Genomic DNA, 47,054 nt, shown 5'->3' with positions numbered 1-47,054 from the left:
CAGTGTGCTGGCTCAGGACATACCGGACACATGTCTCACGACATCCCGGACACGACACCCCCGCGACCGGGCAGGTGTCATGACACCTGTCGAGATCCTCCCGTCATGTCGAAGGCCCGCCTGGTCATCACCGCCGTCACCGTCGAGAAGCGACCAGTCGCCGAAGTGGCCGCCACCTACGGCATGGCCCGCTCCTGGATCTACGAACTCCTGACCCGCTACCAGGACGAGGGCGAGGCCGCCTTCGAACCCCGATCACGGCGCCCCAAGACCTCGCCCAACGCAACCCCAGCCGAGACCATCGAGCTGATCCTGCGACTGCGCAAGGAGCTCCTCGATGAGGGTCACGACGCCGGCGCCGACACGCTCGTGTGGCACCTCCTCCAGCACCACCGCGTCACCGTGTCCCGAGCCACCGTCCACCGGATCCTGACCCGCCATGGCGCGGTCACCCCGGAGCCGAAGAAGAAGCCGAAGTCGTCCTACATCCGGTTCGAAGCAGCGATGCCGAACCAGACCTGGCAGTCCGACTTCACCCACTACCCGCTGACCGACACCCACGCCTTCCCCACGGGCGTCGAGATCATCACCTGGCTCGACGACTGCACCCGCTACGCCCTGCACGTGTCCGCGCATCGGGCGATCACGACCCCGATCGTCAAGGCCAGCTTCCGAAAAGCCGCAGGTCAGCACGGCATCCCCGCGTCAACGCTCACCGACAACGGAATGGTCTACACCGTCCGCCTCGCCGGCATCGGCCGCCAAGGAGGCCGAAACAGCTTCGAGCAGCAACTACGTGACTGGCACGTGGTCCAGAAGAACTCTCGCCCCAGCCACCCCACCACCTGCGGCAAGGTCGAACGCTTCCAGCAGACCATGAAGAAATGGCTACGCGCCCAGCCCGTGCAGCCCTCGACCATCGCCGAACTGCAGGCGCTACTCGACCGATTCGTCGCCGAATACAACCATCGCCGCCCGCACCGATCGCTACCGCACCGGGCCACCCCGGCAACGCTCTACGACTCGACGCCCAAGGCCCTGCCAGGCCCCAGCCGCGCCCCCGACACCCACGACCGGATCCGCCACGACCGCGTCGACAAGTCAGGCACCGTCACCCTGCGCGTCGCCGGCCAAATGCGCCACATCGGAGTCGGACGAACCCACAAGGGAACCCACGTCATCCTGCTCGTCCAGGACCTGGACGTCAGGGTCGTCCACGCCATCACCGGCGAACTCCTCCGCGAACTGACCATCGACCCCAACAGGGACTACCAGCCACGAACCCCGAAATGACGAACACCCGAACCCACTTCCGTGGGTTCGGGTGTCCTCGATGTCCTGAGACATCACATCGGTCGGGCTGACAGGATTTGAACCTGCGACCCCTTGACCCCCAGTCAAGTGCGCTACCAAGCTGCGCCACAGCCCGAAGGCTCCGTGGTGTCGACTCGCTCGACCACGAATGCGACTGAACCTTAACGCAGGCCGAACAGAGACACGGAATCGGGCTCGGCGTGCCGGACCACGGGCTGCCGCCGACTGGTCTGTACGCCGTCGGGCCGGACGCACCAACCCGTCACCCAGATTGGGGATCGCGTTCCCAACCCGTCGATGGGCGCCCCCTCGCTGTCCCTACCTTTCGCTGGGGCTGAAAGATCGAGGGGGATCCGATGGGGACCATGCAGCGCCGGCGCCGCGCCGACCGAGGAGCCGCAGCAGTGGAGTTCGGGCTGGTCGCCCTGCTCCTCGTGACCTTGCTGTTCGGCATCATCCAGTTCGGCTTCTGGTTCTGGGCCTGGCAGTCCGCGGGTCACGCCGCACGAGAGGCCTCGCGCATCGCCGCGGTCACTCCCTGCGACACCGCGAAGATCACCAGCACCGGGACCAGCGACCTCAACGGCACACCCAAGAACGCCGCACCGACGGTGACCGTGACCAAGGGCTCACCGGTCAAGGTGGGCGACACGATCACCGTCCGGGTGCAGTTCTCGACCCTCAACCTGGGCTTCTTCCCGGGCTACACCGGCAACATCGACAAGAGCTCGACCTCGCGGGTCGAGAACGTGCCGGCCGGGGGTTGCTGACATGACCGCTCGACGCAACCGGAACGAGCGCGGTGCTGTCGCCGTCCTCGTCGCCATCCTGGCCACGGTCCTGCTCGGTGTCGGCGCCATGGTCGTCGACGTCGGCGAGGCCTATGCCAAGAAGTCGCTGCTCCAGACCGACGTGGACCTGGCCGTGCTGGCCGCGGCGGCGCAGCTCACGACCGGCGGGAACACCTGCAACCCCGAGGTCGTCCAGGCCGCCACCGACTACCTGAGCAAGCCCGAGAACATGGTGCCCGGGCAGTACGCCCTCAACCTCGGCGGCTCGCCCGGTGACCTCGACGGCTACATCTCCTGCAACAACTGGAAGGTCACGCTGTGGGCTCCGAGGAGCCACATCGACTACACCCTGGCCAGGACCATCCCGGGCGCACCCAACGGCATCGACGTCACCTCGACCGCGGCCGCCCAGATCAAGGCGGCCTCCCAGCCCGCGACCCTGCCGTTCTTCGCGGTCAAGGGCTGCGACTCGGGCCAGCAGAGCATTCGCAACGACAGCCAGACCCCGGCGACGCCGACCCTGGTGCCGGACTCCAAGAAGCACAACAATGCCGTCTTCACGATCAGCCCGACCTCGGTGGCGTCGGGCACGACGTCGGCCACGATCACGATCACGGGCACGAACTTCAAGAACGTCACGTCGATCGGCTTCACGAGTGGGTCGGGCGGCCATTACACCGTCGCCGCGCCGACCGTCAACAACAACCTGGCGGTCTCGTTCACGGTGAGCGTGCCCAGCGGCGTCCTGGCCATCGACGACATCTGGTACGTCCGGGCCCTCATCGGCACCGACTGGTCCGACCCGGCGACGGCGCAGCCGTTCACGGTCGGACCGCCCAAGCTCTACTGCGACGCCAAGAACGAGGGCAACTTCGGCACCCTGGACGTCCCCCGGACCGACACCAACAGCAAGGTCCTGGAGTGGAACATGATCAAGGGAATCCAGCCGACCCTGGCCATCCACCCCCTCCCCAACGGCGAGTGCAGCGGCCAGCCCGGCAGCGTCGAGTCCAAGAGCACCCCCGTCAACGGCACCAACTGCGTCGCCACCGAGCCGGGGCTGAAGATCGCCGAGACCAACGCGGGCCTGATCACCGGTGTCGGACCAAGCCTCCCCGGACGCCTGGACGCCAACTCCACGAGCAACTGCAGCCGCAGCGGCAACAGCGCCCGGACGACGGCCCAGGTGAAGGGCTACAACATCAACGACGACCTGCTGACCTGCTTCATCACCAACGGGGCATCGATCAACGACCTGGTCGCGGGCAACTCGGTCGGAACGGGCGCTCTCTCGGCGGACATCTTCAAGTCGCCCCGCTTCTTCTGGATCCCGGTCCTCGACACGGACCCGTCCAACGGCAAGAAGTCCTGGCCCATCATCGACTTCCGCCCCGGATTCATCTCGGACCAGTCCCTCGGCGCCACCCACGCCGGCCCGGGGGTCATCTCGCCGCTCGACGGCCTCGAGACGGACTCTTCGGGCATCCGGGAGCTCAAGGTCATCCTCTTCAGCTCCAAGGCGCTGCCGGAGTTCGCTCCGACCGTCGGCGGCGAGTCCGACTACACCGGCTCCGGCCCCAAGGCTCTCGTCCTCGTCCAGTGACGACGCGACCACCCGACCGACACCACTTCACCCGACAAGGACAACCACCATGGCACGACGAACCATCCTCTTCTGCGTCGCATTCGTGATCGCGGCGCTCGGGACCACGATGGTGGTCCTCTACGTCCAGGGCATCGACGCCCGCGCCACTGAGGGCCAGGCACTCGTCGAGGTCCTCACCGCCACCGACGTCGTCAAGGCCGGCGAGAGCGTCTCCGACGCCGAGGCCGCGGGCAAGTTCGAGAAGACCCGCGTGGTCCGCGACGACGTCGTCGAGGGGGCGTTGAGCTCCACGACCTCCATCGCCGACGAGGTCGCGGTCGGGACGATCTACCCGGGCCAGCAGATCATCGGCCAGCAGTTCGGGTCCGCCCAGGCGGTCGACACCCTGACCATCCCGGACGACAAGCTGGCCGTCAGCGTCGAGCTCACCGATCCCGCCCGCGTCGCCGGCTTCGTCTACCCGGGCTCCTCGGTCGCCATCTTCGCCTCGGCCGACCCCGAGCTCTACAAGGCGGACGGCACCACCCAGAAGCTCTCGCCCGTGACGCGTCTGCTGCTGGCCCAGGTGGAGGTGATCGGCGTCGGGGACACCTCCGTCTCCCCCACGACCACGACGTCCAAGGGCAGCAAGACCACCGAGCAGATCCCGCGCACGATCCTGACCATCGCCGTGACCCAGGCCCAGGCCGAGAAGGTCATCTACGCGGCCCGCAACGGCGACCTGTCGTTCGCGCTCCGCACGGCCAAGTCGAAGGTCGTCGACGGTCCCGGCGTCACCGCCCGCGACATCATGCCCGAGGTCTTCGGCGGCGTGCGATGACCGTCCTCGTCGAGCAGGACCCGACCTTGGTCGACCTGCTGCGCACGGCCATCAGCGACGGAGTCTCGGTGCTGGCCACCATCGACCAGGTCGAGGACCACCTGCGCCGCCACCGCGGCGAGCACGTGGTGGTCCTGGGACCCTCGGTCTCCGACGCGGACTCGGCCGCCTTCGCCGAGCACAACCGGGTGCTCCGCCCCTCGCTGGGAGTCATCCTGGTCCGGCCGACCGTCGACAGCACCGTCCTGGCCGACGCACTCCGCAGCGGCATGAGCCAGGTCGTCGAGACCCGGGACGGTGTCGGCCTCCAGGACGCCGTACGACGCGCCCAGGAGCTCGCCCTCGCCATGGACGAGGGCCGCCGGCAGCACGTCGAGCCGAGCGCCAAGGGCTCGCTGGTCACCGTCTTCTCGACCAAGGGCGGCGTCGGCAAGAGCCTCGTCGCGACCAACGTCGGGGCCGCCTTGGCCGACCAGGGCCTCCGCGTCTGCGTCGTCGACCTCGACGTGCACGGCGGGGACGTCGCGATCATGCTCCAGCTCACGCCCCAGCACACGCTGGCGGACCTGGCGCGGATGAACGGCGCGCTCGACGCCGCGGGGGTCGAGTCACTCCTCACCCAGCACTCGGAGCGGCTGTTCGTCCTGGCCGCCCCCGTGCAGCTGGGCAGCTCCGTGCCGGCCGAGTCCGTGGGTGCCGTCCTGGCGATCCTCAAGGGCCTGTTCGACGTCGTCGTCGTGGACACCTCGGGCTCCTTCGACGACTACGGGCTGCACGCCTTCGACCACAGCGAGCTGCTGGTCCTGGTCGGCACCCTGGACATCCCCGCGCTCAAGAGCCTCAAGCTGGCCGTCGGCACGCTGGACCTGCTCAACTTCCCGCGCGACCGCTGGCGCCTGCTCCTCAACCGGGCCGATGCCAAGGTCGGGCTCTCGATCCAGGAGTTCGAGGACACGCTCGGCGTGAAGGTCACCGCGAGTGTGCCGTCCAACCGGGACGTGCTCGCCGCCGTCAACCGCGGGGAGCCGATCGTGCTCGCCAAGAGCACTCACGAGGTCAGCAAGGTCCTGTCCTCCTTCGCAACCGGGCTCGCCCGCGACGTCTCCGCGAACCCCGAGGTGGCCGAACCGCCTCGGCGCACCCACCGCGCCATGCTGCGACGTGGCTCCCGCTCCGAGAAGGTGGCCTGACATGACACTCTCCGACCGGCTCCTGGCCGCCCAGCGAGACCGGGAGAACGCGTTGACCACCACCGGCAACGACGCCTCCGGCCAGTCCCCCTCCGGGACCCATCGTCGCGAGTCCCGCACCCGGGACCCCTACGTCGAGCTGAAGCGGCTCGTGCACACACAGCTCGTCAGCGCGCTGGGGCCGAAGCTCTACGACGTCGACATGACGCCGACCGAGCTGGAGCAGCAGGTCCGCACGGCCCTGCACAGCGCGATCGCGGCAACCAACCAGCCGATGTCCGGCACCGACCGCACGCGGATCACCCAGGAGATCGCCGACGACATCCTCGGCTACGGGCCCCTCGAGCCCTACCTCCGCGACCCGGACCTCACCGAGGTCATGGTCAACCGCTCGGACGAGATCTACGTCGAGAGCGGCGGCCGGATCACCCGCGTCGACGCCGCCTTCGCCGACGAGGCGCACCTGCGCCGCACCATCGACAAGATCGTCGCGCGGATCGGACGGCGCGTCGACGAGACCAGCCCCATGGTCGACGCCCGGCTCCCCGACGGCAGCCGCGTGAACGCGATCATCCCGCCCCTGGCGCTGGACGGCTCGATGCTCACGATCCGCAAGTTCGCCGCCGACCCCTACACGGTCGACGACCTCATCTCCTTCGACACCCTGACCCGGCCGGCCGCCGACCTGCTCGCGGCGTGCGTGCTGGGCCGCCTCAACATCCTGGTGTCGGGCGGCACCGGTGCCGGCAAGACGACGACGCTGAACGTGCTCTCGTCCTTCATCCCCGCGGACGAGCGGATCGTGACGATCGAGGACGCCGCCGAGCTGCGACTCCACCAGGACCACGTGCTGCGCCTCGAGGCCCGCCCCTCGAACATCGAGGGCAAGGGCGCGGTCACGATCCGGGACCTGGTGCGCAACGCCCTCCGTATGCGCCCCGACCGCATCATCGTCGGCGAGATCCGCGACGGCGCGGCCCTCGACATGCTGCAGGCGATGAACACCGGCCACGACGGCTCGCTGTCCACCGTGCACGCCAACAGCCCGCGCGACGCGCTCTCCCGCGTGGAGACGATGGTGATGATGGCCGGCATGGACCTGCCGGTCCGGGCGATCCGCGAGCAGTCGAGCAGCGCCATCGACCTGATCATCCAGCAGAACCGGCTCAAGGACGGCACGCGGCGCCTCACCGCGATCACCGAGGTCGTCGGCATGGAAGGCGACATCGTCACCCTCCAGGACGTCTTCCTGTTCGACTACAGCGCCGGGTACGACGAGCACGGCAACGCTCGGGGCCACCTGCGCAGCACGGGTCTCCGCCCGCGCTTCCTCGACCGGCTCGCCGAGCACAACGTCCAGGTCAACCCGGAGGTCTTCGCCAACGCCGGAGTGGTCCGATGATGACTCGCCCCGCGCTCTCTCGGGTCTCGGCAGCGCTCGGGACCCTGGCACTGGGCGCCGCCCTGGGCCTGGTCCCGGCCTCCCCCGCCCACGGCGCGGATGCCGGCTCCGGGATCACGATCGACCACGTGGAGGTCGCCGACGACGGCACCGTGTCGGTGCTGGTCGGGGTCCAGGCCGGTGCGGCCACCCCCGACCTCAGCAGCATCCACGTCTCCCTGGACGGCACGGACGTCGAGGCGGTCGGGCAGACCGTCGAGGAGGGCCAGCTCACCCGCACCACGGTGCTCGCCCTGGACGCCAGCCACAGCATGAAGGGACCGGGCATCGCCCAGGCCAAGGCCGCGGCGACGGCCTTCCTCGACGCGGCTCCGGCCGACGTCCGCATCGGCCTGCTGACCTTCTCCCGGGGGGTCCAGAACGTCACGGCACCCACCACCGACCGAGCCAGCCTGGCCGCCGCGATCAACGACATCGCGCTCACCCGCGGCACCCGCATCTACGACGCCGTCGTCAAGGCCGTGAGCCTCTCCGGCACCGAGGGTGCCCGCAACGTCCTGCTGCTCACCGACGGCAAGGACGAGGGCGGCGGGGCGACCCTGCAGACGGCCCTCGCCACCGCCAAGGGCAAGGGCGTCGCCGTGGACGTCGTCGCCCTCGACCAGGCTCCCGCCGACCGGGCCCTGCTCGCCCAGATCTCCTCCGCGAGTGGTGGCGAGGTCGTGGAAGCCTCCAGCCCCGCCTCGCTGGCGCGGGTCTTCGAGGCCGAGGCGGCCGCACTCGCCCACCAGGTGCTCGTCACCTTCCCCGAGCCGGTCCACGCACCCGCCGGGACCACGCTCGACGTGTCCCTCGCGGTCGGCGGCACGACGTACGACGACTCCGCGTTCCTCTCGCTCGGCCATGTCCGGGACAACGGCCCCACCGCGGTCGATCCGGGCAAACCGCTGGTCGGCTCCACGGCCCTGCTCGTGGGCGGAGGGGTCCTGGCGCTGGGCCTGACCATGCTGCTGGCGCTGCTGCTGATGGGCCAGCACGGCCCGACGCGGACCCAGAAGCGGCTCTCGGAGTACTTCGGGGAGACCACCCGGTCGAGCTCCAGCGCAGCCGGCCTCAGGGAGTCCGCGGTCAACTTCGCCGGCACCGTCGTCAAGGGTGACTTCGAGACCCGGCTCGCGCAGAAGCTGGCGGGCGCGGGGATCGCGCTGACCGCCTCGGAGTGGGTGCTGATGCACGCCGGCATCGCGATCGTCTCCGGTTTCGTGGGCTTCGTGCTCGGCGGACCGGTGGCGATGGTCGTGCTCCTCCTCGTCGGCGCACTGCTGCCGGCGGGTGTGCTGAAGCTGAAGCACTCCCGTCGGATGAGCGCCTTCGGCGCCCAGCTGCCCGAGACGCTCACGCTCATCGCGGGCAGCCTGTCCGCAGGCATGTCCATGCCCCAGGCCGTCGACACCGTGGTCCGCGAGGGACACGAGCCGATGGCGTCCGAGCTCCGACGGGCCCTGGTCGAGCAACGCCTCGGCATCCCGATCGAGGACGCCCTGGACGGTGTCGCCGACCGGATGTGCAGCGAGGACTTCGCCTGGGTCGTGATGGCCATCCGCATCCAGCACGACGTCGGCGGCAACCTGTCCGAGGTCCTGGGCACGGTCGCCGACACCCTCCGCGAGCGGGAGTACCTCAAGCGGCAGGTCCGGACACTGAGCGCCGAGGGTCGGCTCTCGGCCTGGATCCTCGGGGCGCTGCCCGTCGTGATGTTCCTCTACATGCTGATGGCGAACCGCGAGTTCATCCGTCCGCTCTACACCCAGGCCCTCGGGTGGGCGATGCTCGGCGGCGCGACGCTGCTGCTCGCCATGGGGTCCTGGTTCATGGCCAAGCTCGCGAAGGTCGAGGTCTGAGATGTCCGCCAACGTCATGCTCTTCGCCGGGGCCGGGCTCGTCCTCGCCGCCCTCACCATGGCCCTGTCGATGGTCGGGGTCCTCTCCGCCGAGCGACGCGGGGTCGGCCGCTCGCTGGCCGCCATCCAGGCACTCGACTCCGCTCCCTCGACGCTCAAGACCGAGCTCGAGCAGCCCTTCTCCACCCGCGTGGTCGCCCCGCTCGGCGAGAAGCTGGTCGGGATCGGGCGCAAGCTCGTCCGCGCCGGCACCGCCGAGCGGATCCAGCGGCGCCTGGACATCGCCGGCAACCCCGTGGGCTGGGACGTGTCGCGGATCATCGGCCTCAAGGTCGCCGCCATGGCGGGCCTGGGTGGGTTCGGCCTGTTCTACAGCGTCACCTCGGGGGCCGCGCCGCTCAAGCTGCTCGTCGTCACGGCGGGCGCGGCGGGCTGCGGCTACGTCCTGCCCAACGTCCTGCTCTACAACGCCGGCCAGAAGCGCGAGGCGCTGATGCGACGCGCACTGCCGGACGCCCTGGACCTGCTCACCATCTCCGTGGAGGCCGGACTCGGCTTCGACGCTGCGTTGATGCAGGTGGCACGCAACACCAAGGGGCCGCTCGCCCAGGAGTTCTCCCGCCTGCTCCAGGAGATGCAGATCGGCGTCGGACGCTCGGACGCGATGCGCGCCATGGCCGAGCGCAGCACCATTGCGGAGCTGAAGACCTTCTGCATGGCCATGGTCCAGGCCGACAGCCTCGGCATCCCGGTCGCGAAGGTCCTGCGGGTCCAGAGCAAGGAGATGCGGGTCAAGCGCCGCCAACGCGCGGAGGAGAAGGCCCAGCAGGTGCCGGTCAAGATCATGGTCCCGCTGGTCCTGTTCATCCTGCCCTCGCTGTTCACCGTGATCATGGGACCCGCCGTCCTGCGCGTCCTGGAGGCGATGAAGTGAGAACCGTCGCCGACGCCAGCCCGTGGCGGGTCACCACGGCGGTCCGGGTCTTCGCCCTGGCCACCGCGGTCGGCCAGCTCGTCAGCGCCGGAACGCTGGGCCGTGTCGGCCTGGTGGTCCTGCAGCTGGGCTGCGTGGCGGCGGTCTGCGCCTCACTGGAGCTGACGCCGTTGGGTCGGCGGCTGCCGTGGGTGACGGTCCTCGAGGGCTTCGCCGTGGTCGGTCTCTTCGGCCTCGCCAACGGACCCGTCGAGCCCCTCCTGGTCTACCTCGCCGTCCCGACCGTCGTCGCCGGCGTCCGGCACGGCGCCATCGCCACGGTCAACACCTCGCTGTCGACGGGGGTGGCGCTCCTGGCGATCCAGGCGCTCACCTGGTCGCACGTCGAGACCGGACCGTCCCTGGGATCGGTCCTGCCCTGGCTCGTCCTGGGCCTGGGCGCCGGCATGCTTGCGTCGCACCAGACGCAGTCCGTCCGCCGCCTGGAAGCGGTGCGTGCGCCCTACGCCGCCACCAACCGGCTCGTCGGCACCCTGCACTCGGCGGCCACCGACCTCCCGCAGGACCTCGACGTCATCCTCCACGCGCGAGCCCTCGAGTGCGCCGTCCGGCCCCTGGTGGGTGCCGATGCGTCGGCCGTGCTCGTCCGCTCCGGCCTGATGACCCTGGAGACCCTGACGTCGTACGGCGATCTCGGGGCCGTGGACGACGAGCTGGCACGCCGGTGCATGTCGGCGATGCGCGCCGAGCAGCGTGGCGACATCGTGGCCCTGCCTCTCCGGGTCGGCGAGCACGTGTTCGGCGCCCTCCTGATGCGCTGCCACCGCCCCCTGGCCAACGCGGTCCTCGCCTCCATCCAGGAGCAGGTGGACGAGCGCGCGATCCTGCTCGACACCGCCGTGCTGCTCGACGGCGTCCGCTCGCTCGCGACCAACGAGGAGCGCAACCGGCTGGCGCGCGACATCCACGACGGCGTCGCCCAGCAGATCGTCGCGCTCGGCTTCCTGGCCGACGACCTGGCGGCCCTGAGCCACGACCCCGCCACACGGCAGGGTGCGGAGGACCTGCGGGTCGAGGTCACGCGACTCGTCAACGCCCTGCGCTTCTCCGTGTTCGACCTGCGGCAGGAGGTCGCCGACGCCGGCAGTCTCTCCGGCGCCGTTTCCGACTACGTGGGTCAGCTCGGCACCCACAGCGACCTGCGGATCCACCTCACCCTCGACGAGCGGGGGTCGCGCCTGACCCGCCGCACCGAGGAAGAGCTGCTCCGGATCGCGCAGGAGGCCATCGCCAACGTCCACAAGCACGCGCGTGCCGTCAACGTGTGGGTGCGGCTCACGGTCCACGGCACCGACGTCACCCTCGTCGTCGAGGACGACGGCGTGGGCGGCGCGACGGCCCGTCCCGGCCACTACGGCCTGCACACCATGCGCGAGCGCGCCCGGCGCATCGACGCCGACCTCGAGGTCGCCCCCGGGCACCACGGCGGGACCGTCGTGACCCTGGCCACCCATCACGAAGCACCGACGGGCTCGGGCCCGGACAGCACCACCACCCCGAGAACCGACGGAAGGCACTCCCATGGCGATCACCATCTTGCTGGTCGATGACCACGACCTGATCCGGCAAGGCCTCGCGCACGCGTGCGAGCGCGACGCCAGGATGACCGTGGTCGGGCAGGCGGCCGACGTCGCCTCCGCCCTGGCGGCCTGGCGCACGCTGCGGCCCGACGTGGTCGTCACCGACCTCCAGCTCCCGGACGGCACCGGCCTCGACCTGATCCGCGCCATCCGCGAGGAGAGCGCCGACACGGGACTGGTGATGCTGACGATGCACACCGGCGACGCGCAGATCCTGGCCGCCCTCGAAGCGGGGGCGTCCGCCTTCCTCGGGAAGGAGTCGCGCGGGGCCGAGGTCGTCTCGGCGGTGGCACACGCCGCCAAGGCCCCGCGCAGCTTCCTGTGCTCGGGCCTGGCCGGTGCCGTGATGCGGCGGGCCACCGTCGCCGCGGGACGGCTCACGCCTCGCGAGCAGCAGGTCCTCTCGCTCCTCGCCGAGGGCCTGGGATCGGCGGAGATCGGCGCGCGTCTCTACCTCGGCGAGTCCACCGTCAAGACCCACATCGGCCGGATCTACCACAAGCTGGGCGTGACCAACCGCGCCCAGGCCCTCGTGGCCGCGATGCGGCTGGGACTGCTCTTCGAGCAGCTCTCCACCGCCGGCTGAGCAGCGGTCGACGGCCCCCGGAACGAGCCGCGCACCCCTCGGGGTGCGCGGCTCGTGTGCGTCCGGGGCCGTGGTCGAGGGCGCCGTGGATCCGGTCCTCCTTCGGGCGCCGACGAGGCCCCGATGGCGCCTCCTGATTGGCCCGAAGTGACTACCTCCCGCGAGACGAGGACGGGACTGCCGGGCCCCGGGCGGATCGCAACATTGAGTTGTGAACGGGTTCCACTGGGGGGCTCGGAAGCAACACCAGAACAACCATTCCGAAGGGGAATCCAATGATCGAGAAGCTCCAGCTCATGACGCTGATGTTCATCAACGACCTCAAGACGCCGCGCCGCGACGACAAGGGCGCCACCGCCGTGGAGTACGGCCTGCTCGTCGCCCTCATCGCCGCCGTCATCATCGTCGCGGTGGCCCTGCTCGGCACCAAGATCAACGTCGCGTTCGGCAAGATCAACGCCGCCCTGCCGTGACCTGACGCACCCAGACCGGGGGGAAGGGCCGGCGCCGCACACCGTGCGGCGCCGGCCTTGTGCTGTGCCCAGGAGACCGCGCCGCCGGTCCGGGACGACCGGTGTCGAAGTGGTCCCGAGTGGGGTCCCGGAGGTGGTTCGAACGGACTACGGCGGGCGAGACGAGGACGGGACTGCCGGGCTCCTGGCAGATCGCAACATTGAGTTGTGAACGGGTTCCGATGGGGGGGCTCGGAAGCAACACCAGAACAACCATTCCGAAGGGGAATCCAATGATCGAGAAGCTCCAGCTGATGACGCTGATGTTCATCAACGACCTCAAGACGCCGCGTCGCGACGACAAGGGCGCCACCGCCGTCGAGTACGGCCTGCTCGTCGCCCTCATCGCCGCCGTCATCATCGTGGCCGTGGCCCTGCTCGGCACCAAGATCAACGTCGCGTTCGGCAAGATCAACACTGCCCTGCCGTGACCTGACGCACCCAGACCGGGGGGAAGGGCCGGCGCCGCACACCGTGCGGCGCCGGCCTTGTGCTGTGCCCAGGACGGGCCTATGCGACGGCATCGGACGGGGCCCGTCCGAACCCCGACGATCGGCACCGTCTTGGCCCCGGGCGGGACCCGGACGGTGGTCCGATCGGACTACGGCGGGCGAGACGAGGACGGGACTGCCGGGCCCCTGGCGGATCGCACCATGGAAGTGCGAACGGGTTCCACAAGGGGGGCTCGGGAGAACGACAAGACCGCCAGCACAGACTCACAAGGGGAATCCGATGATCGAGAAGCTGCAGCTCATGACCCTGATGCTCATCCACGACCTCAAGGCGCCGCGCCGCGACGACCAGGGCGCCACCGCCGTCGAGTACGGCCTGCTCGTCGCCCTCATCGCCGCCGTCATCATCGTCGCCGTGGCCCTGCTCGGCACCAAGATCAACGCCGCCTTCGGCGCCATCAACGCCGTGATGCCGTGACCTGAGGCACCCAGACCGGGGGGGAAGGGCCGGCGCCGCACACCGTGCGGCGCCGGCCCTGTTTTTCGTCCAGGTGGAGACGACGAAGAACCCCTGCCGGGGATGGTCACAACGGGCCATGCCGGGTGAGACGAGGACGGGACTCCCCGGGTCCCCCGCGCCCCGACCATGGAAGGTGCCGGCAGGGTCCAGGGGGATGCCACTCACAGGCCGGCACATCCGAAGGGGACTCCGATGATCGAGAAGCTCGTGCGCTGGGCACTGACGGCGGTGGTCGATGACCCGTCGTCCACCGACAGGGACCGCGGCGCCAGCGCCGTCGAGTACGGCCTCTTCCTGGCCCTCATCGCGGCCGTCATCATCGTGACCGTCACGACCATGGGCCTCAAGGTGAGCGACGCCTACAACTCCGTGGTCGTGCTCTGGCCCTGACCCGAGGGGTCAGGGCGTCGCGGCACTCTCGTCGGAGACCTTCAGCGACGAGGTGTCCACCGCCACGAAGGCCGAGGCGGGGATCCGCTTCAGGTCGGCCACGAGACGGTCCGGCCAGTGCCGGTTCTGCTCTCCCTGGAAGTACCAGGGAGACCCGTTGTCGGCCAGGACCAGGCCGTACTTCTTCATGGCCCGGACGACCGCTCGGGCACCCGCGGAGAAGTTCTCCGGCGAGAACGACGCCTTGAGCCGGAACCGGGCGCCCATCGGCGGGTAGCGAAGGCTGTCCTTCGAGCCGGCGTCGTGCCGGGCCGGCCACAGGTGGTGCCTGCTGGTCACGTCGGTGGTGAAGCGGATCGCGTGGTCCACGCGTCGGGCCTTCACCTCGTTCCAGCGCAACAGGCCCGGCAGGATCGGCAGGCCGGCCGCGTCGGCCGACGTCCAGCCGTCCGGGCGCAGGCGGTCGGAGCCGAGTGACCACACCGCCCCCGAGCCGGCCTTCCAGTGACCGTCCCGGACCCGGGTCGCCCAGGTCTCGTAGAGCTTGCAGGCGCCGCGGTCCACGACGATCGCGTGCATGTCTCCCCCGCTGTTGCGGCCGCCCTCGATGCGGGTGTCGGAGCCGAGCGGGTAGCGGACCCGGTCGCTCTCCGACGCGTAGATGAAGCGCACCGGCACCTTGGGGTGCGTGTGCGCCACGACGGTCACCGGGATCCCGTAGTCGGGCCCGACGCCGTACGACGGACCGAAGTCGGGGTGCAGGTCGACGCCGGTCGACATGTGCGAGAGCCACTGCCTGCTCCGTGCGTGCACGGGCAGGCCGCGGATGTCGGCGTGCCAGTAGTTGTCGGCCGGGAAGACCCGGCACGCCGTGCCGCCGACCGGCTTGGCCTGGCTCACAGGCGCTGCGCCCGCTGTCAGGCCGGCCGTCAGCGTGACGACGGCCAGGGCAAGGACTGCGAGCCGGTGCATGGCCTACCTCTTCCGCTTCTCCCGCGGCCGCTGCTGCAGGACGATGGGGGTGCCCACGAAGCCGAACTCCTCGCGCAGGCGACGCTCGATGTAGCGCTCGTAGGACGCGTCGAGCTTGCCGCTCGTGAACAGGATGAACACTGGCGGGGCCGTGCCGGCCTGGGTGGCGAAGAGCACCCGGGGCTGCTTGCCGCCGCGCACGGGGTGGGGGTGCTCGGCCACGAGCCGGCCGAGGAACGCGTTCAGCGCACCCGTGCCGATCCGGGTCTCCCAGCCCTCCAGGGCCTTGTCGAGCGCCGGGACGAGGCGGTCGACGTGCCACCCGGTGCTGGCGGTGATGTTGATCCGTGGCGCCCACTGGACCTGCACGAGCTCGCGCTCGATCTCGCGCTCGAGGTAGTAGCGGCGCTCGTCGTCGACGAGGTCCCACTTGTTGAACGCGATGACGAGCGCGCGGCCCGCCTCGCGGATGGTCTGGATGATCCGGATGTCCTGCTCGGAGATGGACTGCCCGCCGTCGATGACCAGCACGGCCACCTCGGCGCGGTCGATCGCGGTCGTGGTGCGCAGCGAGGCGTAGTACTCGTGGCCCGAGGCCTCCTTGACCCGCTTGCGGATGCCGGCGGTGTCGATGAAGCGCCAGGTGCGGCCGCCGAGCTCGATCAGCTCGTCGACGGGGTCCACCGTCGTGCCCGCAGCGTTGTCGACGACGACGCGGTCCTCCTTGGCCAGCTTGTTGAGCAGCGAGGACTTGCCGACGTTGGGCTTGCCCACGATGGCGATCCGTCGCGGGCCGCCGACCTCGTGCTCACGCTCCGGGGGCGGCTCGGGCAGCGCGGCGAGGACGGCGTCGAGCATGTCACCCGACCCGCGACCATGCAGGGCCGAGACCGGGTAGGGCTCGCCCAGGCCGAGGTTCCAGAGGCCGTAGGCCTCGGCCTCGGTCCGCTGGTCGTCGACCTTGTTGGCGGCGAGCACGACGGGCTTCCCGGAGGCGCGCAGGATCCGCACGACCGCCTCGTCGGAGTCGGTGATGCCGACCGTGGCGTCGACGACGAACAGCACCGCGTCGGCCAGGGTCACGGCGACCTCGGCCTGGGCGGCGATGCTCAGCGCCAGGCCCCGGGCGTCCGGGTCCCAGCCGCCGGTGTCGACGACGGTGAAGGCGCGGCCGTTCCAGTTGGCGTCGTACGAGACGCGGTCGCGGGTGACGCCCGGGACGTCCTCGACGACAGCCTCTCGGCGGCCGATGATCCGGTTGACCAGCGTCGACTTGCCGACGTTGGGACGACCGACGACGGCCAGCACCGGGACCGGGCCGAGCGCCTCGCCGCCGGCCTCGCCGACCGCCGGCCCGGTATCGGTGGACTCGGTGGGGGTGGTCCCCTCGCTCATGATGCTCCTTGCTCGGTGACCCCGGTGGCGGGGTCGGGTTCGACGTCGTGGATGGGCAGCGGACCAGGCAGCGAACGGCCGGTCGACGCGCGGGCGTGGTCCAGGTGGGCCACGAGGTGCTCACGGAGCAACACCGAGGCACGCTCGACTTGTTCCCGGGTGCGGGGCCAGGGCTGCGCGTCGAGGGTGATCGGGGCCCCGAAGACCATGTCGACGACACCGCCGCGTGCCGGCAGCGAGTTGGTGCCGCCACCCGGCTCGCGGCTGCCGAGCATGACGACCGGCACGACCGGCGCCCCGGACACGAGGGCGAAGTACGCCGCACCGCGGTGGAACCGCTCGAGCTCGCCCCCGCCGCGTCGCCCCTCGGGGTAGATGCCGACGGCCCGGCCGTCGCGGAGCACGCGCAGGCAGGTCTTCACCGCCGCCGGGTCGGTGTGGAAGCGGTCCAGCGGGATCTGGCCGGACGCGTGCAGGAACCGGCCGAGCCTGCCGCGGAACATCTCGACCTTGGTCAGGGCGTGCACGGGCCGGGGGGCGAAGATCGCCAGCAGCGGACCGTCGACCGCGCCCACGTGGTTGGAGGCGAAGATGACGGGTCCGCTCGCCGGGACCCTCTCGGTGCCGTGCAGGCGCACCCCGAAGCGGCGCCGGATGACCCACCGGGCCAGCGGACGCAGCGGCGAGTGGAGGAACGTCCGGACCGGGGGCCGCGTCGTGTCGGTGCGGGGAAGCGCGCGGTGGTCCTGCGCGAGGAGGGTGGGCGTCACGCGGATGCCTCCACCGCCTCCACGAGGTCGACGACCAGCCCGATGACCTCGTCGAGGGAGTAGGGCGTCGTGTCGAGGTGCACGGCGCCCTCGGCCATCGTCAGCGGGGCGACGGTGCGGCCGGAGTCGATCTTGTCGCGGGCGAGCAGCGACTGCTGGGTCGCGGCCACGTCGGAGCCGCCCTCCTCGGCAGCGCGACGCAGGGCGCGGGCCTCGGGGTCGGCGGTGAGGTAGACCTTCACGGGGGCGTCGGGGGCCACCACGGAGCCGATGTCACGACCCTCGACGACGATCCCGCCGTCGGCGGCGATGATCGAGCGCTGCAGCTCCAGCAGGACGGCTCGCACCTCGGGGACGGCGCTGACCGGGGACACCGCGCCCGTGACGGCCTCGCCCCGGATCGCCTCGGCCACGTCGACCCCGTCCACGGTGATGGTCGGCGCCAGCGGGTCGGTGCCCGACTGGATCCGGGCCTCACGCGCGCGGGCGGCGACAGCGGAGGGGTCGCTCACGTCGACGCCGTTCTCCAGCATCCACCAGGTCATGCCGCGGTACATCGCCCCGGTGTCCAGGTAGCGCAGTCCGAGCCGGGCCGCGACGCCGCGCGACGTGCTGCTCTTGCCCGAGCCGGACGGTCCGTCGATCGCCACCACGAGCGGCACGAGCGGGGCGGGGGCACTGCTGGACACGCGGAACCTGCTTTCGGGAGACACCTGTCCGGCGACAGGAAATGTGCAGCCCGCAGCCTACCGGTGGGTCACCCATCCGCGAGATTCCAGCGAGGCCAGCAGGTGGTCGGCGCGGGCCTCCTCGACCAGCAGCTCCACGAGACCCACCGGGCGGCCCGGGTCGTGGTCGATGTGGATGTCCTCGATGTTGACGTCGCTCGCCCCGGCGTCGGCGAAGAGCCGGGCCAGCTCGCCCGGGTGGTCCGGGACCGAGACGAAGACCGAGCGCTGGGGTCGGGTGGGCCCGCCGTGCTTGCCGGGGATCGCCTGGGTGCCGGCCTGGCCGCGGGCGAGGAGGGCCCCGAGCCGGTCCCGCTCCCCCGCCGTGACGGCCTCGATCAGGAGCTCCAGCTGCCCGCGCACCTCGGAGAGCAGGCCGAGCACGGCCGGGGCGTTGCCCTCGATGATCTGCTCCCAGAGCACCGGGTCGCCCCCGGCCACGCGGGTCACGTCGCGGACCCCCTGTCCGGAGAGCGCGAGGTGCTCTGCCGGCGCGTCGGCGAGCCGCCCCGCCACCAGGACAGCCAACAGGTGCGGCACGTGCGAGATCCGGGCCACCGCGAGGTCGTGCTCCTCGGGGGCCATCGGCACCGCGGTGGCACCGCAGGCCTCGGCGAGCGCGATCACCGCCGCGATCGCCCCGGGGTCAGCGTCCGGGTGCGGGGTGACGGCCCAGGGACGACCGTCGAAGAGCGACGACGAGGCGGCCAGCGGACCGGAGCGCTCGGAGCCGGCCATTGGGTGTGAGCCGACGTAGCGGTGGCGACCCGGGTGGCGGCCGACCGCGGCGAGTGGCGCGCTCTTCACGCTGCCGACGTCGGTCACGACCGCGTCGGGGTGGGCCGCCAGGGCGGCACCGATCTCGGCGCCGAGCAGGTCGGGTGGCACGCAGACGACGACCAGGGCGGGAGCGCCCTCCGCGGGCGCGGGGACGCCGGCGCCCAGCTGGGAGGCGGTGCGGACGTTCTCGGCGACGACGTCCCTCAGCCAGACCTCGACTCCCTGCCGGTGCAGGGCCAGACCGATCGAGGTGCCGAGCAGGCCGGTCCCGACCACGAGCACCGGCCCGCGCACGGCCCCGGTGGTCGCCTCAGTCATCGGCAGGCTCGTCCGCGCTGTCCGGCACGGCCCGGACCCGGGTCAGGTCGGAGCGCAGGGCGGCGGCGCCATGCAGGTAGACGTGGGTGATGTCGGCGCGCGGCAGGTCGGTCTCCACGTGCGCCATCATCCGCACGACCCGGGGCATCGAACCCGCGATCTCAAGCTCCCGTGCGCAGATCAGCGGCACGTCGCCGAACCCCAGCCGGCGGGCGGCGTACGCCGGGAACTCGCTGACGAGGTCGGAGGTGGCGGTGAAGATCACCGAGATGAAGTCGTCGACCTCGAGGCCGTTGGACGTCATCACGTCGGTCACCATCTCCGCCACACGCTCCAGCATGTGGTCCCGGGTGTCCGACTCGAGCTGGGTCGCACCGCGCACCGCTCTCACTGCCACGTCATCTCCTGGTCGCACCGTCCACCTGCACTGACCGGACAACCCTAACGAGGCTGCCCCGGGCCGGACCGACCGGTCACGATCCGGTCTCGACGAGTCCGCGACGGCGAGGTCGGGAGTTCACTGCGGGCATGGGTCCACGACGCCTCGTCGCGCTGGTCGCGGTGCTCGTGCTCGCGACGGGTGCCGTCGCCGGGACGCTCGCGTGGCGTGCGCACGACGCGGCCGCCTCCACCGAGTGCACGTCGCTGCTCCACCCCGACCACACGGTCGACTTCGTCGCCGACCTGCCCCGCCAGGCCCGGCAGTCGATGGTCACGTTCGACGACGTGCGACCGGCGAGCCGCGCCCGGCGTGACGCCCTCTACGCCCACCGCTACCGGGCGGTCGTGGAGTCCCCGGGCGGGGACGCCGTGCCCGACGTGGGGGTCTGCACGGCGACGTACTCCGGCCCGGGACACCGTCCGTCACCTGCGGCCCACCGGCGAGGGGCCCGAGTGACCGCCGTGGACCACGTTGCGGCGATCCTCCTCGTGCACCACGACCGGGCCTGGACCCAGCAGTGCTACGGCCCGGGCGACGCCTGCAACCGCGGTCCCCTCAGGGACGTCACCTGTCTGGCCTTCTACGACGCCACGACCCTGGCCTCCCTGGGCAAGGGCTGGTGCTTCGACGACGCCGCGACCTGACCGGGCGGCCGGCCCCGCGAACCTCAGAGCTGGGCGCTGTCCAGCAGCTCGCCGAGCTCGGCAAGGGTGAGCTCACGCATCTCGCCCGCGCGCAGCCGCCCCAGCGAGACGGGCCCGATGGCGGTGCGGGTCAGCCGGCGCACGGGGAAGCCGACGTGGTCGAGCATCCGGCGCACGATCCGGTTGCGGCCCTCGTGGATGACCAGCTCGATGATCGTCCTGCCGGGGGCGTTCTTGCCGTGCGCACCGCTGACGATCCGGGCCTGGGAGACGGTCACCGGGCCGTCGTCGAGGGTGACCCCCTCGAGCAGCTTCTTGACCGTCCCGCGGTACATCTCGCCCTCGACCTCGGCGACGTACGTCTTGTCCACCTCGTACGACGGGTGCGCCATGCGGTTGGCGAAGTCGCCGTCGTTGGTGAGCAGGATCAGCCCACTCGTGTCGGTGTCGAGGCGACCGACGTGGAAGAGCCGCTCGGGACGGTCCGCAACAAGGTCGGACAGGTTGCGGCGGCCCTCGGGGTCCGACATCGTCGAGACGACACCGCGCGGCTTGTTCAGCACGAGGTAGACGTGCGGCGAGATCGGCGGGAGCCGCTTGCCGTCGACCCTGATCACGGCGGTGGCCGGGTCGACCTTGGTGCCGAGCCGGGTCACGACCTCGCCGTCCACGACCACGAGCCCCTCGAGCATGAGCTCCTCGCACTTGCGGCGGGAGGCAACGCCGGACTGCGCCAGCAGCTTCTGCAGGCGGATCAGTCCGTCGTCGTCGAGCTGGAGGCCGGAGTCGTTCACTCCCCGACCGTATCGCCGGTCGAGGTCGCTTCCGAAGTCGGCGACGCCTCGGCGGTCGTCCCGTGGGACGCCACGCTCTCGAGCTCGTCCTCGAAGTCGTCCATGTCCGGGAGGTACGGCGCCAGCTCGGGCAGGTCGTCCAGCGACGTGACACCGATCCGCTCGAGGAAGTAGCTCGTCGTGCGGTAGAGGTTGGCGCCGGTCTCGTGGTCCTGCCCGGCCTCCTCGACCAGCCCGCGGGTGAGCAGCGTGCGCATGACGCCGTCCACGTTGACCCCGCGGATCGCGGAGACCCGTGCCCGGGACACGGGCTGCTTGTAGGCGACGACCGCCAGGGTCTCCAGCGCCGCCTGGGTCAGGCGCGCCTGCTGCCCCTCGAGGACGAAGCCCTCGACGACGGCGGCGTACTCCTCACGCGTGTAGTACCGCCAGCCGCCCGCGACGTTGCGCAGCTCGAAGCCGCGGCCCTGCTCGGTGTACTCCGCCGCCAGCGCCGCCAGGGCGGCCTCGACCTCGCCGACGGGGTAGCCCACGGCCGTGGCCAGGCCGACGGAGTCCAGCGGCTGGTCTGCGACCATCAGGACGGCCTCCAGGGAGGGCCGCAGCTCCGCGACGGGCACGGCGAGCATCTCGCCCTCGTCGGTGGTGGACACCTCGGTCATGCGTCTGCTCCCTCAACGTCGGGCTCTGGTGTGGGCTCCGGCTCGGCCGGGGCGCCCTCGAACTCGTCGATCTCGAACTCCTCCTCGTCGCTGCCGGTCCAGCGGACCGTCAGCTCGCCGAGCGGGGTGACCTGGTCGAAGGCGACCGCCCCTTCGCGGAAGAGCTCCAGCAGCGACAGGAACCGCGCCACCGTGGTCAGCGTGTCCGGCGAGTCGCCGCACAGCGAGCGGAAGGTCAGCGTCCCGCTGTGCTTGAGCCGCTCCACCACGATGGCGGCCTGCTCGCGGACGCTGACCTGGTTGGCGTGGATGTGCTGGAGGGAGACCTCCAGCACGGGCTTGGGCTCCATCGCCTTCGAGGCGAGCGCCGCGAACTGCTCCAGCCCGATGCCGATCAGCACCTCCGGGAGGAGCGTGGCGAAGCGCTCCTCGAGACCCACCGCCCGCGGGTGCCGCTTGGTCTCGTCGGCCAGCCGGCCCTCGAACACCGCGGCGACCAGCTTGAACGCGCGGTACTGCAGGAGCCGGGCGAAGAGCAGGTCGCGGGCCTCGAGCAGTGCGAGGTCCTCCTCGTCCTCCACGTCGCCGGAGGGCAGCAGCCGCGCGGCCTTGAGGTCGAGGAGCGTCGAGGCGACCAGCAGGAACGACGTCGTCTGCTCGAGGTCCCACACCGGCCCGCCGGCCTTGACGTGGGCGATGAACTCGTCGGTCACCTGCGACAGCGACACCTCGGTGATGTCGAGCTTGTGCTTGGAGATCAGGCTGAGCAGCAGGTCGAAGGGACCCTCGAAGTTCTCCAGCCGCACCTCGAACCCGGGCGTCTGCTCGACGTCGCTCCCGGCCTCCCTGGCGGCGGTCATTCCTCGGTCAACCGCCGCACCAGGGAGCTGTCGTCGCCGCGCTCCTCGAAGTCGGCGAGCACCAGGGCCACCGCCTCGCGGACCAGCCGGCCGCGGTCGACGGCGAGCCCGTGCGTACGGCGCAGCAGCAGCCGCGCGTGCTCGATCTCCAGCAGCTCGTCGGAGGTGACGTAGACCGTCATCTTCTCGTCGTGCCGCACCCGGCCGCTGGGCTTCTTGGCCGCCCCGGCGTCGGCAGCGGCGTCAGGATTCGCATCCGTGCCGGACTCCTCCGGCGCGTCCGGGACCGCCCGGACCTTGGCCCCCTGGGTGGGACGGAACAGGTCGTCGGCGGCCGGCAGGCTCACCCGTCGAGACAACCCGCCAGCACCTCCCGCGCCAGCTGGCGGTACGACGACGCGCCGGCCGAGGCAGTGGCGTACGACGTGATCGGCTCCCCGGCCACGGTCGAGTCGGAGAACTTGATGGTGCGGCGGATGACGGTGTGGAACACCTTGTCGCCCCACGCCTGCACCAGGCGCTCCATGACCTCGCGGCTGTGCAGCGTGCGGCCGTCGTACATCGTGCCGAGCACGCCGTCGATCTCGAGCTTGGGGTTGAGCCGCTCGCGCACCTTGTCGATGGTGGTCTTGAGCAGGGCCACGCCGCGCAGCGCGAAGTACTCGCACTCCAGCGGCACGATGACGCCGTCGGAGGCGGTGAGCGCGTTGACGGTCAGCAGGCCGAGCGAGGGCTGGCAGTCGATGAGGATGACGTCGTAGCGCTCCATGGCCGGGCCGAGCACCCGCTGCAGGGTCTGCTCACGGGCGACCTCGTGGACCAGCTGCACCTCGGCCGCCGAGAGGTCGATGTTGGAGGGCAGCAGGTCCATCCCCGGCACGCCGGAGGGGACGACGACGTCGTCGAGGGTGACCTCGCGCTGCATGAGCAGGTTGTAGACCGTCAGGTCCATCTCGTGCGGGTTGAGCCCCAGGCCGACCGACAGCGAGCCCTGCGGGTCGAAGTCGACGAGCAGCACCTTGCGGCCGTACTCCGCCAGCGACGCACCCAGGTTGATGGTCGTCGTGGTCTTGCCGACGCCACCCTTCTGGTTGCACATCGAGACGACGCGCGCGCGTCCGCGGGTGCCGACCGGCGGGGGCTCGGGGAAGTCGGGCATCGGGCGCCCGGTGGGGCCGATCTCCTGCTCCTTGGTGGTCGTGGGGCGCTCGAACGGGAGGGGGTCGCTCACGGTGGCCGTTTCTGTGGGGGAAGGGACGGGCGTGCGGACGAGAGGAGGCATCTCGTGGGCTGCTCCAGCAGCGAGGCCGGGGCCACCGGGCAGTCCGGTGTGGCCGGGGAATCCGGAGAACGAACCGCCTGTGCCCATGTGCTGCTCCTCGCCTGAGCAATTGTCGACTCGGCGACAACTGCCGAGCACGCGGGCGACACTAGACCCGACCTCCGACGCGAACAACACGAACCCCGATTCCCCCAGCCTGCAGGGGAAATCTGTTGATGACGTGTGTAGTCGTCCACGCTCAACTGCACAGGACGAGCGCTGCCTGTGGACAAGTCTGTGCACAACTTCGGGGTGTCACGGTTGCGCCACGCCGTCGACGGGGCGTGGAAAGTCCCGATCAGTGCGGGTGGACGAGGTCCTGGTAGTCGGGGTGCTTGTCGATCCACTTCTTGATGTAGGGACAGCGCGGCACGACGCGGTACTTCCCCGAGGCGCGTACGTCGTCGAGTGCTGCGCGCGCCAGCTGACCGGCCACGCCCTGCCCCTCGAACGCGTCGGCGACCTCGGTGTGGGTGAAGACGATCCGCTCGTCGTCGATCTCGTACTCGGCGAACCCCGCCAGCTCACCCCCGACGAACGCCTCGTAACGACTCTCGGACTCGTTGAGGGCGATCTCGGCCACGGCCTTGTGCGACATGTCGTCGAGAGTACCTACAGCCGGTGCATCGCCTCGGTGAGCAGCACGAGCTCGCCCGCCTCGTCGGAGGCGTCGAGGTCGACCACCCCGTCGATCACCCAGTCGTGGTGCCCCTCGGGGTCGTGGAGCGTCTGCCGGACCTTCCAGCGGCGACCCTCGACCGTCACCTGCAGCAGGGACGGCCCCCGCGCGTCGGAGTCGACCAGGAGCCGGTCGTGCTCGGCGTAGTAGTCCTCGATCGCGGCGTCCCACAACGACCGGGTCATCACGACCTCCAGCGGCGGGTCGGTGCGGTCCGCGGCCTGCCGCTCGAGCCGCATCAGCCCGTCCAGGTCGTCGCGCTCCACCAGCTCGACACGGCGGAACATGGCGTTGCGCACCATCACCCGGAACGGCCGCTCCTGGGCGGAGATCGGGCGGGGCGTGGGCGGGGGCGCGTGGTGCGCCACGTCGGGCCGCACGTGCCCGGGGTCGGTGAGCGCCTCCCACTCGTCGAGCAGCGAGGAGTCGGTCTGCCGGATGGTCTCCCCCAGCCACTCCGACAGGTCGTCCAGCTCGGGGGTGCGGTGCGCCTCCGGCACGGTCTGCCGGATCGTCCGGTAGGCGTCGGTGAGGTAGCGCAGCACCAGCCCCTCGGACCGGGCGAGCTGGTAGCGCCCGACGAAGTCGGTGAAGCTCATCCCCTGCTCCCACATCTCGCGCACGATCGACTTCGGGGCCAGCGCGTCCTCGGGCAGCCAGGGGTGCGTCCCGCGATAGATCTCGTACGTCGCTCCCAGCAGCTCGGCGAGGGGCTGGGGCCAGGTGATCTCGTCCAGGAGCGCCATCCGCTCCTCGTACTCCAGTCCGTCGGCCTTCATCTCGGCCACGGCCTCGCCCCGCGCGGTGAACTGCTGGGCCATCAGGATCTGCCGCGGCCCCTCCAGCACGGCCTCGACCACCGAGACGATGTCGAGGGTGTAGGTCTCCGACTCGGGATCCAGGACGTCGAAGGCGGCCAGGGCGAAGTGCGCGAGCAGCTGGTTGAGCGCGAAGTCGTCGGGCAGGTCGACGGCCAGCACGAACCGGCGGCCGCGCTCGTCGACCTCGTCGAGCCGGGTGAGCACGCCGGACCGTTGCAGGGACCGGGCCAGCCGGAGGGCGCGCCGGGACAGCCGCAGCTGGCCACGCCGGTCCTCGTGGTTGTCGGTGAGCAGCCGACGCAGGACCGGGAACGCGTCCTCCTCGCGGGCCAGCACGTTGATGAGCATCGAGTTGTCGACCTTCATCCGGCTGACCAGCGCCTCGGGCTCCCCCGCGACCAGCTTGTCGTAGGTCTGCTCGGTCCACACGACGGTGCCCTCGGGCGGCTTCCTCAGCTGCGCCTTGGAGTTCTTCTTGCCGGCGGCCTGGCGGGCGGCCACCTTCGCCTTGGCCTTCTCGTTCTCGATGACGTGCTCGGGCGCCTGCACCACGACGTACCCGGCGGTGTCGTAGCCGGCGCGTCCCGCCCGCCCGGCGATCTGCATGAACTCCCGCGTCCGCAGGATCCGCGACCGGTTGCCGTCGAACTTGGCCAGCCCCGTGAACAGCACGGTCCGGATGGGCACGTTGATGCCGACCCCGAGCGTGTCGGTGCCGCAGATGACGCGCAGCACGCCGGCCTGGGCGAGCTGCTCGACGAGGCGTCGGTAGCGCGGCAACATGCCGGCGTGGTGGACACCGATCCCCCGGCGCAGCAGCTTGCCGAGCGTCTTGCCGAAGCCCGCGCCGAACCGGAAACCGGCCAGCCGCTCGGACATCCCCTCCGGCTTCTTGATCCACGTCGCGTTCAGCAGCGTCGTGGCGTGCTCTACGGCGTCCTTCTGGGTGGAGTGCACGACGTAGACCGGCGCCTGGTTGGTGGTGACGAGCTCCTCCAGCGTCTCTGGCAGCGGCGTCATGGCCCAGGTGAACGTGAGCGGGACCGGGCGCTCCGCGTCGTCGACGACCGCGGTGGCACGCCCGTTGCGGCGGGTCAGGTCCTCCACGAACGGCGTGACGTCACCGAGCGTCGCCGACATCAGCAGGAACTGCGCCTGCGGCAGCGTCAGCAACGGCACCTGCCACGCCCAGCCGCGGTCGGGCTCGGCGTAGAAGTGGAACTCGTCCATGACGACCAGGCCGACGTCCGCCTCGGCCCCCTCACGGAGGGCGATGTTGGCCAGCACCTCGGCGGTGCAGCAGATGATGGGGGCGTCGGCGTTGACCGACGCGTCGCCGGTGAGCATGCCGACGTTGTCGGCGCCGAAGACCTCGCACAGCGCGAAGAACTTCTCGCTCACCAGCGCCTTGATGGGGGCGGTGTAGAAGCTGACCCGGTCCGAGGCGAGCGCGGCGGCGTGGGCCGCGATCGCGACCATCGACTTCCCGGAGCCCGTGGGGGTCGCGAGGATGACGTTGCTGCCGGCCAGCAGCTCGAAGACGGCCTCGTCCTGGTGCGGGTAGAGCTCGAGGCCCTGCCCGTCGACCCAGCCCGTGAACGCCTCGTAGACCGCGTCGGCGTCACCGGTCCGCGGGACCCAGCTCACTCGCGCGCCCGGGGGTGCGCGGTCGCGAAGACCTCGCGCAGGTTGTCGACGGTGACCAGGGTGTAGACCTGCGTGGTCGTCACCGAGGCGTGCCCGAGCAGCTCCTGGACGACGCGTACGTCGGCGCCGCCGTCGAGCAGGTGCGTGGCGAAGGAGTGCCGCAGCGTGTGGGGCGAGACGTCGCGGGTCACCCCGGCCTTCTCGGCGGTCTTCACGAGCACCGCCCACGCCGACTGCCGGGAGAGCCGTCCGCCGCGGGCGTTGAGGAAGAGGGCACCACCGTTGCCGGTGGTCGAGCCCTTCCCGGTGGTCGAGCCCTTCCCGGTGGTCGAACCTGCCGAGACCAGCTCCGGCCGCCCCCGCACGAGGTAGGCATCGACCGCCTCCCGGGCGTAGGACCCGACCGGCACGATGCGCTCCTTGCTGCCCTTGCCGCGCAGCAGCACGGTCCCGTCGACCTGATCAAGGTCGTCGACGTCGAGGCCGACGGCCTCGGAGATCCGCGCGCCGGTGCCGTAGAGCACCTCGAGCAGCGCGCGGTCGCGCAGCGCCAGCGTGGTGCCCGCCGCTCCGGCCGCCTCGAGGATGGCCTCGACATCGGAGAGCGGCAGCGCCTTGGGCAGCCGCTTGGCGGGTGCCGGCGGCTTGACCGCGCTCGCCGGGTCGGCCGTGGCCAGCCCGTCGCGGACGGCGAACTTGTGGAAGCCGCGGACGGCGACCACCGTGCGGGCCGCCGACGTGGAGCTCAGCGGCGGGTGCTCGGTATCGCCCTCGCGCAGCCGCATGAGGAAGCCGGACACCGTCGCCTCGGAGATGCCTCCGAGGTCGTCGATGCCGGCCGCCGCGAGGTACTGCTGGTAGCGCCGCAGGTCACGGCGGTACGACGTCAGCGTGTTGGCGGCCAGCCCTCGCTCGACCGAGAGGTGGTCGAGGTAGGTGCGGACCGCCCGCTGCAGGTTGCTGGTCAGGCGAGCACCTTGTCGAGCGACACCACGTCGATGCCGACGGCCTCGCCGACCGGACCGTTGGTCAGGTCACCCGCGTGGGTGTTCAGGCCCAGCGCCAGCGACTGGTCGTCACGGCACGCCTGCGCCCAGCCCTTGTTGGCCAGCGCCACGGCGTACGGCATCGTCGCGTTGGTCAGCGCGTAGGTCGAGGTGTTTGGCACCGCACCGGGCATGTTCGCCACGCAGTAGAACGTCGAGTTGTGCACCTGGTAGGTCGGGTCCGCGTGCGTGGTCGCGTGTGTGTCCTCGAAGCAGCCACCCTGGTCCACCGCGATGTCGACCAGCACCGAGCCCGGCTTCATCTGAGCGACCAGGTCGTTGGTGACCAGCTTGGGCGCCTTGGCACCGGGGATCAGCACCGCACCGATGACCATGTCGGCCTCGGTGACCTGCTGCTCGATCGCCAGCTTCGACGACGCCAGCCCGTGGACCCGGTTGTTGTAGCGCCAGAACGACATCCGCAGCTTGTCCAGGTCGGTGTCCAGCAGCGTGACGTCGGCACCCATGCCGAGCGCGATGTTCGCGGCGTTCTGGCCCGAGACACCGGCGCCGATGATGACGACCTTGGCGTTCGCGACACCACCCACGCCGCCCATCAGCACGCCCCGGCCACCCTGGGCCTTGAGCAGCGAGTAGGCGCCGACCTGGGGCGCCAGGCAGCCGGCGACCTCCGACATCGGGTAGAGCAGCGGCAGCCCGCCCGAGGGCAGCTGGACCGTCTCGTAGGCGATGCCGGTGACCTTGCGCTTGAGCAGCTCCTCGGTCAGCGGCTTGTCCGCGGCCAGGTGCAGGTAGGTGAAGAGGGTCAGGCCCTCCCGCATCCGGTGGTACTCCTCCGCCACGGGCTCCTTGACCTTGAGCACCATGTCGATCGAGCCGTCGGTGCCCCAGGCCGCGTCGGCGTCCGGGACGATCGTGGCACCGGAAGCGACGTACTCCTCGTCGGTGATCGAGGAACCGACACCCGCGCCGGTCTCGATGAAGACCTCGTGACCGTGCGCGGTGAGCTCGTGCACGCCGATCGGCGTGATGGCCACCCGGTACTCGTGGTTCTTGACTTCCTTCGGAACGCCGACCTTCACCTGAGCTCCCTCGCATCCATGTCTGCCGCCACCTCGTTGAGACGACGCCGAGACATTACTCCGAGAGAGCCGCGGACGTGCTACCGACGTGCGCCGAGGTCGAGGACGAGGCCCTCGTAGGCGCCGAACACCTCGAGGTCGTCGCCGGCCACCTTGCGCGCGTGCTCCACGATCTCGTCGATCTGGTCGTCGGTGCGGCCAGGGTCGTGGTGGAAGAGGGCATAGGCCCGGGCGCCGGCCTCGCGGGCCAGCTCGACGGCGTACTCGACGCTCGCGTGCCCCAGGAACTCCACGCCGGGGAACTGCGCGGCGAGGTGCTGGGAGTCGTGGATGAGCACGTCGACCCCGTCGGCGAGGGCCAGCGCCGCCTCGTGCCGCTCCCCCAACCCGTCAGGACCGGGGCCGTAGGCGGTCGGGCTGTGGTCGGACAGGTAGGCGATCGAGGCGCCGTCGCGCGTCACCCGGTAGCCGAACGCACGGCCGCCCTTGTGCGGGATCTCGCGGGCCAGCACGTCGTAGCCCTCCACGGTGTGGGTGCCCTCCTCGAGCCCGGTGAAGGACCAGCCGGGGCCGAGCACGGACGGGGTGACCGGGAAGTGCGGGGGCGAGATCGCCCGCTCGAGCACCCGCTCGGCGTCGTCACCCTGCTCGGGGATGTGGATCGCGACCCGGCTCCCCGCGGCGGTGCCGCCCGCGAAGAACGGCATGCCGTGCGTGTGGTCCCAGTGCAGGTGGCCGACCAGGATCGAGCCGTCGAAGGGCTCGCCGCCCAGGAGCGGCGTCACCGCGATCAGGCCGGTGCCGGCGTCCAGCAGCAGGTGCGGGGGCTCCTGGCCCACGGACAGCGCGACGCACGACGTCTGCCCGCCGTAGCGCACGAAGGGAGCGCCGGGGGCAGGCGTCGACCCGCGTACGCCGCAGAACGTCACCAGCACGTCGAGCCACCTCGTTCCCCCGTGTGTCGCGGAAACACTGGCACACCCCGACGACCGGCGCCATGAGCCGCGCCACGGTGGCGGTGTCTGGCCGGTCACCCAGTGCCGGCCAGCCCCTTCGCCCGCGCGAACAGCACCGCCAGGGCCACCGGGGCGTCGGCGACCCGCCCGTCGAGCACGGCGGCCAGCACGTCGTCGTACGGCGCCCAGAAGGTCTCCATCTCGGCCTCCTCGTGCTCGGGCACGAAGTCCCCGCGACCGACGGGGCTCAGGTCGCGGGCCAGGTAGAAGTGCATCTGCTCCTCGGAGATGCCCGGCGAGGACCAGGCCGAGGTCAGGTGGGTCCACTCCCCCGCCGCCAACCCGGCCTCCTCGGCCAGCTCACGCTTGGCCACCTCGACGGGGTCCTCCCCCTCGACGTCGCACAACCCGGCCGGGATCTCGACGAAGACCCGGCGGGCAGGGTGGCGGTACTGCCGCAGGCAGAAGACGCGCTCGTCCTCGTCCAGCGCCAGGATCACGACCGCTCCGGGGTGCTCGAGCACGACCCGCCGGAAGGGCTCCTCGGTGGGGTGTCCCGGACGTCGCAGCCAGTCCTGCCGGAGCGCCATGACCCACCCGTCGCGGTGCAGGTCCTCCGACCGGTCGATCGGCCAGGCGGCGGGCGCGTCGGCCAGGGAAGGGGGAGGCGTCGACATGGCCGTGACGCTACCGTGCCCTCCGACAGACCAACGGAGGACAGATCCCATGGAGGGACGCGCATGACCGAGGCCGGGAACGTGGACGCGAAGAGCCTGACCCGCGAGGAGGCGGAGGAGCGCGGCGCGCTCCTCGACGTCGATCGCTACGACATCGCCGTGGACCTGCGCGGGCTGTTCGAGGGCGAGGTGCTCGAGTCGGTCTCCCGGATCGCGTTCCGCTGCACGACACCCGGCGCCTCGACGTTCGTCGACTGCGCCGCCGAGGTCCGCAGCGCCACCCTCAACGGCCGCGAGCTCGACCTCTCGACGGTGGCCGAGGGGCGCATCCCGCTGCCCGACCTGGCCGCCGACAACGTCCTGCTCGTGCACGCCGCGCAGTCCGACACCGGCTCCGGTGCCGGCATCCTGCGCACCGTCGACCCCTCCGACAAGCTCGTCTACGTCTGGACGTCGTTCGAGCCCGACGACGCGCGCCGCGCGTGGGCATGCTTCGACCAGCCGGACCTGAAGGCGCCGCACGCCTTCACCGTCTCTGCCCCCGAGTCGTGGACGGTCACCAGCAACGGCGCCCCCGACTCGGTCGAGGACCTCGGCGACGGGGGCAGGGTGTGGCGGTTCCCGGACACGCCCCGGCTGTCGACGTACGTCGTGGTCGTCAACGCCGGCCCGTTCCACGAGATCCGCGAGCAGCGCGGCGGCCACAGCCTCGGCCTCTACTGCCGCCAGTCCCTCAAGCAGTACCTCGAGCGGGACGCCGCGGACCTCCTCGACACCACCGAGCGCGGCCTGGCGTTCTTCGGCGAGCGCTTCGGCCAGCCGTTCCCCCAGGAGCGCTACGACCAGGTCTTCGTCCCCGGCATGGGCGGCGCCATGGAGAACTGGGGCTGCGTCACCTGGACCGACTCGGTCCTGTTCCGCAGCGCACCGACCCACGGGCAGAAGGCGCTGGTCGCCTCGGTCCTGCTGCACGAGATGGCGCACATGTGGTTCGGCGACCTCGTGACCATGCAGTGGTGGGACGACCTGTGGCTCAACGAGGCGTTCGCCTCCTGGGCGGCCACCTGGGCGAGCGTCAACGCCACCCAGTACACCGACGGCTGGGCGACGTTCCTCGCGGCCAGCAAGCTCACCGGCTACCAGGTCGACATGGGCCCCGCCTCCCACCCGATCCGCGGCGACGTGCCGAACGTCGCCCAGGCGATGGCCAACTTCGACGCGATCACCTACGTCAAGGGCGAGAGCGTCCTGAAGCAGCTGGTGGCCTACGTGGGCGAGGAGGCCTTCGTCGAGGGGCTGCGCGCCTACTTCCGCGACCACGCGTGGGGCAACACCCGCCTCCACGACCTGATGTCCGCCGTCGGCACCGCCGCCGGGCGTGACCTGTCCTCCTGGACGACCCAGTGGTTCGACCGGGCCGGGACCGACACCCTCGCGATGCGCGGGCGGGAGATCCTGGCCACCGGACCCGGCGGCCAGGACGCCCGTCCCCACCACCTCGAGATCGGCGTCTACCAGCGCAACGGCGAGGCTCTCGAGAGGGCCGGGACGGCGTACGTCGAGACCACCGGGCCCCGCACCGTCGTCGACGGGCTGCCCGAGGCGGACCTCTACCTGCTCAACGACTCCGACCTCACGTTCGCGGCGGTGCGTCCCGACGAGCGGTCGCTGCGCGTCCTCCTGGAGTCCGCGGGCCAGCTGCCCGACCCGCTCTCGCGCGCCGTCGCGGTCTCCACCGCCTGGGACATGCTGGTCAAGGGCGAGCTCTCCACCGACGAGCTGCTCACCTGCGTCCTGGACGTGCTGGCCAGCGAGCGCAGCGCCGGCGTGGTCGAGCCGTTCCTCGCGATGGCGCTCCGCGCTGCCGACCAGTGGAGCGCACCGGTCGCCGTCCCCACCGCCCTGGCCCGGCTGGCCGCGGTCGCCGCCGAGCTTGCCGAGGACCCCGAGCACCGGGCGCCGGCGCTGCGCACACTGGCCGCCTCGGCCACGTCCGAGGACCACTTCGCGCTGCTGGAGAAGGCCGCGACCGAGGACCACGACCTGGCCTGGCGGGTGCTCGCCCGGCGCGCGGCCCTCGGGACGTACGACGCCGCCGAGGTCGAGGCGCTGCTGGAGCGCGACCCCGACCCGGAGGCGGCCGTGCGGGCGCTGTGCGTCACCGCGGCCCGCCCCGACGAGTCGGCCAAGGCCGAGGCGTGGGAGGCCATCTTCGAGAAGCGCTCGGTCCCGGTCGGACCGCCGATGGTCGGCGTCGCCCAGTGCTTCTGGCGCCCCGTGCAGGGCGAGCTGATGCTCCCGTGGACCTATCGCTACCTCGACTGGGTCAGCGATGTGCAGACCCGCGGCGGGATGATGACCGTCGGCGGCACCCTGCGCGCGATGTTCCCGACCACGGGCGACCAGGAGTTCCTGGCCCGCGCCCGGCAGATCGCCACCGACGAAGGGGTCGACCCGACGGTCCGCGCGACGCTCCTGACCGGGACCGACACCCTGGCCCGCGTGCTCCGCGCCCGCGGCTGATCGAGCGCCGTTTGGTCCCCAACGGCAGATTTTCGCCCGAATCTCTGCCGTTGGGGACCAAACGGCGATCCCACCCGTCACCAGAGTGACGGGTGGGACACTGCTCAGTCCTCGTCGTCGACCTCGCGGCGCAGCCCGGTCTCGTCGATCGGGAAGCGCAGCTCCTTCTGGCGCTCGATCGCCGCCCCGATCAGGCCCTTGAAGAGCGGGTGGGGGCGGGTCGGGCGTGAGCGGAGCTCGGGGTGGGCCTGGGTCGCCACGTAGTAGGGGTGCACCTCGCGCGGCAGCTCGACGAACTCGACCAGGTCGAGGTCGGGGTTGACGCCGGAGAAGACCAGGCCGGCGGCCTCGAGCTGCTCGCGGTAGTCGTTGTTGACCTCGTAGCGGTGGCGGTGACGCTCCTGGATGGTGGCCTCGCCGTACGCCTCGCGCACGACCGAGCCCTCCTTGAGGTCGGCCGGGTAGAGACCCAGGCGCATGGTGCCGCCGAGGTCACCCGCGCCGTCGACGAACGACTTCTGCTCCTCCATGGTCGCGATGACGGGCTCGGGGCAGTCGGGGTCGAACTCCGTGGACGCTGCCTTCTCGAGGCCGGCCATGTTGCGGGAGTACTCGATGACCATGCACTGCAGGCCCAGGCACAGGCCCAGCGTCGGGATGCCGTGGGTGCGGGCGTAGGTCAGCGCGCCGAGCTTGCCCTCGATGCCGCGGATGCCGAAGCCGCCCGGCACGCAGATGGCGTCGACGTCGCTGAGGTGGCGGGCCGCGCCGGCCGGCGTCTCGCACTCGTCGGAAGGGATCCACCGGATCTGCACCTTGGCCTCGTGGGCGAAGCCACCGGCTCGCAGCGCCTCACCGACGGAGAGGTAGGCGTCGGGCAGGTCGATGTACTTGCCGACGAGCGCGACGGTCACCTCCTCCTTGGGGTGGTGGACGCGGCGCAGCAGGTCGTCCCACACGGTCCAGTCGACGTCGCGGAACGGCAGGTCGAGCCGGCGTACGACGTAGGCGTCGAGGCCCTCGCGGTGCAGCACCTTGGGGATGTCGTAGATCGACGGGGCGTCCGCGGCGGTGACCACGGCGTCCTCGTCGACGTCGCACATCAGCGAGATCTTCTTCTTGATCGAGGTGGGCAGCTCCCGATCGGCGCGGCACACAACGGCGTCGGGCTGGATGCCGATCGAGCGCAGCGCGGCGACGGAGTGCTGGGTCGGCTTGGTCTTCAGCTCGCCCGAGGGGCCGATGTAGGGCACCAGGGAGACATGGATGAAGAAGCAGTTGTCGCGACCGATGTCGTGGCGGACCTGGCGGGCGGCCTCGAGGAACGGCAGGGACTCGATGTCGCCGACGGTGCCGCCGATCTCGGTGATGACGACGTCGACGTCCGGCCCGCCCATCGCGCGGATCCGGTCCTTGATCTCGTTGGTGATGTGCGGGATCACCTGGACGGTGTCGCCGAGGTAGTCGCCGCGGCGCTCCTTGGCGATCACCTCGGAGTAGACCTGACCGGTCGTGACGTTGGCGATCTGGCCGAGGTCGGTGTCCAGGAACCGCTCGTAGTGTCCGATGTCCAGGTCGGTCTCGGCGCCGTCGTTGGTGACGAACACCTCTCCGTGCTGGAAGGGGTTCATCGTCCCGGGGTCGACGTTCAGGTAGGGGTCGAGCTTCTGCATGGTCACGCGGAGTCCGCGTGCCTTCAGCAGGCTACCCAGGCTGGACGCCGTGAGCCCCTTGCCGAGCGAGGAGGCGACGCCTCCGGTGACGAATACGTGCTTGGTGGGGCTGGCGATCTTCACGGGTCTCCATCCTACCCGAGAGGTACGGCTCCGTCCGATCCCGACGCACCGAAGGAGCCACCTTGCACCTCCAGCGAGCGCGCCAGGGCGAGCACGGCTGTCACCTGGCCGAGCGCGGAGTCGGCCCCGTCGACGGTGGCGACGTCGTCGGCCGCCGGCTCCTGGCGCAGGCCCTTGAGCTCGCCGTCGACGCCGCTGCGGGCGTCGTCGGCCACGACGACGCCGGTGGCCTTGCTGGCCAGTCCGGACAGGATGCCGCTCAGGATCGCCTCGTCGACGGACCGGCCGAGGACCACGAGCACCAGCGGGGTCCGGGCAGACTCGCCGGGCGAGTTCATCAGCTGCGCGCCCGCCAGGCTCTGTCGGATCGAGCTGACGTCGTCGGCCGGCAGCGGGCTGCCGGCGATGGCCAGGCCGAGGAGCTGGCCGATGCGGTCGTACGTCGGTGCGTCGGACGTCACGGCGCCGTCGTCGAGCTGCGTCATCACCTGGCTGCCCAGCGTGTCCACCAGGGACTTCTGGGAGGCGTCCACGAGCGTCGGCTGGGCGTCGTACGTGCCCGCAACCCGGCCGCCGGCCGCCTCGATCTGGGCGGCGAGCCCACTGACGGTCTTCACGTCGGCACCGGGCATCGTCAAGATCGACACCGGTCGGTCCTTGAGCCGGTCGCCGTAGAGCGACGTCGCGGCGGCGGTGGCGAACGTGTCGCCGAACGACGCCGTCCGTTTGGCGTCCCTGGCCTTGGCGCTCGCCTTGGCGGCGGCGGGTGCTGCGTCACGGCCGAGCTCGCTGAGCGGGCCGCCGCCGAGCACCACGCCGACGGCGAGGGCGAGGAAGACGGCCACGAGCGAGACGACGTGGTGGCGGTAGGAGATCACGGGAGCAGTCCTTGCACGATCGGGGTGAGGGTGTCGGTCAGCTGGCCGGCCCATTCGTGGCCGACGGGGGTCACGCCCACCGCAGCCGCCAGGGCGACGAACCCGGCGAGCATCACCAGCAGCAGGTGTCGCGGGCGCACCCGCCCGGAGTAGAGGCGCGGCACCGCGGCGGCGTCCACGAGGCGGGGACCGACCTTGAGCCGGGTCAGGTAGGTGCTGGCGAGCCCGGAGCGCTGGCGGTCCAGGAACTCGTCGAGGGTGGCGTGCATGCCCACGCCGATGATCACCGAGGCGTCGCCGGCGTCGGCCAGGATCAGCGCCGCGTCCTCGGTGGTGGCCCCCGACTCGAGCCGGAGCGGCCGGATGCCGAGCCGCTCGAGGCCGTCGGTCGAGCCGCGTTCGGCGCCCCGGTCGAGCCGGACCACGACGTCCTTCGCGCCCTTGAGCACCCTGGCGGACGGCTGGTCGGCGGCGTCGGCGGAGGCGTCGACGACGACGATGTCGGGTCGGTAACCCGCCTCCCGCAGCACGTCGGCACCGCCCTCGACCCCGATCAGCACGGGGCCCTGCTCGCGCAGGAAGGGCCGGATCGCGGCGAGCTCGGCAGCGTGGTCGTGTCCCTTGACGACGACGACCACCGGGCGGTCGGTCATCCGGGTCGAGGGCCGGGGCAGGCCGCGGCCGTGCAGGAGGAGGTCCTGCTCGCGGCGCAGGAACTCCGCGCTGTTGTGGGTGAAGGTCTCCAGCTGGGTGGCGAGGCCGGTACGGGCCGCGGCCATCTGCGTCTGGACGCTCTCGGCGTCGATCTCCCGACCGGCAGCCACGGGCTCCTCATCGTCCCCGACGAAGACCTTGCCGTCGTGGAGTCGCACGGTGCTGCCGTCGCGGATCGCGGCCAGGCCGCGGGTGCCGATCCCCTCGACGAGCGGGATCCCCGCTCCGGCGAGCACCTCGGGCCCGAGGTTGGGGTAGCGCCCGGAGATCATCGGGGAGGCGTTCACGACCGCGACGACGCCGGCGTCGAGCAGCGCCTGGGCGGTCGAGCGGTCCATGTCGACGTGGTCGAGGACGGCGAGGTCGCCGGGACGCAGCCGCGCCAGCAGCGCACGGGTGCGACGCTCCACGCGGGCGGTGCCGACGATTCCGGGCAGGGCTTCGGGGACGCGCGTGCGTGCGGGGAGCTTCATGACCGGCTCATTCTCTCAACCGGTCTGGACCTGCCCCGGCAACCGCGGGGCCCGGGCGCGTCGGTCGGACTCAGCCCAGGGCGCGGGCCGGCTGGGCCACGTCCAGCAGCTCGCGGGCGTGCGCCAGCGCGGTGTCGGAGTCGGCCAGCCCGGCCAGCATCCGGCTGAGCTCGCGCTCGCGGGCCGCGGGATCGAGGACGGTCAGGCCCGAGCTCGTGACGGTGCCGTCGTGCGACTTCTCCACGACCACGTGCCGGTCGGCGTAGGCCGCGACCTGCGGCAGGTGGGTGACCACCAGGACCTGGGCGTTCTTGGCCAGCTGGGCCAGGCGGCGCCCGACCTCGACGGCCGCCGCGCCACCGACGCCCGCGTCGACCTCGTCGAAGACGAACGTCGGCACAGGGCTGGTGCCGGCGAGCGCGACCTCGAGCGCCAGCATCACCCGGGACAGCTCACCGCCGGACGCACCCTTGTTGAGCGGGCGTGGGTCCGAGCCGGTGTTGGCGGCCAGGAGGAACTCCACCTCGTCGATGCCGGAGGGGGCGAACCTCACCCACCGCTGGCCGACCTTCAACGGTCCGCGTGCCGTGGCGGAGCCCGCCTCGGCGGCCGGCACCTCGTGCTGGACCACCGAGATGGTGAGCTGCGCATGCGGCATCGCCAGCAGCGTCAGCTCGGCGCTGACCTGCTGGGCGAGCTTCCGTGCCGACGTCGACCGCGCGGTCGACAGGGCGTCGGCGGCGTCGGCGAGCTCGGTGCGCAGCTGCTGCTGCGCGGCGCGCAGCTGCTCGATCCGCTCGTCGGTGTTGTCCAGGTCGAGCAGCCGGCGGGCCGACTGCTCCGACCACGCCAGCACCTCGTCGATGGTGTCGCCGTACTTCCTGGTGAGCGCCGTCAGCGCGGCCCGCCGCTCGGACACGGTCGAGAGCCGGGCCGGGTCGGTGTCGACGCGGGACGCGTAGGACGCAACGTCGGCGGCAACGTCGGAGAGCAGGTAGGTGATCTCGGCCAGCCGGTCGGCGAGCTCGCCGGCCTCGCTGTCGTGCTCACGGACCCCGTCGAGGAGGGTGCGCGCGGCCGAGGTCGTCGCCAGCGCGTCGGGGTTGTCCTGATCGCTCGAGAGCGCCTCCCGAGCCTGTTCGGCGGCGGTGCGGAGCGTGTCGGCGAAGCCCAGTCGGGTCTCCTCGGCCGCCAGGCTGGAGTCCTCCCCCGGCTCCGGGGACACCGCCTCGATCTCCCCGAGGCCGAACCGCAGGAGATCGGCCTCGCGGGCGCGTTCCCGTGCGGTGGCCACCACCTCCTCGAGCTCGCGCTCGGTCGCCTCGAGGCGACGGAACAGGTCGCCGTAGGTGGCGACCAGCTTGGCCGTCTTGGCGCCGCCGAAGCGGTCCAGGGCGTCCCGCTGGGCACGCTGCTGGAGCAGTCGGTGCTGGTCGGACTGGCCGTGAACCGCGACGAGCGGCTCGGCCAGCTCGGCGAGCGAGGAGACCGGCACCGCAGCGCCGCCGACGAACGCGCGGGAGCGACCCTCGCTGGACACGTTGCGGGCCAGCACGACGCGGTCGTCCTCGACCTCGCCGCCGGCCTCCTCGACCGCAGCGGCGAACGCCGCCAGGTCACCGACCCGCACGACGCCCTCGACCCGGGCGGTCCTGGCGCCGGAGCGCACGGCGCCGCTGTCGGCGCGCCCGCCGAGCAGCAGCCCGAGGGCGGTCACGATCATGGTCTTGCCGGCGCCGGTCTCACCCGTGATCACGGTCAGCCCGGGGCCGAGCTCCAGGGTCGAGGAGTCGATGACGCCGAGCGACCCGATCCGGATCTCCTCAAGCATCCTCGCCCTCCCCGTTGCGGCGGCGGCGCTCGCTCGCGCCCCGCCAGCCCTGGACGGGGAGGCCGAACTTCGCGACCAGGCGGTCGGTGAACGGCGCTTCGTGGAGGCGGACCAGGCGCACGGGGCTGGCGCCGCGACGCACCTCGATCCGCGCGCCGGGCGGCAGGTCGACCGTGCGGCGGCCGTCGCACCACAACACGCCGGCGCCCGGGGTCTGCGCGATCAGCTCCACGGCCAGCACGGACGTCGGCGCCACGACCATGGGCCGCGCGAACAGGGCGTGCGCGCTGATCGGGACGATCAGCAGCGCCTCGACACCGGGCCAGACGATCGGCCCACCCGCGCTGAAGTTGTAGGCGGTCGAGCCGGTCGGCGTCGCACACACGACGCCGTCGCAGCCCCACCGGGACAGGGGGCGGCCGTCGATCTCCACGACGACCTCGAGCATCCGCTCGCGGGCCGCCTTCTCCACGCTCGCCTCGTTGAGAGCGAACGTGCTCGTCACCAGCTCGCCGTCGCGGTAGACGTTGACGTCGAGGGTGAGCCGGTCCTCCGAGGTGTAGCGCTTGTGCACAATCGCGTCGATCGTCGACTCGACGTGGTCGTACTCCGCCTCGGCCAGGAAGCCGACGTGCCCGAGGTTGACCCCGAGCACGGGTGTGCCGCTGCCGTGCGTGATCTCCGCAGCGCGCAGGATCGTGCCGTCGCCGCCGATCACCAGGGCCAGCTCGCAGTCGTCCCCGGCGTGCCGCTCACCGTCGGTGAGCTCGATCGCGGGGTCGAGGTCGTCGGGGTCGATGTCGAGGTCGCGCGCCTCCGCGGCCAGCAGCCGGACGACGATGCCGTGTCCGGTCAGGGCCTTACAGAAGGCTCGTGCCACCTCGCGCGCATCTTCGCGGCCGGTGTGCGCGAGCAGCAGGACGCGACGGGTCCCGGCGTCACCGGACGCTGGTTCGGGGGTGCTCGTCTCGCTCACGGGTCCACCTTCTCATCCAGCGCCCCCAACGGATCGGCAGCCACCACGACACGGTGGATGTCCTCCGGCTCGATCTCCGGCGGGCCCTTGCGCAGCCAGAGGAAGAACTCCACGTTGCCCGAAGGCCCGGGCAGCGGGCTCGTCGTCACCTGACGGGCGCCCCACCCGCGCGTGGCTGCGGCCGCGGCCACCGACAGCACCGCCTCGGCCCGCAGCTCGGGATCCCGGACCACTCCGCCCTTGCCGACCCGGTCCTTGCCGACCTCGAACTGCGGCTTGACCATGAGGGCGAGGTCGGCGTCGTCGGCGGCCACGCCGAGCAGGGCGTCCAGCACCAGCTCGAGGGAGATGAAGGACAGGTCCCCCACCACCACCTCCACGGGTCCGCCGATCAGGTCGGGGGTCAGCTCGCGCACGTTCATCCGGTCGTGCACCACGACCCGGTCGTCGGACTGCAGCTTCCAGGCCAGCTGGCCGTAGCCCACGTCGACCGCCACCACCTGGCCGGCACCGCGGCGCAGCAGCACGTCGGTGAAGCCTCCGGTCGAGGCGCCGGCGTCGAGGCAGCGTCGACCCGCGACCCTGAACCCTTCCGGCTCGAAGGCGTCCAGCGCGCCGGCCAGCTTGTGGCCACCGCGAGAGACGTAGTCGGGCCGGTCGGGGTCCTCGGCCACCACGATGGCGACGTCGGTGGTCACCCCGGTGGCCGGCTTGGTGGCCAGCGCTCCCGAGACCTTGACCCGCTTGGCGGCGATCAGCTCGCTGGCGTGCTCACGCGACCGGGCCAGGCCGCGACGGACCAGCTCGGCGTCCAGCCGCAGTCGACGAGGGGGCATCGCGGGTCAGGCGGGATCGGTCGGCTGGTGGTCCAGCGCGCGCCGCAGCTGCTCGTGGGCGCTCTCGAACACCCCGACGTGCTCCTCGATCGGGCGCTCCTCGAGCCCCTCGACCGCGGCGATCACCTCGTCGACGTTCGGCTGGCCGGTGCGGACCCGCTCGGCCGCGGTCTCGCTGGTGTCCGGGTCCTCACTCATGGCCCGAGGCTACCGCGCGCGGGCTCCCGCTCAGGGCAGGGGCGGCTCGACACCGTCGACACTGACCGGCTCCCCGGCCGCGTCGAGGTGCTGCCACGCCGCGCTCGCCACGACCCGCCACCAGTCGTCGGCCGAGCCGTCGCCCTCGACGGTCAGCCTCCCCGACCGGACGTCGGCCGTCCAGCCGCCCAGGGAGGCCTTCCCCTCCCCCGTCTCGGGGGCCGGGTGCACCTCGTGCAGGCCGGCCAGGTCGGCCGCGACGTACGTCGGTCGCTCCTCGGGCCGCGCCGCCACGAGCTCGGCCAGCCCCGTGACGCCTGTGAGGACCAGCAGCGAGTCGATGCCCACCTTGGTGGCGCCCTCGATGTCCGTGTCGAGCCGATCGCCGACCATCAGCGGACGGTCGCCGCCGACCCGCCGGATCGTCTCGTCCAGGAGCGGGCGCTCGGGTTTGCCGGCCACCACCGGGTCCACACCCGAGAAGGCCCGGATCGTCTCCACCAGCACCCCGTGTCCGGGCGCGACGCCGTAGGCGGTGGGGATCGTCATGTCCGTGTTGCTGGCCACCCACCACAGGCCCTCGCGCACCCGCACCGCGGCCCGCATGATGTCGCGCCACAGCACGTCCGGCCCGTAACCCGTGACCACCGCCTTCGCGTCCTCGTCCCCGACCGGCACCGGCACGAGGCCCTCCTCGGCGAGCGCGGTCTCGAGTCCCGAGGCACCGAGCAGGACGACCCGGGCGCCACTGCCCAGACGATCGGCGAGCACCCGGGCGGCGGCCTGGGCCGAGGTGACGACGTCCTTCTCCTCGGCCTCGATGCCGAGCTCGCGGAGGTGCTCGGCCACGCGGCCCGGGGGCCGCGAGGCGTTGTTGGTGATGAAGGCGAGGCGCATCCCGGCCTCGCGGGCGTCCGCCAGGTGCTCGGGTGCGCCCGGCACGGCGTCGCCGCCGACGTAGACCACTCCGTCCAGGTCGAGCATGGCCAGGTCGTAGGCCGTGGCCAGTGGTTCCTCGGACCTGCCGAGCATGCGCGCCTCCTCGGGGTTTCGCGGTGCTCGCACCCTACGATGCTCCGATGGACGACAGCCGCGTGGTCACCCCGCCGTACCTCGCGGGCCCGCTCCGACTGTTCCCGTTCACCGGGCTGATGCTGTCCCCCAGCCGGATCGGCGACCCTTCGTCGGCGCGCGCCTTCGCCCGGCCCTACCGCGACGTCTCCGCCCGGCTCGTCAGCTGGGAGGACAAGGGCTTCGTCCGGCATGACGACTCCCCCGCGGTCTACCTCCACGAGTACACCTCCGGTGGGATCACGATCCGCGGGCTGGTCGGCGCGCTGGACATCTCCCATCGGGCCCGCCGCGCCGCCGAGCGCGTCGTCTTCCCCCACGAGGGGGTGCACCCCGGTCAGGCCGACGAGCTCGCCGACCGGATGGACGAGATGAAGATGCACCCGGCCCCGATCCTGCTCGTCCACCGCGGACCCCAGCAGCTGCGGACGCTCCTCGCTGGCGTGATGGCCGCTCCGACCTACCAGGACTACACCGACCGCGCCGGGCAGCGGCACCGGATCTGGGCCATCCGCGACGCCGACACCCTCGCCGGGCTCGACGCCTCCCTGGCCGGATCCCGCGCGATGATCGCCGACGGCCACCACCGGTATGCGGCCTACCTCCGCCTCCAGCACGATCACCCCGGTGGACCCGCCGACCACGGCCTCGCGATGCTCGTCGACCAGGACGACACCCCGCTCTTCCTGGGCGCCATCCACCGGGTCCTGGCCGGCACCACCCTGCAGGAGCTCGAGACGGCGGCGGCGTCCATCGACGCACGCTGGCGACCCTGCACCGCCGCCGAGGGCATCGCAGCATTGGGTCCGACGACGCTGGTCGCCACCGACGGCGAACACTGGGCCATCCTGGACATCGACGTTCCTCGGCGCCGCGCGAGCATCGAGGTCGTCCACGAACGTCTCGTGCCGGCCCTCGCCACCCCACCGCACCGCGTGACCTACCACCACTCGCTCGACGACGCGCTCGCGCACGTCTCCCCAGGCACGGGGGTGGCCCTCCTGCTGCCAGCCCTCGACTTCGACCTCGTGCTGCGCGTGGTGGCCGCGGGTCGCCTCCTCCCGGAGAAGGCAACCTCCTTCCAGCCGAAGCCCAGCGTCGGGGTCCTCATCCGCTCTCTGAGCGACGGATGACGCGACCACCGGTCACCTCCACCTCGACCCTGGACGCGGCACCGCCGCCGGTCTGGAAGAACCTGCGACGCAGGGCACCGGTCACCTCGACCACGTCGCCCTCGCGCCAGCCAGTCACGGAGCGTCGGACCCGACCACTCCAGACCGCGCACTCGAGCGCATCGACCGTCTGACGCGACCGACCCCGGTCACCCGTGCGACCGACCACCACGCGGAACAACCACACGCTGTCGCCGCTGGGCAGGACCCGCTCCTCAGGTGCGGTCGAGATGCGCCCTACGAGACGCACTTCGTTGACGGACTCGACCGTCCCCGGGCCGTCGCCGGCCCTCTCCTTGATCTGTGCAGACATGCACATCACCTCCTGGACACAGCCAACGTGGCCGGACCGACGGTGCGCCGACCAGCCAGGACGAGGTGTGGAGACGACATGCACGAGGGCCGCCTGTGCGCGACAGGCGGCCCGAAAAGGTCTCAAATTGGCAGCAGGGCCACCCCCGAAGGGGTGGCCCTGCGCAAAAGAATGTCCGGCGGCGTCCTACTCTCCCACAGCCTCTCGGTTGCAGTACCATCGGCGCTGAAAGGCTTAACTTCCGGGTTCGGGATGGGACCGGGTGTTTCCCTTTCGCTATGGCCGCCGTAACTCTAGCGGTAATCATCATGGATATTGCCTCATGATGACACCAAGCTTATTTAGTTAGATCGATGTGCACTTGGCACATCTGGATCTGATTCGTGGACGCGAACATCGCAGCAGCTAACAATTGTTAGTCGTTGTGGTTTCAGTAAAGTGAGTGTAAGACAAGCCCTCGGCCTATTAGTACCGGTCGGCTGGGCATTGCTGCTGTACACCTCCGGCCTATCAACCCAGTGTTCTGCTGGGGGCCTTACCCACTTACGTGGTGGGAAACCTCATCTTGAAACGTGCTTCCCGCTTAGATGCATTCAGCGGTTATCACTTCCGAACGTAGCCAACCAGCCGTGCTCCTGGCGGAACAACTGGCACACCAGAGGTTCGTCCATCCCGGTCCTCTCGTACTAGGGACAGCCTTTCTCAAGTTTCCTGCGCGCGCGGCGGATAGGGACCGAACTGTCTCACGACGTTCTAAACCCAGCTCGCGTGCCGCTTTAATGGGCGAACAGCCCAACCCTTGGGACCTACTCCAGCCCCAGGATGCGACGAGCCGACATCGAGGTGCCAAACCATCCCGTCGATATGGACTCTTGGGGAAGATCAGCCTGTTATCCCCGGGGTACCTTTTATCCGTTGAGCGACGCCGCTTCCACCTGCTGGCGCCGGATCACTAGTTCCGACTTTCGTCCCTGCTCGACATGTCTGTCTCACAGTCAAGCTCCCTTGTGCACTTACACTCAACACCTGATTGCCAACCAGGCTGAGGGAACCTTTGAGCGCCTCCGTTACATTTTAGGAGGCAACCGCCCCAGTTAAACTACCCATCAGGCACTGTCCCTGATCCAGATAATGGACCTAGGTTAGACATCTAGTACGACCAGAGTGGTATTTCAACGTTGACTCCACAAACACTGGCGTGAATGCTTCACAGTCTCCCACCTATCCTACACAAGCCGAACCAAACACCAATACCAAACTATAGTAAAGGTCCCGGGGTCTTTCCGTCCTGCCGCGCGTAACGAGCATCTTTACTCGTAGTGCAATTTCGCCGAGTCCACGGTTGAGACAGCGCCCAAGTCGTTACTCCATTCGTGCAGGTCGGAACTTACCCGACAAGGAATTTCGCTACCTTAGGATGGTTATAGTTACCACCGCCGTTTACTGGGGCTTAAGTTCTGAGCTTCGCTCAAAGAGCTGACCCGTCCCCTTAACCTTCCAGCACCGGGCAGGAGTCAGTCCGTATACATCGTCTTACAACTTCGCACGGACCTGTGTTTTTAGTAAACAGTCGCTTGGGCCTGGTCTCTGCGGCCCTTCACGCTTCCCCAGCAAGTGGGTACACGATCCGGGCCCCCCTTCTCCCGAAGTTACGGGGGCATTTTGCCGAGTTCCTTAACCATGGTTATCTCGATCGCCTTGGTATTCTCTACCTGATCACCTGAGTCGGTTTGGGGTACGGGCGGCGCATAGCTCGCTAGAGGTTTTTCTCGACAGCATAGGATCATCCACTTCACCCATACGGGCTCCCCATCACATCTCAAGCTCGACATCAAAGTCAGAGATCCGGATTTGCCTAGATCTCGCCCTACATGCTTAGCCGTACACAACCATCGGTACGGTTGGACTACCTTCCTGCGTCACCCCATCGCTTGACTACTACCAGTTCGGGTCCCACGCTCTGCCACATCCGCTCACCCCGAAGGGATCGCTAAACGTGGTTTCGGATGGTTAGCATCACCAGGTTCGTCATGGGCGCTACTTTGCCGGTACGGGAATATCAACCCGTTGTCCATCGACTACGCCTGTCGGCCTCGCCTTAGGTCCCGACTTACCCAGGGCAGATTAGCTTGACCCTGGAACCCTTGATCATTCGGCGGAGGAGTTTCTCACTCCTCATTCGCTACTCATGCCTGCATTCTCACTCGTGTGGCGTCCACGGCTGGATCACTCCGCCGCTTCACCCCCCACACGACGCTCCCCTACCCATCCACRCACCTGAACCAACCCTCAAGGGGCGGCTTGGCTAACGCATGAATGCCATAGCTTCGGCGGATGACTTGAGCCCCGCTACATTGTCGGCGCGGAATCACTTGACCAGTGAGCTATTACGCACTCTTTCAAGGGTGGCTGCTTCCAAGCCAACCTCCTGGTTGTCACTGCGACTCCACATCCTTTTCCACTTAGTCACCGCTTAGGGGCCTTAGCTGATGGTCTGGGCTGTTTCCCTTTCGACTACGGAGCTTATCCCCCGCAGTCTCACTGCCACGCTCTCACTTACCGGCATTCGGAGTTTGGCTAACGTCAGTAACCTTGTAGGGCCCATTAGCTATCCAGTGCTCTACCTCCGGCAAGAAACACGTGACGCTGCACCTAAATGCATTTCGGGGAGAACCAGCTATCACGAAGTTTGATTGGCCTTTCACCCCTATCCACAGGTCATCCCCTCAGTTTTCAACCTAAGTGGGTTCGGTCCTCCACGCGGTCTTACCCGCGCTTCAACCTGCCCATGGATAGATCACTTCGCTTCGGGTCTTGATCGTGCTACTCAAACGCCCTATTCGGACTCGCTTTCGCTACGGCTTCCCCACACGGGTTAACCTCGCAACACAACGCAAACTCGCAGGCTCATTCTTCAAAAGGCACGCCGTCACCCCCACTTACGTGTAAGGCTCCGACGGATTGTAGGCACACGGTTTCAGGTACTATTTCACTCCCCGCCAGGGGTACTTTTCACCTTTCCCTCACGGTACTTGTCCGCTATCGGTCATCAAGGAGTATTTAGGCTTAACGGGTGGTCCCGCCAGATTCACACGGAATTTCAGGGGTTCCGTGTTACTTGGGATACCGCTCGACAGTCACAGACTTACACTTACGGGGCTATCACCCTCTACGGCGCCACTTTCCAATGGACTTCAACTTCACCTGTGATTTCTTACTGTCCGACCACTCGGCAGAATGATCAAAGCGGTCCCACGACCCCCCACACGCAACGCCTGCCGGCTATCACACGCATGAGGTTTAGCCTCTTCCGATTTCGCTCGCCACTACTCTCGGAATCACTTTTGTTTTCTCTTCCTGTGGGTACTGAGATGTTTCACTTCCCCACGTTCCCTCCACACGCCCTATATATTCAGGCGCGGGTAACTGGACATGACTCCAGCTGGGTTTCCCCATTCGGAAATCCCCGGATCACAGCTCGGTTGCCAACTCCCCAGGGCTTATCGCAGGCTCCTACGTCCTTCATCGGCTCTTGATGCCAAGGCATCCACCATGTGCCCTTCATAGCTTGTCTCACAAACACTCAACAAAAACTACAAAGACTAGAATTAATTGCTTCTACACGACCACACCCAACACACCCCACCACCAGCACAGCCA

General features: G+C 70.2%; 43 protein-coding genes, 1 tRNA gene and 2 rRNA genes. 17 read left to right on the top strand and 29 right to left on the bottom strand.

All coding sequences use genetic code 11. The annotated features are described in order from the left end of the window. Positions 1-105: 105 nt before the first annotated feature. The gene (locus EJF31_RS04725) at positions 106-1,293 is read left to right on the top strand and encodes an IS481 family transposase (RefSeq protein WP_125035894.1); all 1,188 of its coding nucleotides are present in this window, start codon (positions 106-108) and stop codon (positions 1,291-1,293) included. A gap of 62 nt (positions 1,294-1,355) precedes the next feature. On the opposite strand, the gene EJF31_RS04720 is transcribed toward EJF31_RS04725, so the two are convergent. Further along, positions 1,356-1,429: transfer RNA gene (locus EJF31_RS04720), tRNA-Pro, on the bottom strand. Between the two features lie 241 nt (positions 1,430-1,670). On the opposite strand from EJF31_RS04720, the gene EJF31_RS04715 reads away from it, so the two are divergent. The 13 genes from EJF31_RS04715 to EJF31_RS04655 all read left to right on the top strand — a co-directional run bounded on the left by EJF31_RS04715 (position 1,671) and on the right by EJF31_RS04655 (position 14,058). Then, positions 1,671-2,084: a TadE family protein gene (locus EJF31_RS04715; RefSeq protein WP_125035893.1), complete on the top strand. Its 414-nt coding sequence runs from the start codon at positions 1,671-1,673 to the stop codon at positions 2,082-2,084. 1 nt (position 2,085) lies between these two features. After that, on the top strand, positions 2,086-3,708 hold the full coding sequence (locus EJF31_RS04710; RefSeq protein WP_125035892.1) for a TadE/TadG family type IV pilus assembly protein: 1,623 nt from the start codon (positions 2,086-2,088) through the stop codon (positions 3,706-3,708). A gap of 49 nt (positions 3,709-3,757) precedes the next feature. After that, positions 3,758-4,531 carry a Flp pilus assembly protein CpaB gene (gene cpaB / locus EJF31_RS04705; protein ID WP_125035891.1) on the top strand — a complete coding sequence of 258 codons (774 nt, stop codon included), beginning with the start codon at positions 3,758-3,760 and terminating at the stop codon, positions 4,529-4,531. Beyond that, positions 4,528-5,721 carry a P-loop NTPase gene (locus tag EJF31_RS04700; RefSeq protein ID WP_125035890.1) on the top strand — a complete coding sequence of 398 codons (1,194 nt, stop codon included), beginning with the start codon at positions 4,528-4,530 and terminating at the stop codon, positions 5,719-5,721. The genes cpaB and EJF31_RS04700 overlap by 4 nt, the downstream gene beginning before the upstream one ends. A 1-nt stretch (position 5,722) precedes the next feature. After that, a complete protein-coding gene (locus EJF31_RS04695) occupies positions 5,723-7,123 on the top strand; it encodes a CpaF family protein (protein ID WP_125035889.1) in 1,401 nt (466 codons plus the stop codon). Next, complete coding sequence (locus EJF31_RS04690; RefSeq protein WP_125035888.1) at positions 7,120-9,024, top strand: type II secretion system F family protein; 1,905 nt, start codon at positions 7,120-7,122, stop codon at positions 9,022-9,024. Before EJF31_RS04695 ends, EJF31_RS04690 begins: the two co-directional genes overlap by 4 nt. 1 nt (position 9,025) lies before the next feature. Beyond that, positions 9,026-9,958: a type II secretion system F family protein gene (locus EJF31_RS04685; protein WP_125035887.1), complete on the top strand. Its 933-nt coding sequence runs from the start codon at positions 9,026-9,028 to the stop codon at positions 9,956-9,958. Beyond that, positions 9,955-11,568, top strand: coding sequence for a sensor histidine kinase (locus EJF31_RS04680; protein WP_125035886.1), 1,614 nt, complete (start codon positions 9,955-9,957; stop codon positions 11,566-11,568). The genes EJF31_RS04685 and EJF31_RS04680 overlap by 4 nt, the downstream gene beginning before the upstream one ends. Then, positions 11,540-12,184: a response regulator transcription factor gene (locus EJF31_RS04675; RefSeq protein ID WP_125035885.1), complete on the top strand. Its 645-nt coding sequence runs from the start codon at positions 11,540-11,542 to the stop codon at positions 12,182-12,184. Before EJF31_RS04680 ends, EJF31_RS04675 begins: the two co-directional genes overlap by 29 nt. A gap of 275 nt (positions 12,185-12,459) precedes the next feature. Then, positions 12,460-12,657, top strand: coding sequence for a Flp family type IVb pilin (locus EJF31_RS04670; protein ID WP_260430608.1), 198 nt, complete (start codon positions 12,460-12,462; stop codon positions 12,655-12,657). A gap of 272 nt (positions 12,658-12,929) precedes the next feature. Continuing rightward, positions 12,930-13,127: a Flp family type IVb pilin gene (locus EJF31_RS04665; RefSeq protein ID WP_260430607.1), complete on the top strand. Its 198-nt coding sequence runs from the start codon at positions 12,930-12,932 to the stop codon at positions 13,125-13,127. A 301-nt stretch (positions 13,128-13,428) separates the two neighbouring features. Further along, positions 13,429-13,626, top strand: coding sequence for a Flp family type IVb pilin (locus EJF31_RS04660; protein WP_221767455.1), 198 nt, complete (start codon positions 13,429-13,431; stop codon positions 13,624-13,626). 234 nt (positions 13,627-13,860) lie between these two features. Continuing rightward, positions 13,861-14,058, top strand: coding sequence for a Flp family type IVb pilin (locus EJF31_RS04655; RefSeq protein ID WP_125035884.1), 198 nt, complete (start codon positions 13,861-13,863; stop codon positions 14,056-14,058). 9 nt (positions 14,059-14,067) lie between these two features. On the opposite strand, the gene EJF31_RS04650 is transcribed toward EJF31_RS04655, so the two are convergent. From EJF31_RS04650 to aroH, 6 genes are read right to left on the bottom strand one after another with little or no spacing between them, the layout of a single operon-like run. Then, positions 14,068-15,030, bottom strand: coding sequence for a hypothetical protein (locus EJF31_RS04650; protein ID WP_125035883.1), 963 nt, complete (start codon positions 15,028-15,030; stop codon positions 14,068-14,070). A gap of 3 nt (positions 15,031-15,033) precedes the next feature. Then, complete coding sequence (der, locus tag EJF31_RS04645; RefSeq protein ID WP_260430606.1) at positions 15,034-16,425, bottom strand: ribosome biogenesis GTPase Der; 1,392 nt, start codon at positions 16,423-16,425, stop codon at positions 15,034-15,036. Then, on the bottom strand, positions 16,422-17,195 hold the full coding sequence (locus EJF31_RS04640; RefSeq protein ID WP_125035882.1) for a 1-acyl-sn-glycerol-3-phosphate acyltransferase: 774 nt from the start codon (positions 17,193-17,195) through the stop codon (positions 16,422-16,424). The genes der and EJF31_RS04640 overlap by 4 nt, the downstream gene beginning before the upstream one ends. Continuing rightward, positions 17,192-17,884, bottom strand: a complete 693-nt coding sequence (cmk, locus tag EJF31_RS04635; RefSeq protein ID WP_125035881.1) for a (d)CMP kinase — start codon at positions 17,882-17,884, stop codon at positions 17,192-17,194. Before cmk ends, EJF31_RS04640 begins: the two co-directional genes overlap by 4 nt. Positions 17,885-17,941: 57 nt before the next feature. Then, positions 17,942-19,021, bottom strand: coding sequence for a prephenate dehydrogenase (locus tag EJF31_RS04630; protein WP_125035880.1), 1,080 nt, complete (start codon positions 19,019-19,021; stop codon positions 17,942-17,944). Next, positions 19,014-19,418, bottom strand: a complete 405-nt coding sequence (aroH, locus tag EJF31_RS04625; RefSeq protein WP_125035879.1) for a chorismate mutase — start codon at positions 19,416-19,418, stop codon at positions 19,014-19,016. Before aroH ends, EJF31_RS04630 begins: the two co-directional genes overlap by 8 nt. Positions 19,419-19,549: 131 nt before the next feature. Between aroH and EJF31_RS04620 the strand changes: the two genes are divergently transcribed. After that, the gene (locus tag EJF31_RS04620) at positions 19,550-20,107 is read left to right on the top strand and encodes a hypothetical protein (protein ID WP_125035878.1); all 558 of its coding nucleotides are present in this window, start codon (positions 19,550-19,552) and stop codon (positions 20,105-20,107) included. A gap of 23 nt (positions 20,108-20,130) precedes the next feature. Here the strand turns inward: EJF31_RS04620 and EJF31_RS04615 are convergent, their stop codons facing one another. The 11 genes from EJF31_RS04615 to EJF31_RS04565 form a co-directional block, all read right to left on the bottom strand. Beyond that, positions 20,131-20,901 carry a pseudouridine synthase gene (locus EJF31_RS04615; protein WP_125035877.1) on the bottom strand — a complete coding sequence of 257 codons (771 nt, stop codon included), beginning with the start codon at positions 20,899-20,901 and terminating at the stop codon, positions 20,131-20,133. Then, positions 20,898-21,563: an SMC-Scp complex subunit ScpB gene (gene scpB / locus EJF31_RS04610; protein WP_125035876.1), complete on the bottom strand. Its 666-nt coding sequence runs from the start codon at positions 21,561-21,563 to the stop codon at positions 20,898-20,900. The genes EJF31_RS04615 and scpB overlap by 4 nt, the downstream gene beginning before the upstream one ends. Next, the gene (locus EJF31_RS04605) at positions 21,560-22,423 is read right to left on the bottom strand and encodes a ScpA family protein (protein WP_125035875.1); all 864 of its coding nucleotides are present in this window, start codon (positions 22,421-22,423) and stop codon (positions 21,560-21,562) included. The genes scpB and EJF31_RS04605 overlap by 4 nt, the downstream gene beginning before the upstream one ends. Further along, on the bottom strand, positions 22,420-22,782 hold the full coding sequence (locus EJF31_RS04600) for a hypothetical protein (RefSeq protein WP_125035874.1): 363 nt from the start codon (positions 22,780-22,782) through the stop codon (positions 22,420-22,422). Before EJF31_RS04600 ends, EJF31_RS04605 begins: the two co-directional genes overlap by 4 nt. Then, positions 22,767-23,582: a ParA family protein gene (locus tag EJF31_RS04595; protein WP_260430623.1), complete on the bottom strand. Its 816-nt coding sequence runs from the start codon at positions 23,580-23,582 to the stop codon at positions 22,767-22,769. The genes EJF31_RS04600 and EJF31_RS04595 overlap by 16 nt, the downstream gene beginning before the upstream one ends. A gap of 460 nt (positions 23,583-24,042) precedes the next feature. After that, positions 24,043-24,342, bottom strand: coding sequence for a GNAT family N-acetyltransferase (locus EJF31_RS04590; protein ID WP_125035873.1), 300 nt, complete (start codon positions 24,340-24,342; stop codon positions 24,043-24,045). Between the two features lie 14 nt (positions 24,343-24,356). Next, complete coding sequence (locus EJF31_RS04585) at positions 24,357-26,891, bottom strand: RNA helicase (RefSeq protein ID WP_125035872.1); 2,535 nt, start codon at positions 26,889-26,891, stop codon at positions 24,357-24,359. Then, entirely contained in the window at positions 26,888-27,859 is a 972-nt protein-coding gene (xerD, locus tag EJF31_RS04580) for a site-specific tyrosine recombinase XerD (RefSeq protein WP_125035871.1), read from the bottom strand. The genes EJF31_RS04585 and xerD overlap by 4 nt, the downstream gene beginning before the upstream one ends. Next, on the bottom strand, positions 27,856-28,980 hold the full coding sequence (gene ald, locus EJF31_RS04575; protein WP_125035870.1) for an alanine dehydrogenase: 1,125 nt from the start codon (positions 28,978-28,980) through the stop codon (positions 27,856-27,858). Before ald ends, xerD begins: the two co-directional genes overlap by 4 nt. An 80-nt stretch (positions 28,981-29,060) precedes the next feature. Beyond that, a complete protein-coding gene (locus tag EJF31_RS04570) occupies positions 29,061-29,915 on the bottom strand; it encodes an MBL fold metallo-hydrolase (RefSeq protein ID WP_185736135.1) in 855 nt (284 codons plus the stop codon). A 95-nt stretch (positions 29,916-30,010) separates the two neighbouring features. After that, complete coding sequence (locus EJF31_RS04565; RefSeq protein ID WP_125035868.1) at positions 30,011-30,613, bottom strand: NUDIX domain-containing protein; 603 nt, start codon at positions 30,611-30,613, stop codon at positions 30,011-30,013. Between the two features lie 63 nt (positions 30,614-30,676). Between EJF31_RS04565 and pepN the strand changes: the two genes are divergently transcribed. Then, positions 30,677-33,136: an aminopeptidase N gene (gene pepN / locus EJF31_RS04560; RefSeq protein ID WP_221767454.1), complete on the top strand. Its 2,460-nt coding sequence runs from the start codon at positions 30,677-30,679 to the stop codon at positions 33,134-33,136. Between the two features lie 104 nt (positions 33,137-33,240). Here pepN and EJF31_RS04555 read toward each other — a convergent pair whose 3' ends face one another. The 8 genes from EJF31_RS04555 to EJF31_RS04520 all read right to left on the bottom strand — a co-directional run bounded on the left by EJF31_RS04555 (position 33,241) and on the right by EJF31_RS04520 (position 41,870). After that, positions 33,241-34,932: a CTP synthase gene (locus EJF31_RS04555; protein ID WP_125035867.1), complete on the bottom strand. Its 1,692-nt coding sequence runs from the start codon at positions 34,930-34,932 to the stop codon at positions 33,241-33,243. Positions 34,933-34,943: 11 nt separating this feature from the next. After that, a complete protein-coding gene (locus EJF31_RS04550; protein ID WP_185736134.1) occupies positions 34,944-35,810 on the bottom strand; it encodes a copper transporter in 867 nt (288 codons plus the stop codon). After that, on the bottom strand, positions 35,807-36,997 hold the full coding sequence (gene steA, locus EJF31_RS04545) for a putative cytokinetic ring protein SteA (RefSeq protein ID WP_125035865.1): 1,191 nt from the start codon (positions 36,995-36,997) through the stop codon (positions 35,807-35,809). Before steA ends, EJF31_RS04550 begins: the two co-directional genes overlap by 4 nt. Positions 36,998-37,067: 70 nt before the next feature. Then, complete coding sequence (recN, locus tag EJF31_RS04540; protein ID WP_125035864.1) at positions 37,068-38,828, bottom strand: DNA repair protein RecN; 1,761 nt, start codon at positions 38,826-38,828, stop codon at positions 37,068-37,070. After that, the gene (locus tag EJF31_RS04535; protein ID WP_125035863.1) at positions 38,821-39,804 is read right to left on the bottom strand and encodes an NAD kinase; all 984 of its coding nucleotides are present in this window, start codon (positions 39,802-39,804) and stop codon (positions 38,821-38,823) included. The genes recN and EJF31_RS04535 overlap by 8 nt, the downstream gene beginning before the upstream one ends. Further along, positions 39,801-40,640, bottom strand: coding sequence for a TlyA family RNA methyltransferase (locus EJF31_RS04530; RefSeq protein ID WP_125035862.1), 840 nt, complete (start codon positions 40,638-40,640; stop codon positions 39,801-39,803). The genes EJF31_RS04535 and EJF31_RS04530 overlap by 4 nt, the downstream gene beginning before the upstream one ends. Positions 40,641-40,646: 6 nt before the next feature. Beyond that, entirely contained in the window at positions 40,647-40,838 is a 192-nt protein-coding gene (locus EJF31_RS04525) for a hypothetical protein (RefSeq protein WP_125035861.1), read from the bottom strand. A 30-nt stretch (positions 40,839-40,868) separates the two neighbouring features. Next, positions 40,869-41,870 carry an HAD-IIA family hydrolase gene (locus EJF31_RS04520; protein ID WP_125035860.1) on the bottom strand — a complete coding sequence of 334 codons (1,002 nt, stop codon included), beginning with the start codon at positions 41,868-41,870 and terminating at the stop codon, positions 40,869-40,871. Positions 41,871-41,917: 47 nt separating this feature from the next. On the opposite strand from EJF31_RS04520, the gene EJF31_RS04515 reads away from it, so the two are divergent. Beyond that, positions 41,918-43,042, top strand: a complete 1,125-nt coding sequence (locus tag EJF31_RS04515) for a DUF1015 family protein (protein ID WP_125035859.1) — start codon at positions 41,918-41,920, stop codon at positions 43,040-43,042. On the opposite strand, the gene EJF31_RS04510 is transcribed toward EJF31_RS04515, so the two are convergent. From EJF31_RS04510 to EJF31_RS04500, 3 genes are all read right to left on the bottom strand, one after another. After that, entirely contained in the window at positions 43,017-43,394 is a 378-nt protein-coding gene (locus tag EJF31_RS04510; RefSeq protein ID WP_125035858.1) for a single-stranded DNA-binding protein, read from the bottom strand. The two genes, EJF31_RS04515 and EJF31_RS04510, sit on opposite strands and share 26 nt — an antisense overlap. Before the next feature lie 173 nt (positions 43,395-43,567). Further along, positions 43,568-43,684: ribosomal RNA gene (gene rrf, locus EJF31_RS04505) — 5S ribosomal RNA — on the bottom strand. Positions 43,685-43,839: 155 nt separating this feature from the next. After that, positions 43,840-46,968: ribosomal RNA gene (locus EJF31_RS04500) — 23S ribosomal RNA — on the bottom strand. Positions 46,969-47,054: the final 86 nt, after the last annotated feature.

The sequence above is a fragment of the Nocardioides sp. LS1 genome (genome assembly GCF_003865225.1).
Taxonomy (GTDB): Bacteria; Actinomycetota; Actinomycetes; order Propionibacteriales; family Nocardioidaceae; genus Nocardioides; species Nocardioides ginsengisegetis.
The sequence above is the reverse complement of the archived record's forward strand: the minus strand, read 5'-3'. Positions and strand labels throughout refer to the sequence as shown.

Coding starts and splice junctions, on each gene's coding strand:
- EJF31_RS04565 (WP_125035868.1), bottom strand. CDS start 30,613: ATGTCGACGCCTCCCCCTTCCCTGGCCGACGCGCCCGCCGCCTGGCCG.
- der (WP_260430606.1), bottom strand. CDS start 16,425: ATGAGCGAGGGGACCACCCCCACCGAGTCCACCGATACCGGGCCGGCG.
- EJF31_RS04715 (WP_125035893.1), top strand. CDS start 1,671: ATGGGGACCATGCAGCGCCGGCGCCGCGCCGACCGAGGAGCCGCAGCA.
- EJF31_RS04700 (WP_125035890.1), top strand. CDS start 4,528: ATGACCGTCCTCGTCGAGCAGGACCCGACCTTGGTCGACCTGCTGCGC.
- EJF31_RS04725 (WP_125035894.1), top strand. CDS start 106: ATGTCGAAGGCCCGCCTGGTCATCACCGCCGTCACCGTCGAGAAGCGA.
- EJF31_RS04620 (WP_125035878.1), top strand. CDS start 19,550: ATGGGTCCACGACGCCTCGTCGCGCTGGTCGCGGTGCTCGTGCTCGCG.
- EJF31_RS04595 (WP_260430623.1), bottom strand. CDS start 23,582: ATGCCCGACTTCCCCGAGCCCCCGCCGGTCGGCACCCGCGGACGCGCG.
- recN (WP_125035864.1), bottom strand. CDS start 38,828: ATGCTTGAGGAGATCCGGATCGGGTCGCTCGGCGTCATCGACTCCTCG.
- EJF31_RS04655 (WP_125035884.1), top strand. CDS start 13,861: ATGATCGAGAAGCTCGTGCGCTGGGCACTGACGGCGGTGGTCGATGAC.
- EJF31_RS04530 (WP_125035862.1), bottom strand. CDS start 40,640: ATGCCCCCTCGTCGACTGCGGCTGGACGCCGAGCTGGTCCGTCGCGGC.
- EJF31_RS04660 (WP_221767455.1), top strand. CDS start 13,429: ATGATCGAGAAGCTGCAGCTCATGACCCTGATGCTCATCCACGACCTC.
- EJF31_RS04670 (WP_260430608.1), top strand. CDS start 12,460: ATGATCGAGAAGCTCCAGCTCATGACGCTGATGTTCATCAACGACCTC.
- cpaB (WP_125035891.1), top strand. CDS start 3,758: ATGGCACGACGAACCATCCTCTTCTGCGTCGCATTCGTGATCGCGGCG.
- EJF31_RS04520 (WP_125035860.1), bottom strand. CDS start 41,870: ATGCTCGGCAGGTCCGAGGAACCACTGGCCACGGCCTACGACCTGGCC.
- EJF31_RS04675 (WP_125035885.1), top strand. CDS start 11,540: ATGGCGATCACCATCTTGCTGGTCGATGACCACGACCTGATCCGGCAA.
- EJF31_RS04515 (WP_125035859.1), top strand. CDS start 41,918: ATGGACGACAGCCGCGTGGTCACCCCGCCGTACCTCGCGGGCCCGCTC.
- EJF31_RS04690 (WP_125035888.1), top strand. CDS start 7,120: ATGATGACTCGCCCCGCGCTCTCTCGGGTCTCGGCAGCGCTCGGGACC.
- EJF31_RS04695 (WP_125035889.1), top strand. CDS start 5,723: ATGACACTCTCCGACCGGCTCCTGGCCGCCCAGCGAGACCGGGAGAAC.
- EJF31_RS04525 (WP_125035861.1), bottom strand. CDS start 40,838: ATGAGTGAGGACCCGGACACCAGCGAGACCGCGGCCGAGCGGGTCCGC.
- EJF31_RS04650 (WP_125035883.1), bottom strand. CDS start 15,030: ATGCACCGGCTCGCAGTCCTTGCCCTGGCCGTCGTCACGCTGACGGCC.
- EJF31_RS04630 (WP_125035880.1), bottom strand. CDS start 19,021: ATGACTGAGGCGACCACCGGGGCCGTGCGCGGGCCGGTGCTCGTGGTC.
- steA (WP_125035865.1), bottom strand. CDS start 36,997: ATGAAGCTCCCCGCACGCACGCGCGTCCCCGAAGCCCTGCCCGGAATC.
- pepN (WP_221767454.1), top strand. CDS start 30,677: ATGACCGAGGCCGGGAACGTGGACGCGAAGAGCCTGACCCGCGAGGAG.
- EJF31_RS04590 (WP_125035873.1), bottom strand. CDS start 24,342: ATGTCGCACAAGGCCGTGGCCGAGATCGCCCTCAACGAGTCCGAGAGT.
- EJF31_RS04685 (WP_125035887.1), top strand. CDS start 9,026: ATGTCCGCCAACGTCATGCTCTTCGCCGGGGCCGGGCTCGTCCTCGCC.
- EJF31_RS04510 (WP_125035858.1), bottom strand. CDS start 43,394: ATGTCTGCACAGATCAAGGAGAGGGCCGGCGACGGCCCGGGGACGGTC.
- scpB (WP_125035876.1), bottom strand. CDS start 21,563: ATGACCGAGGTGTCCACCACCGACGAGGGCGAGATGCTCGCCGTGCCC.
- EJF31_RS04665 (WP_260430607.1), top strand. CDS start 12,930: ATGATCGAGAAGCTCCAGCTGATGACGCTGATGTTCATCAACGACCTC.
- EJF31_RS04710 (WP_125035892.1), top strand. CDS start 2,086: ATGACCGCTCGACGCAACCGGAACGAGCGCGGTGCTGTCGCCGTCCTC.
- EJF31_RS04605 (WP_125035875.1), bottom strand. CDS start 22,423: ATGACCGCCGCCAGGGAGGCCGGGAGCGACGTCGAGCAGACGCCCGGG.